The following is a 52,426-nucleotide window of genomic DNA, read 5'->3' on the forward strand; positions in this document are numbered from 1 at the left end:
CTACTTACTGCATCTTCTGCTTTCTTCGGCGATTTCGCTTTCGCGTCGATCGCTGTGTCAGCAGCAGAGAAACGAGATTATGAAGAAGTTTTTATCGTTTGTCAAGTCAGCGTTGCTTGCTTCACTTCGCTGCCTTGCCTACGACCTCTTCAGGTCTCACCAGGCTCGCACCCGGCTTTCTCTTTAGCAGCTATCGAAATATCAGGGTTAACCCTAAGCTTTCGGTAACTGCCAAGCCTGAAACTATAACACAACTTTTGCAGATTATGCAACCGGCTTTTGCCTAATTTGCATCCTATCTTGCAACCCCGCCGTTTCGTGAATCGCTTCACTTCGCAGCAGCCCCGGATCACTCCAGAGGTTGGTTACCGCCCAGTCGGCTTGCAACGCCATTCAGACCACCCTATCGGGTAAACCCTGATTCGCCGTCACCAGCCAAGCCCAAGACTATAGCACAATTTTTGCAGATCGTGCAACTGGCTTCTGCCTGATTTGCACCGACTTACGCAAAATTCGCTGACCGCCGGTTCGAGAGAATCATCGCTGACCCACCGCCTTGCTGCCCTGCGGCAGATTCGTCGCCGTGGCGCCAAATCCGTTGCACTTGCCTGGCTTCGCGGCTCACAAAACTGCGTGAACTGCGAAGGAGCGAGACTATAGCACAGATTTTTGGCTTGTCACGCCGGCATGACAGCCATTTTGCAGAAAGATGATGTTTGCCCCCGCGGCGCAGCAAGGGTCGCCACGGCAAGGCCCCCGTGCCAAGTCAGGTTCGGTGCGGGACCGACTGAACGAGGGGCGACGGACTAGGGGACGGGAGCCATGGACGGGCAGGGAGATCCGGAAGCCAGGAAGCCGGGAAGCCATGAAGGTGCCTCACCATGCGGGCCCGGCAATCCCCGCCATCCGAACGCCGCGCCTCTCTATATATACGGAGGCGGCAAAGTCCGCGCCTCTTCTACCTCTGGGAGGCCGACCCCTTCGCTCCGCCAGCCCTATGCGCAAGAGTGAAAGCGCTTGCACCGGGTAGTCATGCTTTCGAGTCAGCTGCGTCGTACAGCCGCGGAGAATTGGAGAGTGATTCCGTTCTTTCAACGAAGTCGCCCCCCGGCAGCGTCCATCTCTATATCTATAGGAAGTCGATCCCCGGCAGCGCCCCTCTCTATCTCTATATATAGGCACAGCATAAGCGGCCAGGCCTGTCATCGCGGAGAGCACTTCTTGCCCTGCTCTCACCAGCGCAGGGTGTCGATACGGGTGATGCGCTTGAGCGACTGCTCGAGGGTGGCCCGACTCACTACCCATTCCGGCGCGCCCACGTCCTTGAGCATATGGGCGTCCATCTCGTCCGCCAGGTTACGCAGGATTCTGTCGGCGCGCCAAGTGCGATAGGCGCGCCACAGACGGCCGATGAAATCGCCCGAGGGCCGGGTCGGACGATCGGCGGTGACGGACAACTGGGGAGCCGCCCCCATAGGCGCGGCCGCGCGGATTGCCGGGAAAACCGGCTGCGAAACGTCGAGCCCATGGGCCCGCGTCGGGGCCGGGCTGGCGCTACCGCACGGGGGGGCTGTCTGGATACGGGTTTGGGCGGACATGGATGGACTCCTGGATTTGCTCCGTTTTGGTAAGCGTAGTCGCCCAAATAACCGCTGAAAATCGAATTGTTTTACCCATCATGGTCAGTTAATCTAACCAAATAAGCTAATCGTCCCGGCAGCCATATCGTCGGCGATACCGCGACGAATCGCGTTCTCACAGCCCTTGCCTTTCACCGACCCATGCGCCTGCCCCTGAACACCCTGCCCGCCTTCCGCGCCGTCGCCGAATTGCAGAACCTGCGCGCGGCGGCCGACCGCCTGCACTTGACTCATAGCGCGGTCAGCCAGCAGATCAAGGGATTGGAAGAACAGTTGGGTTTCCCGCTGTTCGAACGCAGCGGGCGCGGCATCGTGCTCAACCCGGCCGGGGCGGCGCTGTTATGCAGCGTACAGAGCGCCATGGCGCTGCTGGACGAGGGCCTCATGGCAGCCTCGGCCGCCGCCCGCGGCAGCGCGCAGCGGCTGCGCGTGTCGGTGCTGCCATCGTTCGCACAGCGCTGGCTGCTGCCACGCATGGCCCGCTGGCACAAACGCCACCCAGAACTCTCACTGGAAATCGAGACCTCGCAACAAGTGGTGGACTTGCTGCGGGACGGCTTTCATGCGGCCTTGCGGTTTGGCCGTGGCCCCTGGCCCGGCGTGGAGTCGGAACCGCTGTTCGATATGCCCTTGCCGCTGATCGCGCTGGCCTCGCCGGAAACCGCCGCGGCGCTGCCCGACCACACCCCCGAGACGCTGGCGCGGCAGCCGCTGCTGGGCGAACGCGACATGTGGCAGCATTGGTTCAATGCCGCGGGCCTGAGCGTGCCGATCACCCCGGTGGCGACGTTCAATGATGCCGGCATGATGCTGCAGGCGGCGGAACAGGGATTGGGAATCACGCTGGGGCGGGAACTGCTGGCGGCGGACGCGATCCGCGCAGGCCGGCTGGTGCAGGTTTCGCCCGTGACCGTGCACTATGAGCAGGCCCAGACCTATCACCTGGTCTATCGGCCCAGTTTGCGCGAGTGGGCGCCGCTGGTCGCCCTGAAGCAGTGGTTGCGCGACGAACTGGAACGATCGAGCAAGGGACTGGTGACCGCCGAGCACCACGCCCATGTCCGCCCTACACCCGAAGCGAACGCTTGACGGGGCGGCGCCGGCCCCGCGAGGCCGGCATGGGCAATATCGTCAGGCGACCTTGCGAGCGACGGGCGAGGCCGCTCGCATGCTGTCGGTCTCGTTGAAGCGCTGGTGCCAGGAGAAGGCTTCTTCCAAGAGGTGCGGGGTCTGGCCGCCCCGCTCGCAGGCGCGGTCAAAGTAATCCTGCAGCGCGTCGCGGTACGACGGATGCACGCAATGCCGGATGATGGCGCGGGCGCGCTCGCGCGGCGCCAAGCCACGCAGGTCGGCCAGGCCGCATTCGGTGACCAGCACGTCGACATCGTGCTCGGTATGGTCGACATGCGAGACCATCGGGACGACGCTGGAGATATCGCCATTCTTGGCCATGGACTTGGACACGAAGATCGCCAGATGGGCATTGCGGGCGAAGTCGCCGGAACCGCCAATGCCGTTCATCATGTGGGTGCCGCCGACATGGGTCGAGTTGACGTTGCCGTAGATGTCGAACTCCAGCGCGGTATTGATGGCGATGATGCCCAGGCGGCGCACGATTTCGGGCGCGTTGCTGATCTCTTGCGGACGCAGCACGATGCGTTCGCGATAGTGCTCGATGTTGGCCAGGATCTTTTCATACACGGGCTTGGAAACCGTGATGGATGAGGCCGAGGCAAAGGCCAGCTTGCCCTGGTCGAGCAGTTCGATCGCGCTGTCCTGCAGTACCTCCGAGTACATGGTCAAGGCGTCGAAATCCGAGGCCTCGAAGCCGTGCAGCACGGCGTTGGCAATGGTGCCGATGCCGGCCTGCAGTGGCAGCAGCGAGTTGGTCAGGCGGCCGGCGTCGACCTCCGCGCGCAGGAAGTTATTGATGTGCGCCGCGATGGCGTTGGTCTCGGCATCCGGCGGCAGCGCATTGGACGGGCTGTCCGGCTCCTGCGTAATGACGATGGCGGCGATCCTGTCCGGGTCGACCTGGATGAACGGCTGGCCGATGCGCTGGTCGGCCGACATCAGCGCCATGGGCTGGCGCCGCGGGCGGTCGGTGGGCACGTAGATGTCGTGCAGCCCTTCGATGGCGGCAGGCACGCTCAGATTCAGTTCGATGATGACGCGTTGCGCCTGCTGCGCGAACGAGGCGGAATTGCCCACCGACATGGTGGGCACGATCGCGCCGCTCTCGGTGATGGCGGCGGCTTCGATGATGGCCACGTCGACCGGGCCGATGTGGCCGGCGCGCAGTTGCTCGGCGGTTTCCGACAGATGCTGGTCAATGAAGGCGATCTCGCCCTGATTGATCTTGCGGCGCAGGGTGGTATCGACCTGGAATGGCAGGCGGCGCGCCAGGACGTTGGCCTGCGCCAGCATCTTGTCGGTGTCGTGCCCGAGCGAGGCGCCGGTGATCAATGTGATGGACAACGGTTCGCGCTCGGCGCGCGCGGCCAGCGCGACGGGCACCGATTTGCAGTCGCCGGCGCGGGTAAAGCCGCTCATGCCGACGGTCATGCCGTCCCGCACCAGCAAGGCCGCCTGATCGGCGGTCGTGATCTTGGCGCGCAGCCCGGGATGGCGGATACGGTCGGTGTGCATGGTGTCTCCAGATTCTAAAAAGCCGACGGCTCGCGGCCGGATGCGACGACCAGTCCGTTCGCATCCAGGCACCGTCTAGCGCGGCGTTTCCTGACGCCCGAAGCCCCCGACGGGTCGGCTTTCGGACGAATTTTCCGCAGTATAGGAAGCGGCAGCCAAATCTCGTAATGACTTAAAATCATCCAATCCAGTCGTTTTTTTCATTGATTGGAGGTTCCGCGCTTTGCGCAGGAGATGAGTCGTGGATGTGCGCGCCTTGCGGTATTTCGTCGAAACAGTCCGGCATGCCAGCTTCACGCAGGCGGCCAAGGCTTTGTTCGTGACCCAGTCCACGGTCAGCAAGATGATCCGCCAGCTGGAAGAGGAGGCGGGCACGCCGCTGCTGGTGCGCGACGGCCATACGGCGCGGCCCACCGACACCGGCCGCGTGATGTACCAGCGCGGCCTGCAGGTATTGGAGACCATGCGCCAGCTGAGCGAGGAACTGCGCCAGACCGCCGAGTTGCAGCGCGGCTCGCTGGAAGTCGGCATTCCGCCCATGATCAACCTGCTGTTTACGCCTGTGGTCAAGCGCTTTCGAGAACAGCATCCGGGCATCCACCTGACGTTGCGCGAAGGCACCGGCCGCACGGTGGAGGACCTGGTCGCCGGCGGCGAACTGGAGGTGGGCGCCACTATCCTGCCGCTCGCCGCCGACAGCGGCCTGGCTGCGCAGGCGTTTGGCAGCTATCCGATCTGGGTGATCGGGCCGCCGGACGCGGCCTGGGCCGGCAAGACCTCGCTGCCGCTGAGCGCGCTGCGCGATACCCGCCTGCTGATCCCCACGGACGATTTCGCCATGACGCGGCGGCTACGCCAGGCCTTTGCCGACGCCGGCTTGCAGCCCGGCATCGCAGCCCAGAGCGCGCACTGGGATTTCCTGGTGGCGATGGCATCGGCAGGCCTGGGCGCGGCGTTGCTGCCCGAACCGCTGATGCGGCGCATGAAGACCCGCGGCCTGAGCACCGCGAAACTGGCCAAGTCCGGCCTGCAATGGGAAGTCGGGCACATCTGGCAGCAATCGGGTTACTTGTCGTACGCCGCCCGCGCCTGGCTCGAGGTGTGCGATGAGGTATTGGGAGGCCCACGATCGGCCGCCGCCCGCAAGCGCGCCGGACGCCCTTGAAACACCCGTCCGCCCGGCCTCCAGGCGCGCCGCCGGACGGAGAAAGACCGGCACGAATCCGGCCCCGTTTTCCTGGAAACCAACGGCCGTCGGATCGATCGCCTGCCGCCTCGCTTCTAAGGGGGACGCAGCGGAGTTTTTGTTGCAACGGACCCGTCAACGGCTTGTTATGCTGCCGCCTCGATGCGAGTCTGTCGCCCCCAAGAAACATGATCCCGAATCCGCAACACCCGCTTTTGCGCGCCCTGCCGCGCACCCGCTCTTTGGCGACGCTGATCGCCGCCCTGCTGCTGGCGCTGTGCCTGGCGCCGGCGTTCGCCGCCGCCCCCACCTCGCCCGCCGAGATCGACACCATGCTGGCCGGCGCGCGCAAGCAGCTCGACGACATCCGCAAGCGCGTGCCGGACGAAACCGACGACGCCGACCTGCTCAAGCAACGCGGCGACGTGCTCGATATCCAGTCCAAGGCGGATGCCACCGCCGACGCGCTCGCGCCGCAACTGGCCAGCGTCACGGCGCGCCTGAGCGAGCTGGGCACGCCGCCGGAAGGCGTCAAGGAAGCCGCCGACGTGGCCGCGCAACGCATGCAGCTGGAAAAGAGCAGCCGCGCGCTGGACGCCCAGATCAAGCTGGCGCGGCTGCTGTCGGTCGACGCCGGCCAGACGGCTGAGCAGATTTCCGGCCTGCGCCGCACGCAATTCCAGGCCCGGCTGGGCGAGCGGCGCGACTCTTTCCTGTCGAGCCAGTTCTGGGCCGAATTCCGCGAGGAGTTTCCTGGCGATCTCGAACGGCTGGTGGCGTTGCGCGACGACTTGGCCACCGCAGTCGGACAGACGCCCAAATGGGGCTGGCTGCTGCTGGCGGCGGCGGCGGCGCTGGCGATCGCCCTGCGCGTCTGGATCGGCCGGATGCTGCTACGGCTGACGGCCACGCGCGTGCCGCCGGGACGCCTGCGCCGCTCGTTCCTGGCGGTGGCGTTCCTGACCCTGGCCGTCGCCACGCCGGGAATCATTGCGCTGCTGATCCACGTCGGCCTGGACTGGAATTCACAGCTATCGGAAAGCACCAGCGCGCTGCTGGCCAATCTGGTCGCGACGGTCTGTTTTGGCGGCTATGTGTCGGGCCTGGGATACGCGCTGCTGTCGGCCAAGCGGCCGTCTTGGCGCCTGCCCCCGATCTCCGACAAGGTCGCGTATCGCCTGCGCTGGCTGCCCGGCGTCCTGGGCGTGATCGTCGTGCTGATCTGGCTGGCCGAGCGACTGCCCGTGCTGCTGAACGCCAGCCTGACCACCACCATCACGCTGACCGGCATCGTGGCGGTGTTCGTGATGGTGACGATGGCGGTGGCGCTGTCGATCGGCCGCCGGCTGCGGCGCAAGGCGCTGCGGGAGGATGGCCCGCCCCCACCCTTCTGGACATCGCTGCTGCTGACCGCGACCGGCACGGTGCTGGTGATCAGTCTGGCCAGCCTGCTGGCGGGGTACGTGGCGTTCGGCAGTTTCCTGACCAAGCAGGTGCTGTGGGTCGTGATCATCCTGGCGTCGGCCTACCTGCTATCCGTGCTGATCGAAGACGGCTTCAGCACCCTGCTGGGCACCTCGCACCGGGAAGACAGCGACGGCCCCAGCCTGCGCGACCAGGCCGCCGTGCTGCTGTCCGGCGTGGGCCGCGTGGCGGTGGGCCTGCTGGCCCTGATCCTGCTGCTGGCGCCCTTCGGCGAAGGGCCGATGGATCTGTTGCAGCGCTTCGACCAACTGCGCAAGGGCTTGGCCATCGGCGAGGCCCAGATCCGGCCGGGCGCCGTGCTGCAAGCGCTGCTGGTGCTGGGACTGTCGCTGCTGGGCGTGAAGATGCTCAAGCGCTGGCTGTCGAACCGTTACCTGCCCACCACCGAACTGGACCCGGGCATGCAACTGTCGGCGGCGACGCTGTTCGGCTACGCCGGCTTCGTGTTGGCGGTGGCGCTGTCGCTGTCGGCCGCGGGCATCGGCCTGGAACGGGTCGCGTGGATCGCCAGCGCGCTGTCCGTGGGTATCGGTTTCGGCCTGCAGGCGGTGGTGCAGAACTTCGTATCGGGCCTGATCCTGCTGGCCGAACGTCCGGTCAAGGTGGGCGACTGGGTATCGCTGGGAGGCGTCGAAGGCGACATCCTGCGCATCAACGTGCGGGCCACGGAGATCCAGATGGGAGACCGCTCGACGGTGATCGTGCCGAACTCGGAATTCGTGACCAAGACGGTACGCAACGTCACGCGCTCGAATCCGCTGGGGCTGGTGCAGATCAAACTGCCGTTGCCGCTGTCAACCGATGCCCAGCGGGTGCGAGAACTGATCCTGCAGGCCTTCACCGATCATGAGGACGTGCTGGACACGCCGGCGCCCAACGTGTTTTTGGATGGCATCGAAGGCGGCAACCTGATGTTCAACGCCAAAGGCTATGTTTCGTCGCCGCGCGCGGCCTATGGCGTGCGCAGCGCGCTGCTGTTCACGTTGCTGCAGCGGTTGCACGAGGCCGGTCTGGAAGTCTCGTCGCCGCCCACGATGCTGCTGGCATCGGCTCCGCAGACCGCCCCCCAGCCGCGTCCCGATGCCGCCGAGGAGCCGGGCGCCGCGGCCCGGCCCGCCGCCACGCCCTGACTGCCGGAAACCGCGATCGTCGCGCACGATCGTCAGCCCGGAGAATAGAAGTCCACCAACCCCTGCCGGTCCATGCGCGGATTGCGCAACGGCGGGGAGTTCGCCATGGTGTTCTGCACCGACATGACCGGATAGGTCTGCGCGACGGGGCCGGGGCCCGCGGACGGCGCCGGCGCGTACAGCGCCTGGGTCGGCGCGGGCGCGGGCGCGGCCTGGGCGACGTTGGGCGTGGGATTCTCGAAGCGGTGGTCCGCCGTCGTCAGCGAGGGATTGGTGCAAAGGCCCTGGGCGGTCAACGCGGCCTTGGTGCGGTCATCGGTCTGGCACAGGATATCGACCGCCGCCGTCTCCAGCCGACGCGAGCGATCCGGGTCCTTGGTGGAGGCCGCCGCCTGCATGGTGCGCTCGAAGTTGCGGCGCAGGCTGCACTTCTGATCCTCGACCGGGAAAGCCACGTTCATGCCGAACCCGACCACCGATCCCCCGCCGCCGGCCGACACCATGCAGCTATCGGAGGAGAACGAACCATAGAAGCTCTGCGCGCCGATCGGCGGCGCGGTGCGCAGGGTGCTCGAACCGCTGTTGTTGGAATTGAACGTGACGCCCTGGTTGTTGCCGGCGTTGGTCGAGCCCGAGGACGCCGAGGTGGTCGAGGAAGAAGTGCTGGTCTGGGCCCCGGCGGAAAAGGCCACCAGCGACAGGGATAAGGCAAGCGCAAGGGTTTTCATGATGTCCTCTCGACCGGACGGCCGAAGCCGTCCGGATTGCGTGCTGCTCAGTGACCAAAACCACCCACCGGACCGACGCCGTGGATCGATGCGGTCGCCCCGATCGCGCCGGCATTGAACGTCCCCGTCGCCGTCGCGTTGGTGGTGGTGCTGCCGAACGTGGCGCCACCGTTGGCAATGCTGTCGCCGACCATGATCGGGGCATTGCCTTGGATGTGGCCGTAGGTCTCGCTGGTGGCGTACTGCCGCGTGCTGGTGACCGCGGTGGTTCCATCCGGGCTGAAGGATCCGCCGGCGGTGGCAACGCCTCCGGTTTCACCGAACGACGTCTGGCTCGACGAGCCATAGCCGTTGATCTGGGTCGAGACCACGGAAGTGCCCGTGGAGACCGACGACACCGTGCCCGTGATGGTGCCGACATGGCCAGACGCGGAAACGCTGGGCTGGCCCGGTCCGCTCGCATAAGCGGCCGAAACCGCGACGAGGGACAACGTTGCGACTGCTGCGAGCTTTTTCATTTGAGCTCCTCCTGATCCGCCCCAGGCGGATGGACAGGTGCCGGTGGCCGACCGGCGCGGACCTTTACCCCCCGGGCGCAGTACGCCTATATGGCAACGCCGCGCTTGGGACTTTTGTATTGGTACGGAATGATTGCGCCGTCCTAAGGACGTCGGTATCGGTTAAACGGGCGACCGGTCCCATGAGACTGAGGAAGAAGACGTAAAAGATGGCGTGGAATCTGCGAGCACCGCCGCGCGGGCCATGCATATGGCGGATACGTGGCGCCCCGGCGGCCTGGATGCTGCAGCGCATCTCAGCTCATTGGATGGGAAGTCGCGGGACGTACTCCCACGATTTCCCTAGCGCGCACGGCGACGGTCGCGACGAGAATATTCTTTAGGCTTACTGTCAGGATGAGCGCGAGACCGCCGCGCTCAACGTGGACGACGGGCCGCCAGGTGGTCGAGCAGGCGGGCGGATTCGCGTCGCGCCAGCGCCAGGTCCACCGCGATGAGCAGCAGCAGCACGCCACCTTCGGCCAGTTCGAGCCACGCGGAAAGATGGTAGCCGGCCAGTAGCGCGATGCCCGCTACCGCGGCCAGCCAGCAAGGCCAGGCCGGCGCCAGCGCCGCCGGCGGCTCGGCCGGCGCCCGGCGCAGGACCAGCCACGCCATGAGCGGCAGGGCCAGCATGGACACCGGAATGTAGATCGCAATGGCCGACAGCACCGCCGCCACGCTGAACAGGGTTTGCGACGCCAGGGCCATGGCGGCCAGCGTCGCGACGCCCGCGTACCAGAGCAGGCGGGCGGCGATAAAGCGCGGCAGGGTGAGGACGGATCGGTTCATGGGCGCGGGATTTTGCGCCATACTACTTTGCCCGGCCGGCTCCTGCCCGGCCCTTTTATCCGGAGACACCATCATGATCCAGGAGATTGCCAGCATCCACGTGCGCGAAGGACAGGAGGCCCTGTTCGAAGCCGGCGTGGCCCAGGCCAGGCCGCTGTTCCTGCGCGCCCGCGGCTGCCACGGCATGGAGCTGTATCGCAGCATCGAACAACCGCAACGCTACACGCTGGTGGTGGACTGGGAAACCGTCGAAAACCATATGGTGGATTTCCGGGAATCTGCCGATTTTCAGGAGTGGCGCAAACTGGTGGCGGGATTCTTCGTCGAACCGCCCCAGGTGCATCACGAACAAAAGGTGATCTGAGGCTCAGGCCACGTCCGGCGGATCGTCGTATTTGCGCGCGCTGCCGCGAAAACGGTCCGCGGGATACTTCAACGCGTTCCTGGCCATCTTGGCCTGGACCGCGGCGGCAATGTCCACGCCTAGCTGGTCCGCCAGCGCCACCAGGTACATCTGCACGTCCGCGATCTCGTCGGCCACGTGCGCCCGCAGTGTAGCCGGCGGCTGGCGCGATTCCTCTTCGGTCAGCCACTGGAACAGCGCCAGCAGCTCGCCCGCTTCGCCCGACAGCGCCATCGCCAGGTTCTTGGGTGAATGAAACCGTTGCCAATCGCGCTCGGCGGTGAATGCCCGCAGCGCCAGCCGGATCTGTTCCAGGTCGGACATGATTGCTCCGTTGCGTGCCGGCGCGGCCTCAGGCGGGCGCCAGCCTTGAACCCGCCGCCAGCGCCACGGCGACCGTGGTGCGCACGTCGGCAAGGGCCCGGTGAGTGGGTTCCGACGCGCCAACATGCCGCGCCAGCACGTCCAGCTTGTGCGACGGCAGTTCCGGCCAGGCCCGCCGCGCCAGCGCCAGCGTGCAGTGCGTGGCGTTGGCAAAGGGCATGCCGGTCTCGAGCGCGGCGGCGCCGAGGAAACGGCGGTCGAACGAAGCGTTGTGGAAGAACACCGGCAGGTCTTCGACGAAATCCAGGAAAGCCGCGAACGCCTGCGCCACGGGCACGCCCCGGCGATCGACCTCGGCCTGGGTGATGCCGGTCAGGCGGGTGATGAAGGGCGGCACCACGGCGCGCGTGCGCACCACCTGGGTGTACTCGCGCCGCGCCGCGTCGCCCGGCTCGACCCGCACCGCCGCGAATTCCAGGATTTCGCAGGAGGCGGTGGACAACCCGGTGGTTTCCAGGTCGGCCACGACGAACGGGCCGCGCAAGGCGTCCAGGGCCGCCGACAGCGCCGCGGAGGGTTTGGCCGCGCCGCCCGCGCCCGCCCCGGCACCGGCCGGACGGGTCCTGCGGTAATAAAAGGCCATGGACTACACCGTCGGCCGGAGCGGCGCGAAGCGCGGCGAACCGTCGGCCAATTGGCCAAAGAAGAGATCGGCGGGACGTACCCACAAACCGCGCGTGTGCGGCCACAGGTGCTCGTACACCACCATGGATTCCTCGGTCTCGGAATGGCGGGCCGTATCGATATAGCGATACAGGCCGCCCTTGTAATGACGGTGGGTGGCAAGCGCCAGGGCTTCGGATTCGGTCATGAGGAAGTACCGCGGAAAAACACGGCCCGGGTGGGAAAGCTCCCGCCCGGGCCGACGGGTTCGGACAAGACCGTATTTATAGCGCACCCGGGCCGCAGCCGCCCGGCCCTTCAATAGCGCACGTACTCCAGCACCGGCTTGGGCGGCATCGGCGTATTGGCCGCCGGGCGCGCGCGCACCGACGGGGTCACCGGCTTGACCGCTGGCCGCAGCACCGCCCCGCCATGCAACTCATGGGCGGACTGCAACGCGGCAGCGGCTTCGGCCGTCATCTGGGTGATGTCTTCGGTGACCTCGGCCAGTTTGGCGGATTGCGCCAGTGACACCTGCACCACTTCGCCCATGATCTCGGTGACCCGGCGCGAAGAAGCCACGATGTCCTCCATCGTGGCGCCGGCGGACTGAACCTGGCCCGCGCCGCTCTCGATCTGCTCGACCGAGGTGGTGATCAGGCCTTTGATTTCCTTGGCCGCGGCCGCGCTGTTCTGCGCCAGGCTGCGCACTTCCGCCGCCACCACCGCGAACCCCTTGCCATGCGCCCCGGCGCGCGCGGCCTCGACCGCGGCATTCAAGGCCAGGATATTGGTCTGGAACGCGATGCCGTCCATCACGCCGATGATTTCGGAAATACGCTTGGAGCTGTCGGTAATCGCGCCCATGGTCCGCACCACCCCGGCCACGGTCTTGCCGCCCTGCTCGGCGACGCGGCAGGCATCCAGCGCCAGGGTATTGGCCTGACCGGCGCGCTCCGCGTTTTCGGTCAATCCCTGCACCGCCACCCGCAGCGTCTGCGCGGCGGTAAAACGCTTGGTGATGTCAGTGGCGAATTTCACCACTTTGAATGGCCTGCCCTCGGCATCGAAAATCGGGTTGTAGCTGGCCTCAATCCACACATGGCGGCCATTCTTGCCGATCCGCAGGTATTGACCGGTATCGTGCCGGCCACTGCGCAGTTTGCGCCAGAATTCCGCATAGGCCGCGCTGCGCGCCTCTTCTGGCAGCACGAACATGCTGTGGTGGCGGCCGAGGATTTCCTCCGCGCGATATCCGACCGCGTTCAGAAAGAGATCGTTGGCGCGGATGATGGTGCCGTCCAACTCGAATTCGATAATCGCCTGAACTTTGGAAATAGCTTCGAGCTGGCCCTCGGTATCCGCCTGGCGCTGCTGCTGCTCTGTAATGTCGGTGGCGTACTTGACCACTTTGAAAGGGCGGCCGTGCTTGTCGAAAATCGGGTTATAGCTGGCCTGCAGCCAGACATCGCCGCCGTCTCTGCGGATGCGGCGATAACGCCCGGCGTCGTGCGCGCCCTGGCCCAGCCTGTCCCAGAAAGCCAGGTACTCGGCGGATTCCCGTTCGTCGGGCACCACGAACATACGGTGATGCTGCCCCAGGACTTCGTCCAGCTCATAGCCCATGGTGTCGAGAAAATTCTGGTTGGCCATCAGCACGTGGCCTTCGAGATCGAATTCGATCACCGCCTGTGCCTTGTGGATGGCCGCTATCTGCCCGTATAGATCCGCTTTCCGCATGCCGCGCTCGGCACGCAGCAGCCGTTTGAGGGTAAGCCATTGCATGTTGACGTCTCCCGCAGGAAATGGGACGAGTTTGCTGAAAACCGATGAAGGAACCAGTTGGCTTATCTGAAGCAGACTGCTGGCGCGTCCCGGGAATCAGGCCGTGCACGCCGCGCCGCGTGCACGCGCTTGCCTGCGAATCCGTCGCCAACGTAGCGACGGCAGGTCGGTGATTACAAAAAAAGGAAGAATGTATCCAGTCGAAAATATTTAATCCTAAAAATGAGGCGTTCTCAATATATTCATCAGCGACTTGTCAAAAAAAAAACGACGGCCGCCATCTCACTGGGTTTCACGATTAACCCGGGCCGCCATCGCGGTATTAATCAGGGTTAATACGAATCCGCCCCCGTATTTTCAGATGGATTTCAGAATCGGTACCCGCCAATAATGGGGCCAACCTTGACGACGACCCATCCAAGCCAGACCAAAGCTGGCGCACACGCAGGCTCCGCGGATTCGATGGAGAATCGGAATCGTCAGTTATTCCGCGTCCAGCTCTCGATAATGGCGGAATATGCCTTCGCCGAACGGCAGGCGCCGGCCACTGCTGAAATACGCCTGCAGGGCCGGCAGTTCGGCGACGCGCCGATGCAAGGCCATGACCTTGGGGAATCTGGCCGCCTGCGTTCCCATGCGGCGCGGGAAGGCATAAAGCAGGCCGTCGACCAGATGGAACAGCGACAGGTCGGCATAACTCCAGCGCTTGCCACCGGCGAGCCAGGCGTCCTGCCCGGCCAGCACCCGCTCGAAGTAGCCCAGGAACTTCGGAATGCGTGCTTCGCGAAAATCGCGGGCGCGCCGCGCCGCCTCTTCTTTCTGGTCTTCGTAATAGTCACTCGACGAGATCGGATGATGGGTATCGTGCGCCTCGGCCACCATATCGGCGATGGTCAGCTGCAATTGATTCACCCACAGGCGTCCTTCGACACTGGCCGGCGCCAGGCCGTGCTTTTCACCGAGAAACAGCAGGATATTGGCGGTTTGCGCCAGGGTCATTTTCCCGGCCACCAGATAAGGCGGCGCAAACGGCGGATGCTTGCGGTCGGACAGCATGTCCTTGACCAGCGCGTCTTCGTCCATGCCCGGCTCGCGCGCGCGTTCGCGATAGGGAATCCCCCCGGCCTCCAGCGCCAGGCGCACGAATTCCCCACGTCCGGGTATGCCGTCCCAATACCAAAGGTCGTATGTCATGCCGCTCTCCTTGCGGGCGCAAGGCTACGCGGGAAAGACGCTGATCTCGCCTTCGTGCCGCGCGGCCTGCCGCCCGTGGCTTTGTTGAAACTGGCGTGGGGATTGCCCGAAATGCGCGCGGAAGTCGCGTGAAAAATGCGCGCCGTCGGCAAATCCGCAATCCAGCGCGATTTGCGTGATGCTGCAGGCATTATTAAGCAACAACCAGCTGCCATATTCCAGTCGCAGTTGCCGCTGGAATGCCATTGGCGACATCCCGGTGGCCTGGCGGAAGGCCCGTTCCAATTGGCGCCGGCCCACGCCGACATACCGCGCAATGGCGTCCAGCGGCGGCGGATTGTCGATGCGCTGCTCGATGAAATGCGCCGCCTGGCGCACCCGCAGATCCTGGATGCCGGACAGGTCGGTGCGGAAATGCGCCTGCGGCACGCGGCCCGGCCGCGCGCCCTGCAGCATCATGTGACGCATGGCCTGCTGGGCCTTGTCGCGGCCGCAGTGGCGCGCCACCAGATACAGGCCCAGGTCGATGGCGGCGGTGGAGCCGGCGCAGGAAATCAGGTCGCCTTCATCGACGAACAGGCGGTCGACCACCGCGCGGGTCGCGGGAAAGCGCTCGCGGAAGGTTTCCAGCACATTCCAGTGCACGCACACCGTGCGCGGCCCGATCACGTCGGCCTGCGCCAGCGCGAAGGTGCCGGTGCAGATGCCTAGCAGCCGCACCCGCAGCGCCGCCGCCCGCCGCAACCAATCGCGCAGCGGTCCGGGCATGCGCCCGCTGGAATAGTCGTTGCCGCCGCAGATGGCGATGTAGTCGAACTGCGCCGGGTCGTCGGGCAGGCCGGCCTCCACCTCGATAGTCAGGCCGGCGCTGGAGCAGCGCGGCTTGCCGTCCCAGCTCATCACCCGCCACGCGGTGTGGATCTGGCGGCTGCGGCCGCCATGGTCGCCGGCCAGCCGCAACACGTCGACGAAACCGGCGAACGCCGCCAGCGTGAACTGGTCCAGCAGCACGATGCCGATGGTCAGGGCGGGTTTTCCCTGAGGCAGGTGTGCTTCGCCGTCTTCATAGGAGAGCGGCAAGGACGGGGGTGGCGCGGCGACGGACATGACGCAATTATTCAAATTTATGTCCCGCGCCTTCAAGCTCGTTTTCCCGAGCATCGCCCAAGATGCGCCTGTGGTACTTGAGTCAATGAATCGCGGATCGACAAATCTACAAGGGGAATCCGACATGGCAACAAACACCCGCAGCGCGCTGGGCGCGGCGGCGCTCGGCGCGGGGCTGCTCATGGCTTCGCACGCGGCGCTGGCGCAGCAGCAGAAAATCACCGTCGCCTGGTACGGCGGCAACTGGGGCGAGGCGTTCCGCGCCTGCGTGGCCGAGCCCTTCACCAAAGCCACCGGCGTCACCGTGGTGCCGGAAGTCGGCACCTCCACCACCACGCTGGCCAAGCTGCAGCAGCAGAAGGGCGCGCCGACCATCGACGTGGCCTGGATGGACGGCGGCATCAGCGAGCTGGCGCAGCAGGCCGGCGTGCTGGACGCGCTGGACGCCAGCGCCATTCCCAACCTGAAGAACGTCATCGAGCAGGGCGTGTACCGCGACGGCAATGCCGCCTTCGCGGTCAGCACCGGCTATTACTCGCTCGGCATCACCTACAGCACCAAGGAAGTGACACAGCCGCCGACCAGCTGGAAGGACCTGTGGAAGCCCGAGTATGCCGGCGCGGTGGCGGTGCCCTCGCCCGCCAACTCGTCGGGCGTGCCGTTCATCTTCTTCCTGGCGCGGGTGTGGGCGATCGACCCGTCGAACCTGGCGCCGCTCTATGCCAAGCTGGCCTCGCTGGACACCGCGCTGTTCTTCGACAGCTCGGGCGCGGCCACCAACGCCTTCCAGAGCGGCGAAGCGGTGATCGGCGCGCATTTCAACGTCGGCGCCTGGGACCTGATCGACAAGGGCCTGCCGATCGGCTTCACCGTGCCCAAGGAAGGCGTTTGGGCCACCGACGCCCGCCTGCACCTGGTCAAGGGCGCGCCCAACAAGGCCGCGGCACAGAAGTTCATCGACACCGCATTGACGCCGGACGCGGCCGCCTGCCTGGCGACCAGGCTGTACCTGGGCCCGGCGGTCAAGGACGTGCAGGTCTCCAAGGACGTGGCCCGCAAGCTGCCCTGGGGCGCGGAAGGCTCGGTCAAGAACCTGAGCCTGTTCGACTGGAACATCATCAACGCCCGCCGCGCCGAGGTCACCGACGCGTGGAACCGGCAGGTCGCCCGCAAGCGCTGAGCAAGGTTCGCTTCCCATGTCTGCTTTGCTCACCATCGAAGGCGTGTCGATGCGCTTCGGCGCCTACCAGGCGCTGGATCGCATCGACCTGGCGATCCAGCAGGGAGAGTTCGTGGCGCTGCTGGGCCCCAGCGGCTGCGGCAAGACCACGCTGCTCAAGTCGATCGCCGGTTTCCTGCAGCCGGAATCGGGCCGCATCCTGATCGACGGCCAGGACGTCAGCGGCCTGCCGGCGCATCGCCGCCCGCTCAATACCGTGTTCCAGAACTATGCGCTGTTCCCGCACATGACGGTGCTGGAGAACGTCGCCTATGGTCCGCGGCGCCAGGGCGCCTCGAAGGCGCAGGCGGCGGAACGCGCCCGGGATGCGCTGGACATGGTCGGCCTGGCCGACTTCGGCCCGCGCTATCCCCGCGAAATGTCGGGCGGCCAGCAGCAGCGCGTGGCGCTGGCGCGCGCCATCGTCAACCAGCCCAAGCTGCTGTTGCTGGACGAGCCGCTGTCCGCGCTGGACCTGAAGCTGCGCAAGCGCATGCAGCTCGAACTCAAGCATCTGCAGGCCCGCCTGGGCATCGCCTTCATCTTCGTGACGCATGACCAGGAAGAAGCGATGACCATGGCGGACCGCGTCGTGGTCATGCACGCCGGCCGCATCGAACAGGTCGGCGCCGGCACCGACATCTACCGCCAGCCGGCCACGCGCTTCGTCGCCGAGTTCATCGGCGATGCCAACTTCATCGCCTATACGGTGGCCGATGACGGCGCCTTGATGCTGGATGCCCAGCGCCTGCGCGTACCGCTCGCCCAACGTCCGGCGACGGCGCGCGGCCTGGCCGTGCTGCGGCCCGAGGACCTGAAGCTGTGCGAGCGCGCCGACGCCATGCTGACCGGCACCGTGAGCGACGTGATCAATGTGGGCAGCCACAGCATGATCCACGTCGACATCGGCGGCCAGACCCTGGTGGCGCGCCACGGCGGTCTCGCGCCCGGCGGCCTGCATGCCGGCGGCGAGGTGACGCTGGCGTTCGCGCCCGCACACCTGCACCTGATCGGCGGCCAGCCATGACGCGGCGCGCCTGGCTCTCCCCCGGCCTGCTGCTGGCGGCCCCGGTGCTGTTCTTCGCGGCCTTCTTCCTGGCGCCGCTGGCGGTGGTGGCGCTGGCCAGCGCTACGGGCGGGCCGGACGGCCTGACGCCGACGCTCGCGCAGTACACGAAGGTGCTGGCCGACCAGTACCACTGGGACGTGATCCTGGTGACATTCCGCCTGGCCCTGTTCACCACCGTCGCCTGCCTGGTGCTGGGCTATCCGCTGGCCTGGTACCTGGTGCGCGTGGTGCGCTGGCAGGCCTGGCGCCGCGCCTGTGTGATCCTGCTGGTGGTGCCGCTGTTCACCAGCAACATCGTGCGCGCCTTCGGCTGGATGGTGCTGCTGGGACGCAACGGCCTGGTCAACCAGGGCCTGATGGCGACCGGCGCGGTGGACCGGCCGATGCGCTTCATCGGCACCGAGCTGGGCATTCTGATCGGCATGGTCTACGTGCTGCTGCCGTTCGTGGTGCTGGCGGTCGGCAATGCGCTGGCGCGGGTCGATCCGGCCTGCGAGCAGGCCTCGGCCGACCTGGGCGCGAGCCCGGCCTCGACCTTCCTGCACGTGACCTGGCCGCTGACGCTGCCCGGCGTGGTGTCGGGCGCCATCATCGTCTTCACGCTGGCGGTCAGCGCCTACGTGACGCCGGCGCTGCTGTCGGGCGGCCGCGTCACGGTGCTGTCGATGCTGATCTTCCAGCAATACAGCACGGTGTTCGATTTCCATTACGGCGGCGCGCTGAGCATGGTGCTGCTGGTCTTCACCCTGATCCTGGTGGCGCTGGCCAATCGCGCCGCCACCTTGCCGGGAGCCGCGCGATGATCGCCCGCCACCTGATCCGCCTGACCGCGCTGGCCGTGCTGGCCTACCTGGCGCTGCCGCTCGTGGTGATCCTGGGCGCGTCGTTCACCGCCACGCCGTACCTGGCGTTCCCGCCGCAAGGCTGGACGCTGGAGTGGTACCGCACCTTGCTGGTCGAGGCCGGCTATGTGGCCGCGTTCACCACCAGCACGGTGCTGGCGCTGGCCGCCACGGTGGCGGCGGTGCTGCTGACGGTGCCGGCGGCGCTGGCGCTGGCGCGCTACGCGTTTCCGGGCAAGGCCGCGCTGACCTCGGTGCTGATGTCGCCGCTGGTGCTGCCGCACATCGTGCTGGGCGCCGCGCTGCTGCAGTTCGGCGCGTACTTCGGCCTGACCCGCAGCTTCCTGTCGCTCCTGATCGGCCACGTCGTGATCATCGCGCCGTTCGTACTGCGCTCCACCCTGACGCTGCTCACGCCGGAACAGCGCGCGCTGGAGGAAGCCTCGGCCGACCTGGGCGCCAACCCCTGGACCACATTCTTCCTGGTGGTGCTGCCGCAGATCCGTCCGGGCATCGTGACCGGTTCGATCTTCGCCTTCATCTCGTCATGGATCAATGTGGAGCTGTCGATTTTCAACACCACGGCGGACCTGAACACCATCCCCGTGAAGCTTTTCAACTACGTGCAATACACGATTGATCCGACCATCGCAGCCGTATCGGGCGCCACGATCGTGGCTGCGGTCGTCGCCATCGTGATCCTGGATTTGACCGTCGGGCTGGACATGCTGTCCGAACGCGGCAAATAACTTTCCTCTTCCCCCTATCTACCGCCTGGAGTCACTGTCATGCGCAAGCAAGACGCGTTCGATGTCATCTATACCCATACGGAAGGCGAGCCCCTGTGTATCGTCCACAGCGGCATTCCGTACCCCGCCGGTTCCACCATCCTGGAAAAGCGCGCGTTCCTGGAGCAGCACTACGACTGGCTGCGCAAGGCGCTGATGCGCGAGCCGCGCGGCCACAAGGACATGTTCGGCGTGTTCCTGACGCCGCCGTCCAGCCCCGAGTACGACGCCGGCCTGATCTACATCGACGGCACCGAGTATTCGCACATGTGCGGCCACGGCACCATCGCGGTCAGCATGGCCATGGTGGCCAACGGCCTGGTGCCGCGCGGCAAGGACGGCATCACCCGCATCCGCTTCGAGACCACCGCCGGCCTGGTGGTGTCGGAAGTGGCCTCGGAAGGCGACAACGTGCTGTGGACGCGCTTCGAGAACGTGCCGGCCTATGTCGCGGCGCAGGACATCCCGGTGGAACTGCCGGGCTACGGCAAGCTGTCGGCCGACATCGTCTGGGGCGGCAACTACTTCGGCATCGTCGACCTGTCGAACTGCGACCTGCGCATCTCGCCGGACAACGGCACCGAGCTGTCGCGCATGGGCCTGATCGTGCGCGACCAGCTCAATGCCCGCCAGCGCATCCAGCATCCGACCGAAGCGCACATCAACAACCTGAACTTCATTACGTTCTGGCACCAGCCCACGATCGAGGGCGCGTTCTACAAGAACGTGCACGTGTTCAGCGCTGGCCAGCTCGACCGCTCGCCCGGCGGCACCGGCACCAGCGCGATGATGGCGATGTTCGAAGCGCGCGGCAAGATGGGCCTGAACCAGCCGATCAAGTCCGAAGGCCTGCTGGGCAGTGGCACCTTCGAGGGCTGCCTGCTGGGCGAGGTCGACCTGAACGGCACCCGCGCGGTGCGGCCGACGGTGAAGGGCACGGCCAGCATCCTGGGCACGGCGCGCTGGGTCATCGACAAGAATGATCCGGTGGGCGCCGGGTTCCTGATCCGCTGAGGATACGGGGCGGCCGGCGCGGGCCGGCCGCTCACCGCACGGTCGTTGAAAGATAGGACCAGAGGAGTGGCTCAAAGGCCTTGTGGTATCAGGCCTTCAGCGCGGCGCCCGCCGGCACCACGGACAGCCGCATGCCCACGGCATGCAGCACGGCCAGCAATGTCTTGAGCGTTGGATTTCCCTGAGGCGAAAGCGCGCGGTACAGGGCCTCCCGCGAGATGCCCGCCGCCGCCGCGACGGCGGCGACGCCGCCATAGGCTTCCGCCACGTCGCGCAACGCCAGCAAGCCGGCGGCGCGATGATCCGGATGGTCCAGTTCTTCCAGCGCCGCCTTCAGGTATTCGACCGCGAAATCGTGGTCCGCTCGCAATTCAGCGATGGTCTCCGCGGCATGGGAAACCGATGCGATGTCAGTGTGGCGATTGTTCATGCCTGCCTCTGCTTCCAGTCCGCCCAATAACGCCAGGCCAGTTCGATGTCGTGCCGCTGCGTGGCTTTCGCTCCCCCAGCCAGCAACACGATCAAGCGAGCGCCATGCCTGCCGGCATAGACGCGATAACCCGGACCGATATCCAGACGAAACTCGATAACCCCCTGGCCGACGGCCCGCCAATCGCCCAGAAGCCCGGCGCCGATCCGCTTCAGGCGCACTTCGATCCACGCCCGCAACTTGGCGTCACCGAGTTCGCGCAACCACACGCCGAATGGCGATATGCCTTGCACAGTCACGTAGCGCCGCAACTCAATTGTCGTAACGGCCATGATGTAGCTTATAAATTACAGAAAAATTCCCAGGCAGGCAATCGGCTTTGACCATGAACGGAAAATATCGGAATCAAATGACATGGCGCGATGATCCCGCCCTCGGCCCCGTCCACGCTATTGTGGCTGACCGCAACGGTGAGGCACGCGAACTTGCGGCAATCCCGTCGCCGGGCTTAGGATGGAGCTACGGCCAGACCGTGCGCCGGCGCAAGGCATCCGGCGCGGGCTCTAGCCAGCGCTTGAACCTTGCCAGCGATTCGGGAGCACATCGTGAAGAAAGTTGCTGAGATTCTGAGGGAAAAGGCCAACCCGCCCGTCGTGACCGTCTCGCCGGACTCGTCCGTGTATGACGCCATCAAGACCATGGCCGAACGCAGCATCGGCGCCGTGGTGGTGGCGGACGGCGACGAGGTGCTGGGCATGCTCACCGAGCGCGACTACGCCCGCAAGATCGTGCTGCAGGATCGCTCGTCGCGCACCACCAAGGTTCGCGAGATCATGACCGACTCGGTCTTCTACGTGCGCCCGGAAGACACACGTGAACACTGCATGGCGCTGATGACCGAGCGCCACTTCCGCCACCTTCCCGTCATCCAGGACAAGAAACTGGTGGGCCTGGTGTCCATCGGCGACCTGGTCAAGGACGTCATGAGCGAACAGAAGTTCATCATCACCGAGCTCGAGCGCTACATCTCGGGCGAACACGGCTGAGCGCCCGCGCCAGCGGCGGCGGATTCCTCGCGGTTAACCCGCCGCGAGGAGCCGCGACGCCGGCACCACCAGGCCCAGCCCGGCCGCCAGCAGCAGCACGAACACCATCCGCTTGACGGTCTTCATCGACCCGGCGGTGGCATAGCGGCGCGCCACCCACGTCACCCCGATCACCACGGGCAGGGCTTGCAGGCTCAGCCAGAACGAGCTCGCCATGAAGGCGCCTTGCCCCGTCACCAGCGCCAGGCGCACCACCGCGTTCAGCGAAAACAGCACCAACAGGCTGTTGCGGATGGAAGCCAGCGGCAGCGGCTGGCGGTACAGGTGATAGACCATGGGCGGCCCGGCGCTCGAAAACAGGCCGCCCAGCACGCCCGAGACCCCGCCGAAGAACAGGAAAGACGCGCGCGACGAGAGACGCGCCAGAGGCTGGGTACGCGCCACCAGCAACACGGCGCAGGCCATGATGGTGACTCCCAGCAGCAATTGCAGCAACACCGCCATGGCCCCGCTGATCCAGGCGAGCGCGGCCACGCCCACCGCCACGCCCGCCAGGCTGCTGAGCAGCGCCGGCGCCATCAACGGCCAGTTGACCTGTGGCTTGGCTCGCGCCAGCGTGACCACCGCATTCACCAGCGACAGGACGCTGACCACGTTGGCGACCTCGGATACGGATGCCAGCTGGAACACTCCGGACAGCCCCAACAGCACCAGGCCGAAGGCAAAGCCCGTCATGGTCTGGGCGTAGGTCGCCAGCGCCACGCAGGCGAGGAACAACACGTGTTGGAGGATGCTCATGCTGGGACGGAGCCTGACCTGCCTCGGCTCGGCCCCGCCGCGAAAGATCGCGGCCTGAAGCGGAACGACTGGGGAACGGCGTATTCAAGAGGGGCATTCGACGCCGGCGATGATAGCACCGGGCCAGGGGCCGTCCGGGCATTTCGCCTACATTTTGTAATAATCAGATGCGCTCATGCACCCCGCCGCCCGCGCCCGGCCGCTATCCTTGCGGCCCAGTAAGCCCGCCGCGCCCGGCTCGGCCGCGCCATCCCGGCGCCGCCCCGGACGCGGTCCGCCTGTCTCCACGCATGACGCCCAAACAGACCACGATCAACACGGTGACGCTGACCTGCTCGACTTGCGGCAGCGCCCAGTTCACCAAGCTCGACACCAACGAGTACCAGTGCAGCCATTGCCACGCGGTCACCCTGGTCGAAGACAACGTCGCCCAGCGCCTGGAGAAGATCCTGCGCGGAATGCAGCAACCGGCGCCCGCCGCCAGGCTGCAACCGGCCGCGGTGGCCGCGATCGTGCTGGCGGTGCTCGCCGCGATCCTGGTGCCGCTCGCGGCTTCCTTGTTCAACACTGGCTCCTCGACCCGCTCGCCTTCGCGCGCGGCGCCCCCGCCCATCGATGCCGCGCTGGTCAAGCTGACGGATGTGCAGGAAGTTCGCGCACGCGGCCGCAACCAGCTGGTGATGCTGATGCGCAACGAGACCGGCAAGAAGATCGACGCGCCGCGCGTCACCGCCACGTTCTACCAGGGCGAGCTGACCCTGTCCTCTTCCTCGGGTTCGCCGATGGCGCGCACCCTGCTGCCTGGTGAATACACGCCGGTGACGATTTCCCTGCCCGATACCGCCTACAGCCGCTACACCCTGAAGCCGGCCACGCCGTCGCTGGCGCTCAGCAGCGCCCGCGAGGTCGCCGCCGACAAGGTGCAGTTGGTGCGCAACGACGGCGCCTACCGCCTGGTGGGCCTGCTGCGCAACAAGGGCAGTGTCGCCGCCAGCAGCACCCAGGTGACGGTGATGCTGTACGACGAGGACGGCAAGCTGATCGGCACCGGCAATGGCTACGGTTCGGCCAGTCCGCTCGCCCCCGGCGCGCTGACCTCGTTCGATGTGCGCTGCGACATGCTGGCCGAAGGCAAGGTCGGATCCTACGATTACATGGTGCAAAGTGAAGGCTGACCGTTCCCCCGCGCGGCCCCTGTCGCGGCCTGCCCGGGCCGGGCTGGTGCTGATTATCGTCGCCGCTGGCGGCTACGCCCTGGCCAAGTACAACGGCCTGCTGCCCTGGGACGCGCCCAAGACCGTCCAGGCCGCGCCGGCGCCCGCCGCCTCGGCGCCGGTTTCCCCAGACCCCGCCAGCCGCATCGTGCGTGTCAGCCCCGCCAATCCCCGCATCATCGACGACGTGCGATTGACCACGGCCGAACTGCTCGATCCGGACTTCGCCCTCTTCGATCCGGCGGCGCTGACGTTATCCCCGCCGCGCCGCCTGCTGGACGAGATCGAGCGCCCGCTGCTGCTGGCCGAGGTGGTCAACCGCAGCGACAAATATGTGGCGCTGTCGCCCGGCATGGAAATCTCCGTGTTCGACGGCTCGCGCCCCCTGCGGCTACGTCAGGAATGGTCGCTGCCGGCCATGCTGTACCCTGGCGAGCGCATTCCGGTGCTGCTGAACGGCGAGAGCTTCGAACGCTATTCCGAAGTCAAGACCAGCTGGAAGCCCGCCAAGCGCGCGGCCCTGCCCGGCACCCGGCCGGCACTGGACATCAGCGTCGAAAATACCGAGGCCGGCATCGGCACCGGCACGCTGAATTTCACCTACCGCTACCGCTACAAGTACGTTACGGTGCATGGCCGGGTACGCAACAACGACAGCGCCGAAATCGACAACGTGAAGGTCTGGGTCAGCCTCTACGACGCCCAGGACAAACTGACCGGCGCGCGCTACTCGGAGCTGCGCCTGCCCAAGCTCAAGCCGGGTGAAAGCGCCCCGTTCCAGCTGGACGTCAAGCAGTACGGCGCCAACTTCGCCCGCGTGGGCGTGGTGTACGACGCCAAGGCCAACTGATCCCGCGCCCGGCGGTCCGCCCGACCGCCCGCCAGAGCCTTCTCATTTATCAGCACGGGCTTGCGCCACCCGAGCGCAAGCGCAAGCACAGACTGGGGGCTGGCAGCCGCGCTCGCGGCTGCCGCCGCCGCAGTCTCGCTTCGGCGTGCCCATCCCTGAATCGCCCCCGTTTTCTGCCCTGATGGGCCGCCCCGCGCCACGCCGCCCACGCCCGGCGTGGCCCGCAGGCAACGGCTATCGACTCAAGTCTTATATAAGATATAAGACATTTGCTTGCGCCCCCCTCTTCCCTCTACAATTCCGGCGACAACCCTTCTTCCAACCCGACTTTGAGCAGGCCTCACATGCTGGATACTTACCGCCAACACGTTGCCGAACGCGCGGCCCTGGGGATCCCCCCGCTGCCCCTGACGGCAAAACAAACCGCTGAACTGATCGAACTGCTGAAGAACCCGCCCGCGGGCGAAGAGCAGAACCTGGTCGATCTGCTGACCCACCGTGTTCCGGCCGGCGTGGACGATGCCGCCAAGGTCAAGGCCTCGTACCTGGCCGCCGTGGCCCTGGGCACCGAAGCTTGTGCCCTGATCAGCCGCGCCAAGGCGACCGAACTGCTCGGCACCATGCTGGGCGGCTACAACATTGGCCCGCTGGTCCAACTGCTCGACGACAAGGAAATCGGCACCATCGCCGCCGACGCCCTGAAAAAGACCCTGCTGATGTTCGACGCCTTCCATGACGTGAAGGAAAAGGCCGACAAGGGCAACGCCAACGCCAAGTCCGTGCTGCAGAGCTGGGCCGACGCCGAATGGTTCACCAGCCGTCCGGAACTGCCCGAAAGCCTGACCATCACGGTCTTCAAGGTGCCCGGCGAAACCAACACCGACGACCTGTCGCCGGCCCCGGACGCCACCACCCGCCCCGACATCCCGATGCACGCCCTGGCGATGCTCAAGAACAAGCGCGACGGCGCCGCGTTCGAACCGGAAGAAGACGGCAAGCGCGGCCCGGTCAAGTTCATCGAGTCGCTCAAGGACAAGGGTCACCTGGTCGCCTACGTCGGCGACGTGGTCGGCACCGGCTCCTCGCGCAAGTCGGCCACCAACTCGGTGTTGTGGTTCACCGGCGAAGACATCCCCTTCGTGCCGAACAAGCGTTTCGGCGGCGTGTGCCTGGGCAACAAGATCGCCCCGATCTTCTACAACACCATGGAAGACGCCGGCGCCCTGCCGATCGAACTCGACGTTTCCAAGATGGAAATGGGCGACGTGGTCGAACTGCGCCCCTATGAAGGCAAGGCGATCAAGAATGGCGAAGTCATCGCCGAATTCGAAGTCAAATCCGACGTGCTGTTCGACGAAGTGCGCGCCGGCGGCCGCATTCCGCTGATCATCGGCCGCGGCCTGACCGCCAAGGCGCGCGAAGCGCTGGGCCTGCCGCCGTCGACGCTGTTCCGCCTGCCCAAGGACCCGGCCGACACCGGCAAGGGCTTCTCGCTGGCCCAAAAGATGGTCGGTCGCGCCTGCGGCCTGCCGGAAGGCCGCGGCATCCGCCCGGGCACCTACTGCGAACCGAAGATGACCTCGGTCGGCAGCCAGGACACCACCGGCCCCATGACCCGCGACGAACTCAAGGACCTGGCCTGCCTGGGCTTCTCGGCCGACCTGGTGATGCAGTCGTTCTGCCACACCGCCGCCTACCCCAAGCCCGTGGACGTCAAGACGCACCACACGCTGCCCGAGTTCATCAGCACCCGCGGCGGCGTCTCGCTGCGTCCGGGCGACGGCGTGATCCACTCGTGGCTGAACCGCATGCTGTTGCCCGACACCGTCGGCACCGGCGGCGACTCGCACACCCGCTTCCCCATCGGCATTTCGTTCCCGGCCGGCTCGGGCCTGGTCGCCTTCGCCGCCGCCACCGGCGTGATGCCGCTGGACATGCCGGAATCGGTGCTGGTCCGCTTCAAGGGCAAGCTGCAGCCCGGCGTCACCCTGCGTGACCTGGTCAACGCCATTCCGCTGTACGCCATCAAGCAGGGCCTGCTGACGGTCGCCAAGCAAGGCAAGAAGAACATCTTCTCCGGCCGCATCCTGGAAATCGAAGGCCTGCCCGACCTGAAGGTCGAGCAAGCCTTCGAACTGTCGGACGCCTCGGCCGAGCGTTCGGCCGCCGGCTGCTCGGTGCGCCTGAACAAGGAACCGATCATCGAGTACATCAACAGCAACATCGTGATGCTCAAGTGGATGATCGCCAACGGCTACGAAGACGAGCGCACGCTGGGCCGCCGCATCAAGGCGATGGAAGCGTGGCTGGCCAATCCCCAGTTGCTGGAACCGGACGCCGACGCCGAATACGCCGCCGTCATTGAAATCGACCTGGCCGACGTGCACGAGCCCATCGTGGCCTGCCCGAACGACCCGGACGACGTCAAGACGCTGTCGGAAGTCGCCGGCGCCAAGATCGACGAAGTGTTCATCGGCAGCTGCATGACCAACATCGGCCACTTCCGCGCGGCGTCCAAGCTGCTCGAAGGCAAGCGCGACATCCCGGTCAAGCTGTGGGTGGCCCCCCCCACCAAGATGGATGCCACGCAACTGACCGAGGAAGGCCACTACGGCGTGTTCGGCACGGCCGGCGCCCGCACCGAAATGCCGGGCTGCTCGCTGTGCATGGGTAACCAGGCGCAGGTCCGCGAAGGCGCGACGGTGATGTCCACCAGCACCCGCAACTTCCCGAACCGCCTGGGCAAGAACACCAACGTGTACCTGGGTTCGGCCGAACTGGCCGCGATCTGCTCGAAGCTGGGCCGCATCCCGACCAAGGACGAGTACATGGCCGACATGGGCGTCATCAACAAGAGCGGCGACCAGATCTACCAGTACCTGAACTTCGACAAGATCGCCGACTACAAGGACGTGGCGGACGTGATCGAGGTGTAACCTCGCCACGCAGGCACCCCTGTGACACGGCCCCGGAGCGATCCGGGGCCGTTTTCATTTGGGGCGCCAAAGCGGCAAACCGCCCGAGAGATCTCAGGCCTGAGCGGCGCGATGCGAATAAAAATCGGGGGCGGAACTTTTCCATCGATACGTTTTCATACAATCACTGCAAATCGTGACACGCAAAACGTAACCGCCGCCCGCCGGCGCCTGGAGAAGACCACCAATGACACGGCTCTTGATGCCGCTGCCGCTGCTGGCCGCGCTTGCCGGCTGCGCCACCGCCCCGCCGTCGAATCCGGAGAACATCTGCGCCATCTTCCGCGAGAAGCCGGACTGGCACGACGCCGCGCTCAAGGTGCAGAAGAAATGGGGCGCGCCGGTGCCGGTGCCGATGGCGATGATGTACCAGGAGTCCAGCTTCAAGCAGGACGCGGTGCCGCCGCGCTACTACTTCCTGGGCATCATCCCGTGGGGCCGCGTCAGTTCCGCCTATGGCTACGCCCAGGCCAAGGACGAGACCTGGGACGACTACAAGAAGGATGCCGGCGGCTGGGGCTCCAGCCGTGACAATTTCGCTGACGCACTGGATTTCATGGGCTGGTACATGAACAAGACCCAGCGCCTGAACGGCATCTCCAAGTCCGATGCCTATGGCCAGTACCTGAACTACCACGAAGGCTGGACCGGATACCGCAATCGGAGCTACGACCGCAAGGCATGGCTGAAGACGGTGTCAAGGAAAGTGCAGGCGCGCGCCGACAAATTCGCCAGCCAGTACAAGAACTGCGAGAAGGACCTGACGCGAGGCGGCTGGTTCTTCTGAACCGCCGGGCCGGGCGCGAGGCAAGGCGGCGGGCCGCGCTGCCCCAGCGGCCGGCGCCGCCGGGCCGCGCCTCAGGCCTGCACGCCCAGCCGATAGACGACCGTATCCAGCCGGCTCACGCCGCGTTCGGCGAACTTGGGTTCCTTGGCCAGGATGTCGCGGCGATCGATGATCACCGCGGGCGCGACGCCGCTGAACAGCGTCCGCATCTCACTGTCCAATACCGCGAAGGGGGGCCCGTCCATCTCTTCCTGCGGATAATCGAGGGTGATCAGCAGGCCGCGATAACCGGGGGCAAGTTGCCCGTAGACGTGGCGTACGTACTCGCCCCGCATCTCCCTGGGCAGCGCGACCAGCGCCGCGCGGTCGTAGGCGCCGACGCAATGCGACAGCAGCGGCGCATCGAGCTTGAAGATGTCGCCGCGGATGATTTCGATATTGCCCGCCACATAGTGGCTGCCGTAGGCACTTTCGTGAATCAAGGGCTTGAGTTCGTTCTCGACGAAGAACTGCTCGACCGCCAGTTGCGACAGTTCCACGCCCAGCACCTGGAAGCCTTGCGCCGCCAGCCAGACCATGTCCAGCGACTTGCCGCACAAGGGCACAAGCACCTTGCCGCCCGCGGGCACCGAGAGTGTCGGCCAGTATTTCTGCAGCAGCGGCGTCACTCGTGTTTGATGAAAATGCGTGCGCCCGTCGCGCCAGCGTTCCAACCAGAATTCCGCGTCCATGTTTGTTCTTATCCTCCGGAAAATAGCGAATCGCGTGATTCGCGGCAGCGCCGCGCGCCGGTGCGCGGCCTGGCAATCACCTCTTTGATGCTACCTGTCCGCGACCGGAACCACCCTGCGAACAAGCGCCAGAAAGGCGTGCTTACCGCTGCCCGGCGGCGGCAGCGCCCCGGTCGGGCGCCGGTTTTCTCATTGTAGTGATCCTGGCAATTTCGGCAGCGAGCCCGCGCCTGCCAGCGCCGGGCGATCGCGCCTACCTAGGGTTTGCTCCAGGTCGCCGAGCGCATCCAGCCAGAGGGCTGTCCCGTATGTGCAGGCGACGGCCAACCAAAAAGGAGATCGTCATGAAATTGCTAGCTTCGATTGCCATCGCCAGCTCCGCCTTGACCCTGGCACCCACCTATGCGGCCGACGTGATGGTCGGGGGCCAACCGATGATGCCCGCCAAGACCATCGTCGCAAACGCGGTCAACTCCGCCGACCACACCACCCTGGTGGCCGCCGTCAAGGCCGCCGGCCTGGTGGACACGCTGCAGGGCAAGGGTCCGTTCACGGTGTTCGCCCCCACCAACGCCGCCTTCGCCAAGCTGCCGGCCGGCACGGTCGACACCCTGGTCAAGCCCGAGAACAAGGCCACCCTGACCAAGATCCTGACCTACCACGTCGTGCCGGGCAAGCTGGACTTCGACGCGCTGGCCGCCAAGGCCAGAAAGGGCGGCGTCACCGAGCTGACCACCGCCAGCGGCGGCAAGCTTTGGGTGATGATGAACGGCAAGCACAACCTCATCGTCAAGGACGAGAAAGGCGGCGTCGCCAACATCAGCACCTACGACGTCTACCAGTCCAACGGCGTGATCCACGTGATCGACAACGTGCTCATGCCCAAATGAGCCTATCTCCCCCTCCGCTGCCGCGAGGTGCGGCCAGGAAGGGAGCCACGGGACGGCCCGGCCTCATCGCCGGGCCGTCCGGTCGTGGCGAACGCCGGCGCGATTTCGGGATATCGTAAGGGGCCCAGGCCCCATTTTCCCGTCCCTCATGATCGCAACGCCGCATCGTCCTTTTCGATTGTCGCCAGGCTGGCGGCACGCCGCGGCATGGTGGGCGACCGTGCGCCCCGGCAGGTACTTACGCGCCCTGATCGGCTGCCTGCTGGCCGCCCTGCTGCTGGCGGGCCACGCCGCCGCCCGCGCGCAAGCGCAGCCGCCGCTGGAATTCGACAACGCCTACCAGGCCGAATTGGCCGCCGAGAGCACCGCCTTGCGCGCCCGCATCCAGCAATGGCCCGCGCCGCTGCGGGAAATGAACCAGCAGATCTCCGCCGCGCTGCGCGGCAACGACCCGGCGCAGGCGCAGCGCATCGCCGAAGCCCTGTCGCAACGCGATCCCGGCAATGCCGACGTCAGGAACTTCCTGGGCAAGCTGCAAACGGTCAACGGCCAACCCGCCGCGGCGCTGGAACGGTTCGACGAAGCGATCAGGCTGGACCCGGACAACCGCTGGTTCTACGTGAACAAGGCCGGCGTCCAGGCCGAGCTGCGGGACCTGCCCAGCGCGCTGGCCACGGCGCGGAGCCTGACGCAGCGCTATCCGCAATGGAGCATCGGCCTGAACCTGGAAGCCGCCTTGCTGGACGGCCTGGGCCGCACGGCCGACGCCCTCAAGACATACGAGCGGGCCGTGGCGGCGGCGCCGCCCAGCGCCCAGATACTGACCAACCAGGGCATGCTGCAACGGCGGCTGGGCCGCCAGGCGGACGCGCGCGCCAGCTACGAGGCGGCGCTGCGGCTGCAACCCGGCTATTCCCGCGCGGCCGCCGAGCTGGCATCGCTGCCGCGCTAGCGCCGCTTCTTTCGACGTTTCTCGCTCCGCCTTGCCGTGACGCGCAAGCCATCCGCCGCCAAAGGAGTCCCCCCATGTCTCGCACACCGCCCGCCCTGCCGCGCTCCGCGCAGCCTGTTCTCGTCTCCCCGCCCCGGCGCGCGCTGACGCTGACAATGGCGGCCTTGGCCTGCGCGCCGCTGCGCATCGCGTTAGCGGCGGGCCCTGCCGCGCCGAATGAGCGGGATGCCATCATCCGCCAGGTCTTCCGGGCGGACCCGGCGAGCCTTCGCTACGGCGCGGACCACGCCAGGCTGATGCGCGGACTGGGCGTGATCTGGATTCCCGTGGAGTCCGGCGCGCCCGGCATCGAGTTCGAACGGCCGTTGAGCGACAAGGACACGATCGCCGCGGCGATGGCATTGCTGGGCACGTCCGATCGAAGCCTGGCGACGCGGCGCCTGGCGCAAGTGTGCCGGCTGGTGCCGGCCTATGTGCGCGACATCAGCCGCCTGCCCGCCGGCCGCTATACGCTGCCGCCGCAACGGCGCGAAGCCTTCGACTTCCCCGACAGTGGCGTCGATGCGCAGGGCCGCTTCGAACTGCGGCGCGAGCACCTGACGCTGCTGCGCGCGGCGAACTGGCGCGAGGCCGGTCCGGGCGAGCTGGACGCGGTGCTGCGCGAGGGCGACGCCTTCTGGCCGATGCCCTTCATCGACGGCAAGCGCCCGTATGGGGACAGCAGCCACTACCAAATCGACATGGCCCGGCTGCTTGGCGCCCCCTATCCGAAGGGCGCCGATGGCCGTGCCATCACCGATCCCGCCAAGGATGCGCGCCTGGAAAAGCTACATTGGCAGACGGCGGCGGCGCTGCAGGTCTTGCTGGCCAACGCCAAGACCTGAGCCGCGCGCGGTCGCCGGCGTGCGCTAGGGACGCGCGAAGAAATGGCGGATGTCGTCGGCCACCGGCACCGCCGCCAGCACCATCAGGAACAACGCCAGCGGCACGGTCGAACCGAAGCCGTAGTGGAAGAAGGAATAGGCGCCCGTCACGCCGCCAGCGAAAAACAGCGTGACCATCGTGCTCAGCACGATCAGCTTGCCGCGGTCGGCCCGCACCGGGGCCGCGCCGGCCTTGTCCTCGTGCGCCAGGTTCCAGTAGAACAGCTTGCCCAGTTCAATGCCGATGTCGGTGACCATGCCGGTCACGTGGGTCGTGCGGATCTCGGACTTGGACACCTTGGTGATCATCGCGTTCTGCAGGCCCATGATGTAGCACAGCAGCATCACGGTGCCGGGCACGTAGAACCAGCGCAGGTTCTCGAGGTTCGCCCCCAGCAGGCCGAAGGCCAGCAGCAGCACCGCCTCGAGCATCAGCGGCAGGGCGAACTCGCTGGCCAGGTGCGTGCGCCGGCCGAAATTGATCAGCGAGGCCGAGGTGGCCGCCCCCGCCACGAACGACAGCAGCGCGGCCATTCCTTGCACCACCACGGCCAGGCCGCCCAGCACCATGTGATCGGCGATCATCGACACGATGCCCGACATGTGCGAGGTGTACTGCTGCACGGCCAGGAAGCCGCCCGCGTTGACGGCGCCGGCGATGAAGGTCAGGAAATACGCCAGCCGCCGGTTGGCCTGGGGCGTACGGCTGACCGCCGTGAGTTGGCGCAGGAAGGGGATGGCCACGGCGACGCGTCAATGCACGCGGAAAGGGGCGTCGTCCATGGAACCACTCCCTTTCTCGACGCCGCGCCTGGCGCCGCCGCCATCGAACGACGGCGTGGCCGCCGCCGTGGCCGTGTCGGCCAACGCGACCCTCATAATCACCGCCCGGCCGGCGGCGCGCGCATGGCGCTTCATAACGGGGACTCCCGGGAAAAGAGCGGCGCGGCCGGCGAACGGGCCGCGCCCGGTTCCTGGATTCTACTCGCCCCGCCGGCGGAACATGGCGCTGCCGCCCTTTCCCGGTCCAACTCCGCTCACGCGGCGTTCGACTCCCGCAACTGCTGCCGGCGGAACTCGCCCTGGCGCGTGAACATCCATCCCGGATACTCGGGCGGCAAGGCGCTCACCTGATCCAACGCCGCCAGCTCTTGCGCCGTCAGTCGGATATCCGTGGCCGCCAGATTGTCATCGAGCTGCTCGACCCGCTTGGCGCCGATGATGACGCTGGTGACCGCCCGCTGGTGCAGCAGCCATGCCAGCGCCACTTGCGCCACCGATACGCCGCGCGCCTCGGCCACCTGGCGCAAGACGTCGATGCTGTCGAAGGCGCGCTCGCGGTCGACGGGCGGAAAGTCAAACTGCGCGCGGCGGTCGCCGGCGGCCGCCTGGCCATCGCGGCTGTACTTGCCACTGAGCAGGCCGCCCGCCAACGGGCTCCACACCATCAGGCCGACCCCCTCGCTTTGCAGCATGGGCACGATCTCGCGCTCCAGGTCGCGGCCGGCGACGGTGTAGTAGGCCTGCAGGGATTCGAAGCGGGCCAGGCCCAGGCGCTCGGCAATGCCCAGCGCCTTCATGATCTGCCAGGCCGCCCAGTTGGACACGCCGACGTAGCGCACGTGGCCATGCTGCACCAGGTTGTCGAGCGCCCGTACGGTCTCCTCGATGGGCGTGGCCGGATCGAAACCGTGAATCTGGTAGAGGTCGATATGGTCCAGTTGCAGGCGGGCCAGGCTTTTCTTGACGCTCTCCATGATATGGAAACGCGAATTGCCGCGTGCGTTGACGCCCGGGCCGGTCTGGCCGAACACCTTGGTGGCGATGACCACGTCGTCGCGCGCGACCTTCAGGTCGCGCAACGCCTGCCCCGTGATGATCTCGGAACGACCTTCTGAATACACGTCGGCCGTGTCGATGAAGTTGACGCCGGCCTCCAGCGCGCGGCCCACCAGCCGGTTGGCGTCCTCCTGCTGCAGGGCGCCGATCTTGCTCCACAGCTCGCCTTCGCCGCCGAAGGTCATCGTGCCCAGGCACAGTTCTGAAACGAACAGGCCGGTGTTGCCGAATTTCTTGTACCGCATGATTGCACTCCTTCCAGGGCACGGCGCGCCGCCGGCCCGGGATGGGACGGCACCGGCGCACGTCCGGGGTGGAAACAGTATGCGGTGCGGGGGCGGCCGCGGGCGATGCTCGATCCTGCCCTTTTTTTGCCTGATTCTCCGGGCCGCCCGCGCCCGGCGGGACATGCGCCCGATCCTCCATATTTTTTGCCCATTTCTCCGCGCCCGGCTTCGAGACCGAACGCATGCCACTAGTTGGGTCTACACTCGACATCGCCTGATCCTCCGGCGTCCCGCCCGCCCCGCGCGTGCGCAGGCGCCTTGCCCGGAGCCCCGCACATGCCTTCCGCCCCCACCCATATCTCCGCCCCGTCAACGGCCGCTTTCGAGCCCGCCCGGCACGAATTGCTGTGCCTGCTCGAACGCATGACCGGCACGCTCGAGGGTTCACTCGACACCCCCATCGAGGGCCTGTACCTGCACCGCATCTCCCAGCCGACCGGCCCCAAGCCGGCCCTGCAGAAGGCGGCGCTGGCGGTCATCGCGCAAGGATCCAAGCGCGTGCTGATCGGCGACGAAGCCTATGAGTACGACCCGTTCCACTACCTGATCTCGTCCGTCGATCTGCCGGTGGTGGCCAAGGTCTCGGTCGCCAGCCCCTCCCTGCCTTACCTGGGCTTGCGGCTGGATCTGAACCCGGAGGAAATCACCGCGCTCATCAGCGATGAAAACCTGCCGCCGCTGCTGCCGGCCGAAGCCTCGCGCGCCATGTGCGTCAATCCACTCGGCGGCACGCTGCTGGACGTGACGCTGCGCCTGCTGCGGCTGCTCGAGACGCCGCGTGACATCCCCATCCTGGCGCCCATGGTCAAGCGCGAGCTGCTGTATCGCCTGCTGATGAACGGCCAGGGCATGGTGCTGCGCCAGACCGTGCTGCAGGACAGCCAGCTAAACCGCGTGGCCAAGGCGATCCGCATCCTGCGCGACAACTACGCGCTGCCGCTGCGGGTCGAGGAGATCGCCCGCGACGTGCACATGAGCGTGTCGTCGCTGCATCATCATTTCAAGCAGGCTACCGCCATGAGCCCGCTGCAGTACCAGAAGCACCTGCGGCTGCAGGAAGCGCGCCGCCTGATGCTGACCGATGACGCGGGCGTGGCGCTGGCCGCGCACGCGGTGGGCTATGAAAGCTCGTCGCAATTCAGCCGCGAGTACAGCCGCCTGTTCGGCTTCCCGCCCCTGCGCGACAAACAGCGCTGGAAGGACGAAGCGCTGGCCGCCGCCTGATTCTTCGGCGGGGCCGCCGCCATCGCATGGCGACGACCGGGCGGGCCGCCATCGGCGATAAATTGGAGCCCCCTCCGCAAAGGCCGCCGCGTCACGCCGTCCGCGATGCGAACATCAGCACAGCACAGATGGCAGCCCCTCAAAAAAAATCCGACCGGCCTGCATCCGAATCGGTCTCTCGCGTGTAGTACCTGCAACGGCGCGCATTCCGCGTGTCGTTGCAGACAGATCCCCTCTACCCGCAGGAGACCGCTCATGAATACTCGCCTCCCCCTCCGCCGTCCTGGCGCCGGCCTGTTCGCCACCGCCATCCTGGCCGCGTGCGGCACGCTTGGCGCCTTCCAGGCCATGGCGTACTCGCAGGACGCGCTGCCCGCCGAAGTCCGTGTACCCAATGGCCACAAAGTAGCCTGGGAAACCGTGGGCAAGGGTGAAATCACCTACGAATGCCGCGCCAAGGCCGACGCGAAAGACCAGGCTGAATGGGTCTTCGCCGGTCCCAAGGCCGTCCTGAACGACCGCCAGGGCAAGCAGGTCGGCACGTACTACGGCCCTCCCGCCACGTGGGAAGCGGCGGACGGCTCCAAGCTGACCGGCACCCAGGTCGCCGTGGCGCCCGCCGGCGCGGGCAACCTGCCCTATCAATTGGTCAAGGCCAATCCCGCCATGGGCGCGGGCGCCTTGACGGGCGTGGCCTATATCCAGCGCACGGCACTCAAGGGCGGCGTGGCGCCGCAGACGCCGTGCACGACCGCGACCCTGGGCCAGCGCAGCCAGGTCGCCTACCAGGCCGACTACATTTTCTGGAAGGCGGACTGACACGGCGGGGCTTGGCGGGCGGGCAGACTCCGGTAATATGCTGTCACCCGCCCGGGCCAGGCCCGGGTCCGTACCCACCGTCGCCAGGCCCGCGCACATGCCGCAACGCCCCGCCCCGGATTTCGATTACGAAGCGGCTCTCAAGGAGTGCGCCGCGGGCCGCCGCGCGGCGCTCGAGGCCCTGTATCGGCAAGAAGGGCCGCGCCTGCTGGGCGTGGCCCAGCGCATCCTGCGCGACCGCGCCCGCGCCGAAGACATCGTGCACGACGCCTTCGTCAATATCTGGAAGCAGGCCGCTGGCTTCGATGCCACGCGGGGCTCGGCGCGCGGCTGGCTCTACCGCATCGCCCGCAACCTCGCCCTGAACGCCGTGCGTGACAGCCGCCACGAAACCGGCATGGACGACGACACCGCGGCGGCCCTGGATATCCGTGACTCGATGCAGGCGTGGCATGACACCCACGACGCCTTCGAATGGCGTGACAGCGCCGGCCGCATCGGCCCCTGCCTCGAACAATTGGAGCCGGTGCGTCGCAACTGCCTGCTGCACGCCTACGTCGAGGGCCTGTCGCAAAGCGAGATCGCGCAACGTATCGGCGCCCCCCTGGGCACCGTCAAAGCCTGGATCAAGCGCAGCCTGAAAGCGCTGAAGGAATGTCTGGCATGAGCGCCCTGCCCACGACACCCGAAGGCCTGGACGAACTGGCGGGGGAATACGTGCTGGGCACCTTGCCCAGCGCCCGCCGGCGCGAAGTCGAGGCCCGCCTGGAGCACGACGCCGCGCTGCGCGCCGCGGTCGACCGCTGGGAAGCGCGGCTGCTGCCGCTGGCCGACCTGGCCACCCCGATCGACCCCTCGCCCGGTCTCTGGCCGCGCATCGCGGCCACGCTGGACGCGGGCCAGGCCGTGCCCGCTCGCGAGCCCCGGCGAAAGCGCGCCGCGCTCTGGGATAGCCTGCCGTTCTGGCGCGGCGCGGCCGTCTGCGGCCTGGCCGCGGCGCTGACCCTGGCGGTCGCCCTGTCGCTGCGTCCGGTCTCGACGCCCGCGGCCACGCAATACATGGTGGTGCTGGTGGCGCCGCAGTCGCAGGCGCCGGGTTGGGTGATACAGGCCCAGGCCGGCAGGCACGACGTGCAGCTCGTCCCGATTGCCGCGGTACAGGTGCCGCCGGACCGCGCCCTGGAATTCTGGACCAAGGCGGACGGTTGGTCCGCGCCCGTGTCCCTGGGCCTGGTCAAGCCCGGCGAACCGGTGCGCATCCCGCTGGATGCCTTGCCGCCGCTGGAGCCCAATCAGTTGTTCGAACTGACGTTGGAGCCTGCCACCGGGTCTCCCATCGGCAGGCCCACCGGACCGATCCAGTTCATCGGCCGCGCGGTCAAGATGATGTAGCGCCGGACGGCCTACTTCTTGCGGAAGGGGTAGGCCTGCTGCGCCAGGAACGTGCCGGGCATGTCGTTATCGAGAATGCCGTAGTTCTCCGGCAGGCGCTTGCCCGTGCCGCGTACCGCCGTGCCGAACAGGTAGTCGATGAACGACAGGTGCGCCGCATAGTTCTTGTCGATCGCCTCGGTGTCGGACGAGTGATGCCAGTGGTGGAAGTCCGGCGTCACGATGATGTAGCGCAGCCAGCCCCACGGCAGCTTGACGTTGGAATGGATCAGCACCGCCTGGAAACCGACGATGATGATGTAGGCATCCAGCACCGGCTTGGAAAAGCCCAGCGCGAACAGCACGCCCAGCACCGCCACCCGCGTGATCAGCAGTTCGACGATGTGCAGGCGCGAACCGGCCAGCCAATCGAGCGTGCGGGTGCTGTGGTGCACCGCGTGGATGCGCCACAGGAACGGCACCTCGTGATACGCCCGATGCGCGGCGTACTGCACCAGGTCCGCCACCAGCACCGCCACGAACAACTCCACCAGGTAAGGCAGCGACTGGATCGCCTGCTGCAGCGGTTCGTACGCGGCCCACGAGAACAAGCGGTGCACGAAGAAGTTGATGCACAGCAGCACCGCGCCCACCGACAGGTGGTTGAACAGGAAGTGCTTCATGTCCACCTGCCATTCGCCGCGGAACACCGGCTGGCCCGGGTATAGCGGAAACAGCTTTTCGAAGATGATGAACACGGTGCTGGAGGCCAGCAGGTCGAGGATGAACCAGTCCAGCCCCAGGTAGGGATGATGGCCGGTGTTGGACGTCGTCACCACCACCTGGCTGCCGCCGGCGGCGACCGCGCCGCACACCAGCACGAACGCGGCGATGTTGAGCCAGCGCTGGCGGCCGAACACGATGTTGGTCAGGGCGATGGTGCCGGACGCCAGCAAGGCGGCGAACAGCAACGTGCGCATCGCGTCGACGGTGTAGAAGGTGCGCAATTCGGGCGTCGTCAGATACGCCGGAAAGTGAAACGCCAGCACGCCCAGCACCGACAGGATGGCGAGGAATAGCGCAATCACGCCGGTGATCATCCCGGTGCCCGGGTGGATCCGGCCGTCCTGCTGGAACAACGCCAGGACTCGGCGATAAATGGGCGCGCGCTGATTCATGTCACTTTTATGGCAGACCACGGGGAAGCGAGTGTATCCCCGGCCCCAAACGGCCCATGTAAATAAACGTGAAAAGATAAGACCAAGCAACTCCCCCATGGCGCCCCACTTGCCACGCCTTTTGCGTGGCATCAAATCGGCCCCGCGGCGCGCTGCCCGGCGGGTTGACTTTGGCGGGCCATTGGGCTGTCATGGAACCGACAGCTCATTAACGGGCCGGTTCGCCGGCCCCGCGCAGCCCCCCCTTCAACCGGATCACGCAAGAGGCCGTCATGTTTCCTGAGTACCGCCAACTGATTACCCGCCTGAAAGCCGAGAATGGTCATTTCTCGGCACTGTTCCAGCGTCACAACGACCTGGACCAGGAGATCAAGAACATGGAGGCGGGCATCGTGCCGGCCTCTGACACCAGCGTCGAAGTCCTTAAAAAGGAAAAGCTCCTGCTCAAGGACAAGCTGTACAGCCTGCTGCGGGCGGCGGACCAGAACGCCGGCTAGCCTGGCTTCACGGACCTCCCTGGCATAAGGCGCCCCTCTCCGGGCGCTTTTTTGTTGTTCGTGCCTTCGCGCCCTCGGGACTGCGAACACGCCACTCTTTCATTCAGAAAATGGTAAGCTACTCGCCGCTCAGGCCGGCCTTGCCCATGCCGCTGGGCGCTGATGTTCAGCAGTAAGACGAACAAGTGGACGCGTTGTATGCCGAAATGAGCAGATTGAGGCGAGTTTGCTAAAATGCGACAACAATTTTCAATTGAAACATTATTATGCCGCATTTTCAGGGCGTACGGCTGCCCGCGCTATTCCGGTATTCTTTCGATCCTGGCAATGGCAAAGCTTCTCGACTTGTAGACGTGGGGCTGGCCAGTGCGATTCCATCTCACATGTTCGAAGCTGTTGGACCCTATGAGCTGGCCATACTTAAACCCTCTGACATCATGAACCGGTTGGGGGCTGCCGGCTGGCGCCTATGCTTGGACCTGTCCGGCAACATCCAGGCGCACCAGCACGACAAGCGCCTGGACATCAAGCTGGGGGCAACCACTCCCTATGGCGTGATCTCGGACGAGGATTTCCTCTACGCCGAGACCATAGTGCTGTTATCCCAAAGCGAGACATCCTGATGTGTGCTAGCGGCCAGGGGCGGTTGCGCATCATGCATTCCGAGGCGGCGACAACCTTCGGCGGCCAGGAAAACCGTATTTTCCAGGAAATGATGGCATTGCGCGAACGCGGCCATACGCTCGAAGCGATCTGCCAACCCGGAAGCAAGCTGTCGGCGAGCCTGCAGGCTGAGGGGTTTCGCGTGCATGAATTCCTGATGGACGGTGTATCGAACTACACCCGAGCGGTGTACGGCATCCGCAGCATCCTGGCGCGCGGCAAATTCGACGTCCTCAATACCCATAGCCGGCGCGACACCGTGATCGCGGCGATGGCCGGCCGACTTGCAGGTACGCCGCTGATCGTACGCACCCGTCACCTGGCCAAACGGCCCGGATCGCTATGGAGCTACACTCGACTTCCGCACCGGGTGGTGGCGGTCAGCGACTATGTCGCGAGCCAGATGCTCGAGCGCGGCGTGCCGCAAAGCCATGTCATGACGGTGTCCGATGCGATTCCCATCGCGCCGAACGACGGGCGCTCCAGCCTGCGCGAAGAGCTAGGGATTTCCCGTGACGCCATCGTCATCGTCTGCGTCGCGCACCTGCGGCCGCAGAAAGGTCAGGGCCTGCTGCTGTCCGCGGCGGCACCGCTTATAAACGGCCCGGCGGATATCCATTTGGTTTTTGCGGGCGAAGGATCGCAGCTCAATGCCCTCAAAGATACGGCTCGCCGACTCGCTTGCGAAACGCGCATTCACTTTCTCGGCCGACGCACCGATATCGGCAATGTGCTGGCCGCCAGCGACATCTTCGCGCTGGCCACCCAGTTTGAGGCCTTGGGCACTTCATTCATCGAAGCGGCGGCCTGCGGATTGCCCATCGTCGGCACGCACGTTGGGGGTGTCCCCGAAGTCGTGAAGCACGGCGAGACCGGCCTGCTTGTGCCCTATGGCGATGCCGGCGCCTTGCGTGCTTCCCTGGAAACCCTGGCCGCCGACGCGTCCTTGCGACAGCGCATGGGCGCAGCCGGTGCAGCCTATGTGCGCGGCGAGAAAAAATTCTCGCTCGCTGGCATGGCGGAAGGCATGGAGCATGCCTACCTGACGTGGTTGAAAAGATAGGCCTCCAAAACGCATTTCGACAGCGCGGCGCCAGCCGACCTGGCGAAATCCGCCCAATCAGATTGCTGCGACCTTCCGCAATACTCTGACCGTCGTCCGCAGTCCCGCAAGGTCGCTAGGCCTGGCTCACCTGGAGCGTCCAGGCGCGAGGTGTGAAAGCGACCCTGGGTGCTCACCTGCTGGCTGGAGGCCAAGTCCACAGGGCTACCCCGATGGACAAGCAGATTGAGCCAAGTGTGGAAGGGGCTTGCTGACATTAACCTGAATAAATAAAATTCCGGTATACCGCCCTGGCGGCCGCGTGAACAGGATACAAAGGTGTTGGACAGAAATTTCAAACCCGGCGAGGCCGTATCGCCGGTGACCGGCTGGGCCATGATGCCCCTGGTGGAACACGATTCCCTGCTGCTGCGGCTGGATTTCCTGACCGATCCGTCGCCCGTCGCGGCCGCGCGCAACGGGCGGGGCCGCGTCTATGCCGTTACCTCGGAACAGCTGCAACTATTGTTGAATTCGCTGCAGGCCGAGCTCGACAAGCTGCAACCGGTAGCCGCCGGACCGCGCCATTGATCGAGGCGGCGTGCCGCGATCACGCCCGAAAATTCAGAAACTCTAAAGATAGATTAGTATCTTTAGATTCTCTAATTATCCCGTAGCCGCTAGTCTGTCGCCCTTGATTCAAGGCACGACATGAGCAGCGCATACTTCCCCGGATTTTTACTCGGCCTCAGCCTGATCCTCGCGATCGGCGCGCAAAACGCCTTTGTCCTGCGCCAGGGCTTGCGCCAGGAGCACGTCTTCGCGGTGTGCCTGGTGTGCGCGCTGTCGGACGCGGTGCTGATCTCCGCCGGCGTGGCCGGCTTCGGCCTGGCCTCCGATGCCATGCCCTGGCTGGAACCGGTGCTGCGCTATGGCGGCGCGCTGTTCCTGCTGGCCTATGCGGCGCGCAGCCTGCGCTCCGCGCTGCGCAACCACGGCAGCCTGACGCCGTCGTCACGCCAGGCCACCGGACTGGGCGCCACCCTGCTCACCTGCCTGGCTTTCACCTGGCTCAACCCGCACGTCTATCTGGACACGGTCGTGTTGCTGGGATCGATCTCCAGTCAATACGAAGGCCGCAAGCTCGCCTTCGCCTTGGGCGCCATGACCGCCTCGTTCGCGTTCTTCTTCACCCTGGGATTCGGTGCCCGCCTGCTGCGCCCGGTCTTCGCCAGCCAGACCGCCTGGCGGGTGCTGGACGTCCTGGTCGGCCTGGCCATACTGGCGATCGCGCTCAAGCTGCTGTGGCCTTGACCCTGATCGCGGCCCGCCCGCCTATCCGCCCTGCCCGGCCTTTTTGACGGCGGCCGGGGTATTGCGGAACGTGACGCCCAAGCGATTGAAGGCATTCATCAGCCCGATCGCATAGGTCAGGTCCGCCAGCTCCTTGTCATTGAATTCGGCCGCCGCGGCCTGGTAGTCCGCGTCCGGCACGCCGGTGTCGGCGACCCGCGTCACGCATTCGGCCCAGGCCAGCGCGGCCTGCTCGCGGCCGCTGAACAAGGGGCCGGCCTCGCGCCACACCGGCACCAGCACCAGTTTGTCCACCGCCACGCCCTGCCTGAGCAGGTCGCGGCTGTGCATGTCGATGCAATAGGCGCAGCCGTTGATCTGCGAGACCCGCAGGTACACCAGGTTGACCAGGGCTTCGGGCAGGCCGCATTGGCGCAGATAGGCATAGACGGCGCCAAAGGCCTTGTAGCCCTCGGGGGCGGCTTGGGCGTAGTCGAGACGATGGCTCATGATGGATCCTGATTGCTGTCTATCGAAGGCCTCATGCTGCGCCCTCGCGGCGCTTTCCGGTAGATCCAAGAATCAGGTTCCGGCTTGGGCCATGTCAGTCGATGTCCGGATGCCGGTCCGCCAACCGCTGTCGCTTCTGCTTCAGCGTCTCCAGCTTCTCTTCCAGTTCCGCGATCTCGGCGTCCACGTCCTGCACGCTTTGCTCGATCTGATCATAGGCCTGCTGCAACAGCGCTTTCACCTCGCCCTTGTTCGCGGCGTTCGGGGTATCGCCGCGCAGCGGCCGGTTGGCCGTCTCGGGCATGAATACGGCCGTGATCAGGCCCACGACGGCGGCGGCCATCAGGTAGTACGCCGGCATCATCAGGTTGCCGGACTCCTCGACGATCCAGGCGGCAACGGTCGGCGTCAGGCCGGCAATGATGATGGCCACGTTGAAGGACGCCGCCAGGGCGCTGTAGCGGATACGCGTGGGAAACAGGGCCGGCAGGGTCGCCGCCATCACGCCGATCATGCAGTTCAGCACGATCGCGATCAGCAGCAGGCCCAGGAAGATGAGTCCGATGTTGTCGCTGCCCAGCAGCAGGAAGGACGGAATGGCCACCACCATCAACCCCAGGCAGCCGCTGATGAAGAATGGCTTGCGGCCGATCTTGTCGCTGACGAACCCCACCCCGGGCTGCACGAACAGCATGCCCACCATCACCACCACCACGATCAGCACGCCGTGCTGTTCCGGGTAGTGCAGGCTGCCCGACAGATAGGTCGGCATGTAGGTCAGCAACATGTAATAGGTGATGTTGGCCGTCAGCACCATGCCGATGCAGACCAGGAGTGCCTTGCGGTATTTGGCGAAGATCTCGCGCACCGAGACCTTCGGCCGTTCCTGCACCGCATCACGGTCGTCCTGCTCCATCTTCTCGAGCTGTTGCGTGAAGGCCGGCGTTTCTTCCGCGGCGTGCCGCAGGTAAAGGCCCAGCAAGCCCAGCGGACCGGCAATGAAGAAGGGCGCGCGCCAGCCCCAATCCAGGAAGGCCGCTTCCGACATCGCCGCCTGCAGCATCAGCACCATGCCCGCGCCCAGCACGAAGCCCGCGATCGACCCGAAGTCGAGCCAGCTGCCGAGGAACCCCCGTTGACGATCGGGGGCATACTCGGCGACGAAAATCGCGGCGCCGGTGTATTCGCCGCCCACTGAAAAGCCCTGTGCCAGCTTGCAGAGCAACAGCAACAGCGGGGCCCACAGGCCGATGGACTCGTAGGACGGAATCAGCCCGATGCAGAACGTGCTGATGGCCATGATGATGATGGTCAGCGACAGCACCTTCTGCCGGCCGAACTTGTCGCCCATCACGCCGAAGAACACGCCGCCCAGCGGCCGCACCAGGAACGGCACGGAAAACGTGCCCAGCGCCGCGATCGTCTGCACGGCCGGCGACGCATCCGGGAAGAACACCTTGCCCAGCGCGAAGGCAACGAAACCGTAGACGCCGAAATCGAACCACTCCATCGCATTGCCCAGCGCGGCGGCCGTCACCGCCTTCTTGAGCTTGGTGTTGTCGATGACGGTGACATCGCCGCTGCGCCAGGGGCGCACGGTTTCCTGCGTGGAAGCGTTCGAAGATTCAGCCATGGCAGCACCGCGGATTCAATGTGACCCCGAAATTCTACCGACGCCCGACCGCTATCCACCCATCAAAATGTGACTTGTGCATCCAGGTTTGAAGATGGCCGCGCGCATCATGCTGATGCGGTCACTCACCGCGCGGCGCCACGATACCGCGCCGGATCCGATATGAAATGGCGCAAAAAAAACCTCCCACGCGGCGCGTGAGAGGTTTTTTTTTGCCGTGAATCCTCCACAGGCCCGCCCATTGCGGGTGGGAATGCGGAGACCGCTGGCTTCACTTGAATATGGTCGGGGCGGCGGGATTCGAACTCGCGACCCTCTGCTCCCAAATCATTTTTGGTCGCGTTTTTTAGAGTTTGGGGTGGTTTGGGTTAGCACGGTTTTTCCATATATTTCAAGCAGATATGCGACATCGAGGATTGTCCCGGTTAGTCCCGGTTTGACGGAAGCGGGTTATAAGTGGTCCACTTTTGGTCCACCCAACTGCGCCCCCTGACGATCTGACAATGGCAACGAACTTATTGACCGACCGAGCCATTTTGGCCGCGAAGCCCAAGGATCGCGAGTATGAGCTTACGGACGGCGGCGGCCTCGCGCTTCGCGTCAAGACGAATGGCACGAAGATGTGGGCGGTGCGCTTCACAAGTCCGACAAGCGGCAAGCGCTTGCGCGAGTACATTGGCGCCTACCCTGGGCTGCGCCTGGCCGATGCGCGCCAGAAGGCGGCAGAACGAAAGAGACTTGTCGCCCAGGGCATCAGCCCCGACGCGGCCTCTCTCCTGCTGTCAGAACACGCTACGGCTCCCGCGACAGTTGGCGACCTCTTCGACGTCTGGTTTAAGAAGCACGTATTGCCGCACAGATCGAGCGCTGACGACCAAGCTTCCATTAAAAGCCGATTCGAGATCTACGTGCGGCCGAGGGTCGGAGACATAACCCTGGCCCAAGTTCGGCGCGGCCAGTTGATGATGGTGATTGACGCTGCGCGCGAGGCCAAGAAACTGCGCACCGCCAACTTGTTGCTCGGCGAACTAGGGCAAATGTTCCGATACGCGGCCGCCCGCGAATGGATGCAAGGGGACCCAACTGCCGGAATTTCGAGGAAGGATGCCGGTGGGCAAGACAACGAAAGCGACCGAGTACTCGATGACGCCGAACTGTCACTGCTTCGCGACACCCTGTCAGCGCCCCCACAATCAAAGTCCCGGTACTACACGGCCAGGCGCCGGGTGCTTCCACTACATACGGAACTCGCAGTGTGGTGGACGCTCGCCACACTGGCGCGAGCCGTCGAGGTCGCCACTATCAAACGGCATGGGGCAGTAAATCGGAAAGCTGCCACCTGGACCATCCCGGCTGAGATTGCGAAAAACAAGAAGCCCCACGTCGTGCATCTGAGCGATTTTTCGCTGGCGATATGGGACCGCCTCACGCAGCTGCCAAGCGATGGGGAATATGTATTCCAGGGGCGCGACGGCAACCATCTATCGGAAACCGAAGTGACCCGACGTCTTACCGATCGGCAGACACGGGCCAAGCCGGTCAAGGGCCGCAAGAACAGCACCATACTGGACCTACCTGGCGGCCACTGGACGCAGCACGACCTTAGGCGCACGGGGGCCACCATCATGGGAGAACTCGGCATTTCCTCCGACGTCATTGACCTCTGCCTGAACCACAAGAAGGCCAAGAAGACCACGCGAACCTACCAACGTCAGACCATGCTTCCCCAGCGGCAAGAAGCGTTTGACGCGTTGGGCGCACATTTGACCCAATTGCTCGGTGACCCGCGTCAGTGGCTTCCTCAACATTCCAGCTCCGAAAACGAACCCTCTTAAAGGTCCAGGAACCATGCGGGGCCAGAGCAACAAAGCATTCCGCGATTTCGCTCAAACTGATGTACAAACCCATTTAAATCCCGGGCTGAACACCGGTCGCCGATACTAATTTGATAAGGCAAAAAATGGACCCACGGTTAATTCAGGCTATAGAACAGCTAGCCGAGAAAATTTCGACACGTACTGATTTCTCGGCATTGTGGCCCGCATCCATATTGACAGTGGTAGCCGCAGGCGTGGCTGCGTATTGGGGCGCCCGGCTGAAAAAGAAAGGGGAATTAGACGCCCAAAACGCGAATCTGATTGCGATAAAGCAGCAACTTGCTGAGACCACCCGCATCACAGAGAGTATCCGTACTCAGGTGGATATGCAGAGCTGGCATCATAAGGAAGTAACAACGCTACGAAGGTTAAAGGCCGAAGCCGCCCTCGAAGCATTGAACATCGCCGAGATCAACTTTGCCAATTGGTGGGGGGCAATCACATGCGGTAGAGAAGCCCAGCACCCGTCTAATGAAATTGCTCGCTCGGAAATGTTGTTGCGCCTATATTTCCCGAGGTTGCGGCAGGAGGCTCTAGCCTATGCAGAGTTTCTTAGGGAAGATACTCGATATGCATATGAAGTGGCGCAGCAATTGTTGCAAGCCGACACCCCGCAAGAAAGGGAGCCCATTCTTCAAAGGTCTTTAGCCGAGCATCGCTCGCGATATCCCCAACGCATTCGTCTACATGGCAGGCTGGAGCAGGGTATCGCTCAAGAGATGGCAGAGCTAATTGAATTGCATCCGCCAGGTACGAATTGACGGGCATCAGTACACAGGTTCAGAACTTCTGACGAATCATGTGCAGCCACTACCAGACCCTGAAGGACGCCGAGCTGCTGCTGAAGAAGTTCGGCGCGCCCAACAAGCCGGCGGGCGGCAAGTACGACATGTGGCCCGGCTACGACGGCGTCATTGTGCGCAGGCCGCTGGAACATGACGCCGGCGACGAGGCCGTGCCCGAGCGAGAGGCAGTCGTGGGCCGCTGGGGCATGATTCCGCCAGGCACGCCGGCGGCCAAGCTCCCCAGCGCAGGTAAAGTGCCCACGTTCAACGCGCGGTCTGAGACGGCACATAAGCTTTGGACGTTTCGGAATGCATGGGCGAAGGCCCAGCGCTGCATCATCCCAGCCGACGCGATCTTCGAACCCGACTGGCGGTCTGGCGCCGCAGTGGCCACCCGGTTCACCCGAGCTGATGGCGCGCCGCTGGGCATTGCCGGCCTGTGGGATCGCTGGCGCGACGCCGCTGGCCAGGTGCAGGAAAGCTACACCATGCTGACGATCAACGCCGACCAGGACCCGCTGTTCCGGGACTACCACCAGGCCGGCAAGGAAAAGCGCATGGTCGTCATCCTGCCGGAGGGCGCCTACGGCGACTGGCTCACCGCGCCGGCCGATGCGACACGGGATTTCTTGGTGCCCTTCCCTGCGGAAAAGCTGGTTGCAACCCCGATGAAATGACCCCGTTTTCTGCGGATTACACTGTTCATCCAACCAGTGTTTTCCGCCATGCCGTTCAAAGCCCCCCTCACCGCCGAGCAACTGCGCGCCATCCGCGAACGCCAGCCCTGGAACCCCGATGTGATCGCCCTGCTGTGGGAGATCAAGCGCCTGCGCGCGACGCTGCTGCGCCTGCACCAGGTGTCCGGCGACCTGAAGCGGCCCGCCAGCCTGATGGGCGAGATCTACGACGACCTGCTGGCCGGCCTGGCCGCCGAGCCCTGTGTGATCGAGCGTGACCGAGATACGGCCGAGCTGCTGGAAGAGCCTCGCAAGCTGCGCAAGGGCATGGCGCCGCGGTAATGGCGCGCTATGTATCAGTTTTGGTCGGCTTGCCGGCGGCCTTTTCGCCGCGAGTTGGCTCAACCCTTCGACGGATTGCCTGGACCATCCCAAGGACGGGGAGCGACACTAGGGCGACGGGGATGGCCCAGTACCAGCGAGACGTGACGCCGTAGATCAGGCCAACAATGGCGGTTGCTGCGGCCGCGAGTAGAGCAATGCACGAAACCACCGCCCCGAGTATCTGGCCGGTCTTATCGCTGGAAAAAACACCATCGATGCGGCGCTGCTCTATGCCAGTCAGGGTTCTGCGGTGCGCTACGTCTGATTCGAGCTGCTGGCGTTCCATCTCGCGGCGATGAGCCGCCTCGCCTTCCGCCATAGTGATAATACGGTCGGCAGCACCTGGAGAAAGCTGGTCGTATTGGCGCAGCACCTCGGGATGAGGCAGCGGTCCCTGATGGATTTCCGCCTGCATCATGGTCTGGCGGCGCACCACCTCTGCGCCTTGCTGTTGCCCAGCTGGCCGCAAAGATGAAGGGGAACTTGGGCGGTGAGACGGCTTACCGCGAGCCATTGTGACGCGCTATCGAACGGCCAAAGTCGTCGCCGATGCGGCGCACGTCGCTACGCAGCGCGTCGTTGGACGAACGCGCCGGGCGATACAGCGGATTGATCTGAGGTTCTTGGACAGTCGGAGCCGAGTAGTTAGAGAACAGCGCCAGCGGAGCGGCTATGCCGCCCCAAAAACCGCCCCAGAAAGCCTTTCTGCTACGCTTTTTCATAGGTGTACCGATGTGTTCCGAGGGATCCGCATTGCACGAAAACTGCCTCACAACAGGCAAAATATAGCAGATGCTAATATTTTTCGCGCCCCTTCGGTCTTATTTGGGGTCGCACTCACCTACCGCCGCCACGCTTGGCACGCCTCCAGTTGCGCCGTTAGCCGCTGGATCCCGGCCCTGAGGGCGAAATAATCCGATCGAGCAGCGGGATCAAGTTCGGCGCGGGCTCCATGATCCACGCCGGCGGCGGCGCTGGCTTCGGGCACTCCACGGCCGGCGGCGGTGCAGGCGGCACGGACGTGCAGCCGCTGGCGCCCAGCATCAACATCAGCCCGCAGGCCATCGTCTTGAATCTGCGCATTGCGCATCCCCCCATAGGCGGCCCACTCGGCACGCCCGTTCCGTTCGTTGATTTCCGCGACGTCCGCATGGCGCCGCGCCAGAATCTCGCGGGCTTGCCGCTGGCCCTCGGCCACCTCGTCCGCCCGTGCCGCGCGCTGCTCTGCCAGTTGCTCGCCGTAGCGCCAGCCCTGCACCGTCCATGCCACAACGCCGCCCACGACGGCCGCCGCCGCGTACCCGCGCCAACCCGCGACCAGACCGGCGGCGCGCGCCAGGGCGGTCACGGGCGCACCTCGGCGGCGGCCTGACGGTACAGCTCCGCCCAGGTCTGCGGATGCGGGCGACCGGGCCGCCAGGTGCGCAGGTACAACGCCCACCCCGCGTCCGCGTCGCCCACGGCCGGCAGCGGCTTCGGATCAGTCCACAGCAGCAGCCGCGCCACGCCGGCGGCCAGGACGTCGTCATATTCGAGCGCGGCATAGATGGCATCAGGATCGCAGGCCACGCTTCGGGCCTTGCACAGCGCCGCCAGATGGTCCTTGCTGGCCGCGTGCAGGAACACGCCCCAAACGCCGCCGCGGCTGGCGCGCGTGCCCTTCTCGAACTGCCAGAAGCCGCGGGCCGGGCCGCGGATCTGCTGGCGGTGAGTGAATCGACTTTCCTGCAGGCCGATGGCGAGCAGCGTGACGCACGCCGCCGGCGTATCCATGCGCGCCGGCAGCAGCGCCAGCGCGGGCTTAATTGCGGCTGCGATGATCGTCTTCAGATCCATGGTCAGCCCTCCCCGCCAGGCCGCGCGCCAAGCAACTTCGCCCGCACCTCAGCGATCCATTCCAGAAAGCCCTTTTGCCGCATGCTCGCCATCCAGCGCATATAAGCACCCAGCACCCACCACGCCGGCAGACCGGCCAACAGCATGCACGGTCCCAACACGTAGAACAGGGCCAGCAGCCTCTCTTCACCCCCACCGCTTCTGGATGCGACCCAGTGCGCCGTCTCCATCAACGATGGGCGCCAGGACAAGACCGCAATCGCCAGGATCGGTCCGAAGATGAAGGAACACGAAACGGTGCAAATCGTGCGCTTGACGAACTCCTGCGGCGACCGCGGCGGCATGATCAGCATGCCCAGAAGCGCCGCGAGCGCAGCGGGAACGCCGAAAGCCAAGGCAATTTTCACGGCCGCCCAGCCGCCCAATCCTGTGGAACTCGGTTCCATAATCTCCCTGCTCCTGTTGACGGTGTGCATGGCTGCCTCTCCCGTTAGGTCAAAAAAAAGCCCGCTTGTGGCGGGGGTGGGTACAACAAGAAAAATAGAATTGCGCTACAACCTGGGGCTTTGCCACGATGAAACCCTGGTCCCGCCGTCAGCCCCGCCGAAAGCCCGCCCCGACCCTTGCCGAAGCGCTGACGCGCTACCTGGCCGAGGTTTCCTCTACGAAGAAGGGCCACACCTCAGAACAGTCCATCGCGCGCATCTGGCGCGCCACTCGCCTGGCCATCCGGCCGGTGGATAGGATCCGCAGTTCGGACCTCACGGAGCTGCGCGACGAATGGCTGAAGGACCGGGCGCCGGCCACCGTAGTGCGGCGCATGGCGTTCCTGTCGCACGTCTACACGGTGATCCGCAAGGACTGGGGTTTCGACCAGCTGGCCAACCCTGTCCAGCTGGTGCGGCGCCCGGCGGTCGACGACGCGCGCGATCGCCGCCTGTTCGACCGGATTACCCTGCGCGGCCTATCGGACGACGACTGCCCGCGCAAAGAACTGGAATGGATCATCCGCGCCACTCGCTCGGCAGAACTGCCGACCATCCTGACGGTGGCGAAGGAAACAGGCATGCGACGGTCCGAGGTGGTCGGCATCCAGCGCGAGCATTTGGACCTCATGCATGGCGTGGTCCACCTGCCGCACACGAAGAACGGGCGCGCCCGCGATGTGCCACTGACACCGAGGGCGCGTGAGGCCCTGCGCCGGTGGGTTACCGGCAAGCCGATGCGCGGTCGCATCTTTACGATGCAACCAGGCTCCGTCACCCGGGCCTTCATTCGCGCGCGCCGGCGGGCCAGGCTCCGCTATGAGGGTATCTGCCGCCACCACGGGCGTCGGCCCAACGCGGCCTACTTCCGGGATCTACGCTTTCACGACCTGCGGCACGAAGGCACCTCACAGCTCGCGACGGTGTTCCAGATCCATGAACTGGCGAAGGTGAACGGCAACGTCGACACCCGCATGCTGCTGCGCTACTACCATCCGCACGGGCGCGAGCTGGCGCAAAAACTCGCGCGCAGCCCGCTGGGCCGCAAGCAGCTCGAAGAGATGCGCCGCGAGCGCGAGATTGAGCTGGAGGCCATGCCGATCGCGGCCTAGGGGCTATGCCCCCACTTCGCCGTCGGTAACCGGCCGCGGCGGCTCAACCGTCGTCAGCCAGGCCGGCAGCTTGCCCCAGCCCGGATAGATGGCCTTGCCGTCGGCGCCGTCGTGCTCGGCACCGAGCGAGTACGGCGCGCCAGTTTCCACCACCCAGAGCGGCGTGGTGCGGTAATCCTCGACCATCACCCACACGCTGCCCTGGCGCCGGGGCCACTTCCCGGCCGGCGGCGTGGGAGGCGCGTCCTCATAGGCGCCGAAAGGGATGTTGAACGCGCCGGGCGTCAGCGCCAGCTCATTGGCGACAGATTGGTACAGATACAGACCATCATCGTCGGTCTGGAATACGTCTTTCTGCATACTGGGTTCTCCTAAGAAGTGAAATTTGCACTGCAAATGCGCGGGCGCTCGCTTCGCGCCAGGCCGGGGCCACGGAGCGGCATCGCCACTACGCCAGCAACTCGAACCTCTGGGGGCCTGTTGGGACGGCCTCGGGCGGCGCAGTGGCCATTTACAGCCTTGGCTCGCAAAGTGGCTTCGAGACTGGGGACGGCAGCGCGCAGGGTCTGAAATCGGAGACCAGGCCGATGAATGCTGCATTCCATCCCCGAATTCATGCCTGACGTCCGCCTCACTGCAAATGCGAGGACGCTGGGTAGCAAGCAATCGGATGCGATGCAACAGATTGCTGGCGCGTTGGGGTTTCGGCGCCTGAACGACGGAAACAGCCTGGTCGGCAACAG

59 protein-coding genes are annotated in these 52,426 nt (G+C 65.5%); 32 read left to right on the forward strand and 27 right to left on the reverse strand.

Translation table 11 applies throughout. The features are described 5' to 3' along the window. Positions 1–228, forward strand: a 228-nt coding sequence (locus HV742_RS32155; protein WP_217482429.1) for a hypothetical protein, incomplete at its 5' end; no start/stop codon positions are given. A 1,004-nt stretch (positions 229–1,232) separates the two neighbouring features. Here the strand turns inward: HV742_RS32155 and HV742_RS32405 are convergent. Next, the gene (locus HV742_RS32405; RefSeq protein WP_254601284.1) at positions 1,233–1,598 is read right to left on the reverse strand and encodes a hypothetical protein; all 366 of its coding nucleotides are present in this window, start codon (positions 1,596–1,598) and stop codon (positions 1,233–1,235) included. Positions 1,599–1,781: 183 nt separating this feature from the next. Between HV742_RS32405 and HV742_RS28425 the strand changes: the two genes are divergently transcribed. After that, positions 1,782–2,729 carry a LysR substrate-binding domain-containing protein gene (locus HV742_RS28425; RefSeq protein WP_059272219.1) on the forward strand — a complete coding sequence of 316 codons (948 nt, stop codon included), beginning with the start codon at positions 1,782–1,784 and terminating at the stop codon, positions 2,727–2,729. A 42-nt stretch (positions 2,730–2,771) separates the two neighbouring features. Here the strand turns inward: HV742_RS28425 and scpC are convergent, their stop codons facing one another. Beyond that, the gene (gene scpC / locus HV742_RS28430; RefSeq protein WP_175146977.1) at positions 2,772–4,289 is read right to left on the reverse strand and encodes a succinyl-CoA:acetate CoA-transferase ScpC; all 1,518 of its coding nucleotides are present in this window, start codon (positions 4,287–4,289) and stop codon (positions 2,772–2,774) included. Between the two features lie 241 nt (positions 4,290–4,530). Between scpC and HV742_RS28435 the strand changes: the two genes are divergently transcribed. Next, positions 4,531–5,454, forward strand: coding sequence for a LysR family transcriptional regulator (locus tag HV742_RS28435; protein ID WP_049075299.1), 924 nt, complete (start codon positions 4,531–4,533; stop codon positions 5,452–5,454). A 209-nt stretch (positions 5,455–5,663) separates the two neighbouring features. Next, complete coding sequence (locus HV742_RS28440) at positions 5,664–8,090, forward strand: DUF3772 domain-containing protein (protein ID WP_175146978.1); 2,427 nt, start codon at positions 5,664–5,666, stop codon at positions 8,088–8,090. Positions 8,091–8,122: 32 nt separating this feature from the next. Here HV742_RS28440 and HV742_RS28445 read toward each other — a convergent pair whose 3' ends face one another. The 3 genes from HV742_RS28445 to HV742_RS28455 form a co-directional block, all read right to left on the reverse strand. After that, positions 8,123–8,818 carry a hypothetical protein gene (locus tag HV742_RS28445; RefSeq protein WP_059272222.1) on the reverse strand — a complete coding sequence of 232 codons (696 nt, stop codon included), beginning with the start codon at positions 8,816–8,818 and terminating at the stop codon, positions 8,123–8,125. Positions 8,819–8,865: 47 nt separating this feature from the next. Next, on the reverse strand, positions 8,866–9,336 hold the full coding sequence (locus HV742_RS28450; RefSeq protein WP_175146979.1) for a hypothetical protein: 471 nt from the start codon (positions 9,334–9,336) through the stop codon (positions 8,866–8,868). Between the two features lie 417 nt (positions 9,337–9,753). Next, on the reverse strand, positions 9,754–10,167 hold the full coding sequence (locus HV742_RS28455) for a hypothetical protein (RefSeq protein WP_254601285.1): 414 nt from the start codon (positions 10,165–10,167) through the stop codon (positions 9,754–9,756). Between the two features lie 73 nt (positions 10,168–10,240). Here HV742_RS28455 and HV742_RS28460 point away from each other — a divergent pair, with 73 nt between their 5' ends. Next, a complete protein-coding gene (locus tag HV742_RS28460) occupies positions 10,241–10,531 on the forward strand; it encodes an antibiotic biosynthesis monooxygenase family protein (RefSeq protein WP_049075303.1) in 291 nt (96 codons plus the stop codon). A 3-nt stretch (positions 10,532–10,534) separates the two neighbouring features. Here HV742_RS28460 and HV742_RS28465 read toward each other — a convergent pair whose 3' ends face one another. From HV742_RS28465 to HV742_RS28490, 6 genes are all read right to left on the reverse strand, one after another. Beyond that, on the reverse strand, positions 10,535–10,894 hold the full coding sequence (locus HV742_RS28465) for a nucleotide pyrophosphohydrolase (RefSeq protein WP_049075304.1): 360 nt from the start codon (positions 10,892–10,894) through the stop codon (positions 10,535–10,537). 28 nt (positions 10,895–10,922) lie between these two features. Next, complete coding sequence (locus HV742_RS28470) at positions 10,923–11,537, reverse strand: 3'-5' exonuclease (RefSeq protein ID WP_081335607.1); 615 nt, start codon at positions 11,535–11,537, stop codon at positions 10,923–10,925. Positions 11,538–11,540: 3 nt separating this feature from the next. Then, positions 11,541–11,765, reverse strand: coding sequence for a DUF1653 domain-containing protein (locus tag HV742_RS28475; protein WP_049075305.1), 225 nt, complete (start codon positions 11,763–11,765; stop codon positions 11,541–11,543). Between the two features lie 110 nt (positions 11,766–11,875). Continuing rightward, positions 11,876–13,342, reverse strand: a complete 1,467-nt coding sequence (locus tag HV742_RS28480) for a methyl-accepting chemotaxis protein (protein WP_175146981.1) — start codon at positions 13,340–13,342, stop codon at positions 11,876–11,878. Between the two features lie 483 nt (positions 13,343–13,825). Then, entirely contained in the window at positions 13,826–14,536 is a 711-nt protein-coding gene (locus tag HV742_RS28485) for a glutathione S-transferase (RefSeq protein ID WP_059272228.1), read from the reverse strand. Between the two features lie 24 nt (positions 14,537–14,560). Next, complete coding sequence (locus HV742_RS28490; RefSeq protein WP_063582382.1) at positions 14,561–15,643, reverse strand: GlxA family transcriptional regulator; 1,083 nt, start codon at positions 15,641–15,643, stop codon at positions 14,561–14,563. Positions 15,644–15,767: 124 nt separating this feature from the next. Between HV742_RS28490 and HV742_RS28495 the strand changes: the two genes are divergently transcribed. From HV742_RS28495 to HV742_RS28515, 5 genes are read left to right on the forward strand one after another with little or no spacing between them, the layout of a single operon-like run. Next, positions 15,768–16,823 carry an ABC transporter substrate-binding protein gene (locus HV742_RS28495; protein ID WP_059272230.1) on the forward strand — a complete coding sequence of 352 codons (1,056 nt, stop codon included), beginning with the start codon at positions 15,768–15,770 and terminating at the stop codon, positions 16,821–16,823. A 16-nt stretch (positions 16,824–16,839) separates the two neighbouring features. After that, positions 16,840–17,889, forward strand: a complete 1,050-nt coding sequence (locus HV742_RS28500; RefSeq protein WP_175146982.1) for an ABC transporter ATP-binding protein — start codon at positions 16,840–16,842, stop codon at positions 17,887–17,889. After that, positions 17,886–18,734 (forward strand): ABC transporter permease, encoded by an 849-nt coding sequence (locus HV742_RS28505; protein ID WP_175146983.1) that lies wholly within the window; start codon positions 17,886–17,888, stop codon positions 18,732–18,734. The genes HV742_RS28500 and HV742_RS28505 overlap by 4 nt, the downstream gene beginning before the upstream one ends. Next, complete coding sequence (locus HV742_RS28510) at positions 18,731–19,522, forward strand: ABC transporter permease (RefSeq protein WP_054418647.1); 792 nt, start codon at positions 18,731–18,733, stop codon at positions 19,520–19,522. The genes HV742_RS28505 and HV742_RS28510 overlap by 4 nt, the downstream gene beginning before the upstream one ends. Positions 19,523–19,561: 39 nt before the next feature. After that, positions 19,562–20,575: a proline racemase family protein gene (locus HV742_RS28515; protein ID WP_054418649.1), complete on the forward strand. Its 1,014-nt coding sequence runs from the start codon at positions 19,562–19,564 to the stop codon at positions 20,573–20,575. 88 nt (positions 20,576–20,663) lie between these two features. Here the strand turns inward: HV742_RS28515 and HV742_RS28520 are convergent, their stop codons facing one another. Beyond that, positions 20,664–21,005, reverse strand: a complete 342-nt coding sequence (locus HV742_RS28520; protein ID WP_059272236.1) for an addiction module antidote protein — start codon at positions 21,003–21,005, stop codon at positions 20,664–20,666. Next, positions 21,002–21,337: a type II toxin-antitoxin system RelE/ParE family toxin gene (locus HV742_RS28525; RefSeq protein WP_175146984.1), complete on the reverse strand. Its 336-nt coding sequence runs from the start codon at positions 21,335–21,337 to the stop codon at positions 21,002–21,004. Before HV742_RS28525 ends, HV742_RS28520 begins: the two co-directional genes overlap by 4 nt. A 273-nt stretch (positions 21,338–21,610) precedes the next feature. Here HV742_RS28525 and HV742_RS28530 point away from each other — a divergent pair, with 273 nt between their 5' ends. Further along, positions 21,611–22,051, forward strand: a complete 441-nt coding sequence (locus HV742_RS28530; RefSeq protein WP_054418651.1) for a CBS domain-containing protein — start codon at positions 21,611–21,613, stop codon at positions 22,049–22,051. Positions 22,052–22,084: 33 nt separating this feature from the next. On the opposite strand, the gene HV742_RS28535 is transcribed toward HV742_RS28530, so the two are convergent. After that, complete coding sequence (locus HV742_RS28535; protein ID WP_049075322.1) at positions 22,085–22,849, reverse strand: TSUP family transporter; 765 nt, start codon at positions 22,847–22,849, stop codon at positions 22,085–22,087. Between the two features lie 290 nt (positions 22,850–23,139). Between HV742_RS28535 and HV742_RS28540 the strand changes: the two genes are divergently transcribed. The 4 genes from HV742_RS28540 to HV742_RS28555 all read left to right on the forward strand — a co-directional run bounded on the left by HV742_RS28540 (position 23,140) and on the right by HV742_RS28555 (position 28,675). Next, positions 23,140–24,024, forward strand: a complete 885-nt coding sequence (locus tag HV742_RS28540) for an FxLYD domain-containing protein (protein WP_175146985.1) — start codon at positions 23,140–23,142, stop codon at positions 24,022–24,024. Between the two features lie 46 nt (positions 24,025–24,070). Next, positions 24,071–24,913 carry an FxLYD domain-containing protein gene (locus HV742_RS28545; protein WP_254601286.1) on the forward strand — a complete coding sequence of 281 codons (843 nt, stop codon included), beginning with the start codon at positions 24,071–24,073 and terminating at the stop codon, positions 24,911–24,913. A gap of 344 nt (positions 24,914–25,257) precedes the next feature. Beyond that, positions 25,258–27,849 carry a bifunctional aconitate hydratase 2/2-methylisocitrate dehydratase gene (gene acnB / locus HV742_RS28550; protein ID WP_049075327.1) on the forward strand — a complete coding sequence of 864 codons (2,592 nt, stop codon included), beginning with the start codon at positions 25,258–25,260 and terminating at the stop codon, positions 27,847–27,849. A gap of 226 nt (positions 27,850–28,075) precedes the next feature. Continuing rightward, positions 28,076–28,675: a transglycosylase SLT domain-containing protein gene (locus HV742_RS28555; RefSeq protein ID WP_175146987.1), complete on the forward strand. Its 600-nt coding sequence runs from the start codon at positions 28,076–28,078 to the stop codon at positions 28,673–28,675. 71 nt (positions 28,676–28,746) lie between these two features. Here HV742_RS28555 and HV742_RS28560 read toward each other — a convergent pair whose 3' ends face one another. Beyond that, positions 28,747–29,406 carry a thiopurine S-methyltransferase gene (locus HV742_RS28560; protein ID WP_049075336.1) on the reverse strand — a complete coding sequence of 220 codons (660 nt, stop codon included), beginning with the start codon at positions 29,404–29,406 and terminating at the stop codon, positions 28,747–28,749. A 344-nt stretch (positions 29,407–29,750) separates the two neighbouring features. On the opposite strand from HV742_RS28560, the gene HV742_RS28565 reads away from it, so the two are divergent. From HV742_RS28565 to HV742_RS28575, 3 genes are all read left to right on the forward strand, one after another. Beyond that, positions 29,751–30,296 (forward strand): fasciclin domain-containing protein, encoded by a 546-nt coding sequence (locus HV742_RS28565; RefSeq protein ID WP_049075338.1) that lies wholly within the window; start codon positions 29,751–29,753, stop codon positions 30,294–30,296. Between the two features lie 220 nt (positions 30,297–30,516). Next, positions 30,517–31,248 (forward strand): tetratricopeptide repeat protein, encoded by a 732-nt coding sequence (locus HV742_RS28570; RefSeq protein ID WP_254601287.1) that lies wholly within the window; start codon positions 30,517–30,519, stop codon positions 31,246–31,248. Between the two features lie 74 nt (positions 31,249–31,322). Continuing rightward, a complete protein-coding gene (locus HV742_RS28575) occupies positions 31,323–32,132 on the forward strand; it encodes a hypothetical protein (RefSeq protein ID WP_175146988.1) in 810 nt (269 codons plus the stop codon). A gap of 24 nt (positions 32,133–32,156) precedes the next feature. Here HV742_RS28575 and HV742_RS28580 read toward each other — a convergent pair whose 3' ends face one another. From HV742_RS28580 to HV742_RS28590, 3 genes are all read right to left on the reverse strand, one after another. Then, positions 32,157–32,915, reverse strand: a complete 759-nt coding sequence (locus HV742_RS28580) for a YoaK family protein (protein ID WP_049075341.1) — start codon at positions 32,913–32,915, stop codon at positions 32,157–32,159. 9 nt (positions 32,916–32,924) lie between these two features. Beyond that, entirely contained in the window at positions 32,925–33,089 is a 165-nt protein-coding gene (locus HV742_RS28585; RefSeq protein WP_175146989.1) for a hypothetical protein, read from the reverse strand. Positions 33,090–33,208: 119 nt separating this feature from the next. Continuing rightward, positions 33,209–34,255, reverse strand: a complete 1,047-nt coding sequence (locus tag HV742_RS28590; protein WP_063585220.1) for an aldo/keto reductase — start codon at positions 34,253–34,255, stop codon at positions 33,209–33,211. Positions 34,256–34,573: 318 nt separating this feature from the next. Here HV742_RS28590 and HV742_RS28595 point away from each other — a divergent pair, with 318 nt between their 5' ends. The 4 genes from HV742_RS28595 (at position 34,574) to HV742_RS28610 (ending at position 37,732) form a co-directional block, all read left to right on the forward strand. Then, positions 34,574–35,521 carry an AraC family transcriptional regulator gene (locus HV742_RS28595; protein ID WP_175146990.1) on the forward strand — a complete coding sequence of 316 codons (948 nt, stop codon included), beginning with the start codon at positions 34,574–34,576 and terminating at the stop codon, positions 35,519–35,521. A 255-nt stretch (positions 35,522–35,776) separates the two neighbouring features. Next, the gene (locus HV742_RS28600) at positions 35,777–36,340 is read left to right on the forward strand and encodes a DUF3455 domain-containing protein (RefSeq protein ID WP_049075351.1); all 564 of its coding nucleotides are present in this window, start codon (positions 35,777–35,779) and stop codon (positions 36,338–36,340) included. A gap of 97 nt (positions 36,341–36,437) precedes the next feature. After that, on the forward strand, positions 36,438–37,007 hold the full coding sequence (locus tag HV742_RS28605) for a sigma-70 family RNA polymerase sigma factor (protein ID WP_049075353.1): 570 nt from the start codon (positions 36,438–36,440) through the stop codon (positions 37,005–37,007). Continuing rightward, positions 37,004–37,732, forward strand: coding sequence for an anti-sigma factor (locus tag HV742_RS28610; protein WP_372364288.1), 729 nt, complete (start codon positions 37,004–37,006; stop codon positions 37,730–37,732). Before HV742_RS28605 ends, HV742_RS28610 begins: the two co-directional genes overlap by 4 nt. 11 nt (positions 37,733–37,743) lie before the next feature. Here HV742_RS28610 and HV742_RS28615 read toward each other — a convergent pair whose 3' ends face one another. Further along, positions 37,744–38,889: a sterol desaturase family protein gene (locus HV742_RS28615; RefSeq protein ID WP_049075355.1), complete on the reverse strand. Its 1,146-nt coding sequence runs from the start codon at positions 38,887–38,889 to the stop codon at positions 37,744–37,746. Between the two features lie 272 nt (positions 38,890–39,161). Here HV742_RS28615 and HV742_RS28620 point away from each other — a divergent pair, with 272 nt between their 5' ends. The 5 genes from HV742_RS28620 to HV742_RS28640 all read left to right on the forward strand — a co-directional run bounded on the left by HV742_RS28620 (position 39,162) and on the right by HV742_RS28640 (position 42,405). Beyond that, entirely contained in the window at positions 39,162–39,386 is a 225-nt protein-coding gene (locus HV742_RS28620) for an HP1242/YdcH family protein (RefSeq protein WP_049075356.1), read from the forward strand. Positions 39,387–39,652: 266 nt separating this feature from the next. Further along, positions 39,653–40,009: a hypothetical protein gene (locus tag HV742_RS28625; protein WP_157810497.1), complete on the forward strand. Its 357-nt coding sequence runs from the start codon at positions 39,653–39,655 to the stop codon at positions 40,007–40,009. Positions 40,010–40,041: 32 nt separating this feature from the next. Beyond that, positions 40,042–41,112 carry a glycosyltransferase family 4 protein gene (locus HV742_RS28630; RefSeq protein ID WP_254601288.1) on the forward strand — a complete coding sequence of 357 codons (1,071 nt, stop codon included), beginning with the start codon at positions 40,042–40,044 and terminating at the stop codon, positions 41,110–41,112. A 318-nt stretch (positions 41,113–41,430) separates the two neighbouring features. Next, positions 41,431–41,682, forward strand: a complete 252-nt coding sequence (locus HV742_RS28635; RefSeq protein WP_175146992.1) for a hypothetical protein — start codon at positions 41,431–41,433, stop codon at positions 41,680–41,682. Positions 41,683–41,802: 120 nt separating this feature from the next. Further along, on the forward strand, positions 41,803–42,405 hold the full coding sequence (locus HV742_RS28640) for a LysE/ArgO family amino acid transporter (RefSeq protein ID WP_175146993.1): 603 nt from the start codon (positions 41,803–41,805) through the stop codon (positions 42,403–42,405). A gap of 21 nt (positions 42,406–42,426) precedes the next feature. Here HV742_RS28640 and HV742_RS28645 read toward each other — a convergent pair whose 3' ends face one another. Both HV742_RS28645 and proP read right to left on the reverse strand, forming a co-directional pair. Beyond that, a complete protein-coding gene (locus tag HV742_RS28645) occupies positions 42,427–42,894 on the reverse strand; it encodes a carboxymuconolactone decarboxylase family protein (RefSeq protein ID WP_175146994.1) in 468 nt (155 codons plus the stop codon). Between the two features lie 94 nt (positions 42,895–42,988). Further along, positions 42,989–44,527, reverse strand: coding sequence for a glycine betaine/L-proline transporter ProP (gene proP / locus HV742_RS28650; protein WP_175146995.1), 1,539 nt, complete (start codon positions 44,525–44,527; stop codon positions 42,989–42,991). Between the two features lie 503 nt (positions 44,528–45,030). Here proP and HV742_RS28655 point away from each other — a divergent pair. The 4 genes from HV742_RS28655 to HV742_RS28670 all read left to right on the forward strand — a co-directional run bounded on the left by HV742_RS28655 (position 45,031) and on the right by HV742_RS28670 (position 48,208). Further along, positions 45,031–46,362, forward strand: a complete 1,332-nt coding sequence (locus HV742_RS28655; RefSeq protein ID WP_175146996.1) for a tyrosine-type recombinase/integrase — start codon at positions 45,031–45,033, stop codon at positions 46,360–46,362. A 125-nt stretch (positions 46,363–46,487) separates the two neighbouring features. Next, positions 46,488–47,165 carry a hypothetical protein gene (locus tag HV742_RS28660; RefSeq protein ID WP_175146997.1) on the forward strand — a complete coding sequence of 226 codons (678 nt, stop codon included), beginning with the start codon at positions 46,488–46,490 and terminating at the stop codon, positions 47,163–47,165. Between the two features lie 38 nt (positions 47,166–47,203). After that, positions 47,204–47,866 carry an SOS response-associated peptidase gene (locus tag HV742_RS28665; RefSeq protein ID WP_175146998.1) on the forward strand — a complete coding sequence of 221 codons (663 nt, stop codon included), beginning with the start codon at positions 47,204–47,206 and terminating at the stop codon, positions 47,864–47,866. Positions 47,867–47,914: 48 nt separating this feature from the next. Beyond that, positions 47,915–48,208, forward strand: coding sequence for a hypothetical protein (locus tag HV742_RS28670; RefSeq protein WP_175134204.1), 294 nt, complete (start codon positions 47,915–47,917; stop codon positions 48,206–48,208). Between the two features lie 7 nt (positions 48,209–48,215). Here the strand turns inward: HV742_RS28670 and HV742_RS28675 are convergent, their stop codons facing one another. The 5 genes from HV742_RS28675 to HV742_RS28695 form a co-directional block, all read right to left on the reverse strand. After that, positions 48,216–48,683 carry a DUF2335 domain-containing protein gene (locus HV742_RS28675; protein WP_165601439.1) on the reverse strand — a complete coding sequence of 156 codons (468 nt, stop codon included), beginning with the start codon at positions 48,681–48,683 and terminating at the stop codon, positions 48,216–48,218. 67 nt (positions 48,684–48,750) lie between these two features. Continuing rightward, on the reverse strand, positions 48,751–48,972 hold the full coding sequence (locus HV742_RS28680; protein WP_131728378.1) for a hypothetical protein: 222 nt from the start codon (positions 48,970–48,972) through the stop codon (positions 48,751–48,753). A gap of 119 nt (positions 48,973–49,091) precedes the next feature. Next, the gene (locus HV742_RS32160) at positions 49,092–49,598 is read right to left on the reverse strand and encodes a lysis system i-spanin subunit Rz (RefSeq protein WP_217467969.1); all 507 of its coding nucleotides are present in this window, start codon (positions 49,596–49,598) and stop codon (positions 49,092–49,094) included. Next, positions 49,595–50,086 (reverse strand): hypothetical protein, encoded by a 492-nt coding sequence (locus HV742_RS28690; RefSeq protein WP_175146999.1) that lies wholly within the window; start codon positions 50,084–50,086, stop codon positions 49,595–49,597. The genes HV742_RS32160 and HV742_RS28690 overlap by 4 nt, the downstream gene beginning before the upstream one ends. A 2-nt stretch (positions 50,087–50,088) precedes the next feature. Then, a complete protein-coding gene (locus HV742_RS28695) occupies positions 50,089–50,562 on the reverse strand; it encodes a hypothetical protein (protein WP_254601289.1) in 474 nt (157 codons plus the stop codon). Between the two features lie 98 nt (positions 50,563–50,660). Between HV742_RS28695 and HV742_RS28700 the strand changes: the two genes are divergently transcribed. Next, positions 50,661–51,683, forward strand: a complete 1,023-nt coding sequence (locus HV742_RS28700; RefSeq protein ID WP_175147000.1) for a tyrosine-type recombinase/integrase — start codon at positions 50,661–50,663, stop codon at positions 51,681–51,683. Positions 51,684–51,686: 3 nt separating this feature from the next. Here the strand turns inward: HV742_RS28700 and HV742_RS28705 are convergent, their stop codons facing one another. Continuing rightward, positions 51,687–52,043, reverse strand: a complete 357-nt coding sequence (locus tag HV742_RS28705; RefSeq protein WP_175147001.1) for a phage tail protein — start codon at positions 52,041–52,043, stop codon at positions 51,687–51,689. Positions 52,044–52,426: the final 383 nt, after the last annotated feature.

This window comes from Achromobacter ruhlandii, assembly GCF_902859695.1.
GTDB lineage: Bacteria > Pseudomonadota > Gammaproteobacteria > Burkholderiales > Burkholderiaceae_B > Achromobacter > Achromobacter ruhlandii.

Bases quoted from the DNA above. Each gene is read 5' to 3' on its own strand.
- HV742_RS32405 (WP_254601284.1), bottom strand. From the start codon at position 1,598: ATGTCCGCCCAAACCCGTATCCAGACAGCCCCCCCGTGCGGTAGCGCC.
- HV742_RS28425 (WP_059272219.1), top strand. From the start codon at position 1,782: ATGCGCCTGCCCCTGAACACCCTGCCCGCCTTCCGCGCCGTCGCCGAA.
- scpC (WP_175146977.1), bottom strand. From the start codon at position 4,289: ATGCACACCGACCGTATCCGCCATCCCGGGCTGCGCGCCAAGATCACG.
- HV742_RS28440 (WP_175146978.1), top strand. From the start codon at position 5,664: ATGATCCCGAATCCGCAACACCCGCTTTTGCGCGCCCTGCCGCGCACC.
- HV742_RS28445 (WP_059272222.1), bottom strand. From the start codon at position 8,818: ATGAAAACCCTTGCGCTTGCCTTATCCCTGTCGCTGGTGGCCTTTTCC.
- HV742_RS28450 (WP_175146979.1), bottom strand. From the start codon at position 9,336: ATGAAAAAGCTCGCAGCAGTCGCAACGTTGTCCCTCGTCGCGGTTTCG.
- HV742_RS28455 (WP_254601285.1), bottom strand. From the start codon at position 10,167: ATGAACCGATCCGTCCTCACCCTGCCGCGCTTTATCGCCGCCCGCCTG.
- HV742_RS28460 (WP_049075303.1), top strand. From the start codon at position 10,241: ATGATCCAGGAGATTGCCAGCATCCACGTGCGCGAAGGACAGGAGGCC.
- HV742_RS28465 (WP_049075304.1), bottom strand. From the start codon at position 10,894: ATGTCCGACCTGGAACAGATCCGGCTGGCGCTGCGGGCATTCACCGCC.
- HV742_RS28470 (WP_081335607.1), bottom strand. From the start codon at position 11,537: ATGGCCTTTTATTACCGCAGGACCCGTCCGGCCGGTGCCGGGGCGGGC.
- HV742_RS28475 (WP_049075305.1), bottom strand. From the start codon at position 11,765: ATGACCGAATCCGAAGCCCTGGCGCTTGCCACCCACCGTCATTACAAG.
- HV742_RS28480 (WP_175146981.1), bottom strand. From the start codon at position 13,342: ATGCAATGGCTTACCCTCAAACGGCTGCTGCGTGCCGAGCGCGGCATG.
- HV742_RS28485 (WP_059272228.1), bottom strand. From the start codon at position 14,536: ATGACATACGACCTTTGGTATTGGGACGGCATACCCGGACGTGGGGAA.
- HV742_RS28490 (WP_063582382.1), bottom strand. From the start codon at position 15,643: ATGTCCGTCGCCGCGCCACCCCCGTCCTTGCCGCTCTCCTATGAAGAC.
- HV742_RS28495 (WP_059272230.1), top strand. From the start codon at position 15,768: ATGGCAACAAACACCCGCAGCGCGCTGGGCGCGGCGGCGCTCGGCGCG.
- HV742_RS28500 (WP_175146982.1), top strand. From the start codon at position 16,840: ATGTCTGCTTTGCTCACCATCGAAGGCGTGTCGATGCGCTTCGGCGCC.
- HV742_RS28505 (WP_175146983.1), top strand. From the start codon at position 17,886: ATGACGCGGCGCGCCTGGCTCTCCCCCGGCCTGCTGCTGGCGGCCCCG.
- HV742_RS28510 (WP_054418647.1), top strand. From the start codon at position 18,731: ATGATCGCCCGCCACCTGATCCGCCTGACCGCGCTGGCCGTGCTGGCC.
- HV742_RS28515 (WP_054418649.1), top strand. From the start codon at position 19,562: ATGCGCAAGCAAGACGCGTTCGATGTCATCTATACCCATACGGAAGGC.
- HV742_RS28520 (WP_059272236.1), bottom strand. From the start codon at position 21,005: ATGAACAATCGCCACACTGACATCGCATCGGTTTCCCATGCCGCGGAG.
- HV742_RS28525 (WP_175146984.1), bottom strand. From the start codon at position 21,337: ATGGCCGTTACGACAATTGAGTTGCGGCGCTACGTGACTGTGCAAGGC.
- HV742_RS28535 (WP_049075322.1), bottom strand. From the start codon at position 22,849: ATGAGCATCCTCCAACACGTGTTGTTCCTCGCCTGCGTGGCGCTGGCG.
- HV742_RS28540 (WP_175146985.1), top strand. From the start codon at position 23,140: ATGACGCCCAAACAGACCACGATCAACACGGTGACGCTGACCTGCTCG.
- acnB (WP_049075327.1), top strand. From the start codon at position 25,258: ATGCTGGATACTTACCGCCAACACGTTGCCGAACGCGCGGCCCTGGGG.
- HV742_RS28555 (WP_175146987.1), top strand. From the start codon at position 28,076: ATGACACGGCTCTTGATGCCGCTGCCGCTGCTGGCCGCGCTTGCCGGC.
- HV742_RS28560 (WP_049075336.1), bottom strand. From the start codon at position 29,406: ATGGACGCGGAATTCTGGTTGGAACGCTGGCGCGACGGGCGCACGCAT.
- HV742_RS28565 (WP_049075338.1), top strand. From the start codon at position 29,751: ATGAAATTGCTAGCTTCGATTGCCATCGCCAGCTCCGCCTTGACCCTG.
- HV742_RS28575 (WP_175146988.1), top strand. From the start codon at position 31,323: ATGTCTCGCACACCGCCCGCCCTGCCGCGCTCCGCGCAGCCTGTTCTC.
- HV742_RS28585 (WP_175146989.1), bottom strand. From the start codon at position 33,089: ATGAAGCGCCATGCGCGCGCCGCCGGCCGGGCGGTGATTATGAGGGTC.
- HV742_RS28590 (WP_063585220.1), bottom strand. From the start codon at position 34,255: ATGCGGTACAAGAAATTCGGCAACACCGGCCTGTTCGTTTCAGAACTG.
- HV742_RS28595 (WP_175146990.1), top strand. From the start codon at position 34,574: ATGCCTTCCGCCCCCACCCATATCTCCGCCCCGTCAACGGCCGCTTTC.
- HV742_RS28600 (WP_049075351.1), top strand. From the start codon at position 35,777: ATGAATACTCGCCTCCCCCTCCGCCGTCCTGGCGCCGGCCTGTTCGCC.
- HV742_RS28605 (WP_049075353.1), top strand. From the start codon at position 36,438: ATGCCGCAACGCCCCGCCCCGGATTTCGATTACGAAGCGGCTCTCAAG.
- HV742_RS28610 (WP_372364288.1), top strand. From the start codon at position 37,004: ATGAGCGCCCTGCCCACGACACCCGAAGGCCTGGACGAACTGGCGGGG.
- HV742_RS28615 (WP_049075355.1), bottom strand. From the start codon at position 38,889: ATGAATCAGCGCGCGCCCATTTATCGCCGAGTCCTGGCGTTGTTCCAG.
- HV742_RS28620 (WP_049075356.1), top strand. From the start codon at position 39,162: ATGTTTCCTGAGTACCGCCAACTGATTACCCGCCTGAAAGCCGAGAAT.
- HV742_RS28625 (WP_157810497.1), top strand. From the start codon at position 39,653: ATGCCGCATTTTCAGGGCGTACGGCTGCCCGCGCTATTCCGGTATTCT.
- HV742_RS28630 (WP_254601288.1), top strand. From the start codon at position 40,042: ATGCATTCCGAGGCGGCGACAACCTTCGGCGGCCAGGAAAACCGTATT.
- HV742_RS28640 (WP_175146993.1), top strand. From the start codon at position 41,803: ATGAGCAGCGCATACTTCCCCGGATTTTTACTCGGCCTCAGCCTGATC.
- HV742_RS28645 (WP_175146994.1), bottom strand. From the start codon at position 42,894: ATGAGCCATCGTCTCGACTACGCCCAAGCCGCCCCCGAGGGCTACAAG.
- proP (WP_175146995.1), bottom strand. From the start codon at position 44,527: ATGGCTGAATCTTCGAACGCTTCCACGCAGGAAACCGTGCGCCCCTGG.
- HV742_RS28655 (WP_175146996.1), top strand. From the start codon at position 45,031: ATGGCAACGAACTTATTGACCGACCGAGCCATTTTGGCCGCGAAGCCC.
- HV742_RS28660 (WP_175146997.1), top strand. From the start codon at position 46,488: ATGGACCCACGGTTAATTCAGGCTATAGAACAGCTAGCCGAGAAAATT.
- HV742_RS28665 (WP_175146998.1), top strand. From the start codon at position 47,204: ATGTGCAGCCACTACCAGACCCTGAAGGACGCCGAGCTGCTGCTGAAG.
- HV742_RS28670 (WP_175134204.1), top strand. From the start codon at position 47,915: ATGCCGTTCAAAGCCCCCCTCACCGCCGAGCAACTGCGCGCCATCCGC.
- HV742_RS28680 (WP_131728378.1), bottom strand. From the start codon at position 48,972: ATGAAAAAGCGTAGCAGAAAGGCTTTCTGGGGCGGTTTTTGGGGCGGC.
- HV742_RS28690 (WP_175146999.1), bottom strand. From the start codon at position 50,086: ATGGATCTGAAGACGATCATCGCAGCCGCAATTAAGCCCGCGCTGGCG.
- HV742_RS28695 (WP_254601289.1), bottom strand. From the start codon at position 50,562: ATGCACACCGTCAACAGGAGCAGGGAGATTATGGAACCGAGTTCCACA.
- HV742_RS28700 (WP_175147000.1), top strand. From the start codon at position 50,661: ATGAAACCCTGGTCCCGCCGTCAGCCCCGCCGAAAGCCCGCCCCGACC.
- HV742_RS28705 (WP_175147001.1), bottom strand. From the start codon at position 52,043: ATGCAGAAAGACGTATTCCAGACCGACGATGATGGTCTGTATCTGTAC.